Consider the following 57,052-nt stretch of genomic DNA (forward strand, 5'->3'; position numbering starts at 1 on the left):
CGTGCACGTACCGCGAAGCACCACGCCCCCGGTCCTCCTTCTGCACACACACCGAGATGACTCCCTCTTCAGGCGACGCGTCGACGAGAGAATACTGACGGATCAGGGTCTCCGTCAGATGAAGATCGACGTGCGCGCCCGGTTCGACCGTGATCACGTCATCAGCGCGCACGAGTCGAAGATGCAGCAGCACCGCACGGTCGGAGACAACCGTCCGTTGGGACACGACCACCTCAAGAGGCGAAGGCCGGAATCGGCCCACAGCCGCCGCCTGCGGTCGAGCGCGTCTACGCAGCGCATCCAAAAGACCCATCGCCTTCGCCCCCTCATTTGCTCAGCCGCGCGGGGTCCCCGCAGACCGCTGTCCACATGTGCCAGCAGATGACGACGGCGGACCGCGGTGACGACCAGGGCCCGCCGCCGTTGTTCAGTTGTGGCGTTGACAACTCTACAATACGTAGCTTTAATTCTCACGCACGGCCGACACCCATGCATAGGGGAGGAACTTCCCGTCGATCGTCACGACCACACGGTCTCCATCCGGATGTGCCATCCGATCGAGCGTGATGCTGCAGTTGATCGCACTTATGATGCCATCGCCGAATTCGTCGTGAATGAGCGATTTGAGGGCCGGACCGTACACCTGCACGAGCTCGTGAAAACGGTAGATGGTCGGGTCCTGAGACACGTCGTGGCTCGGGACCCGCGTGGGCTGCCGGACGAGCGCATCTACGACGTCATCGTCCAGCGCCAGAGCATCCCTCAGTTCCTCGGCTTCCCGTTCCGGGATGGGGTGCGCCCCGAGCGCAGCCGCGGCGGTCCATACGGGCGGCCGCCCCAGACGCCGGGCGAGGTCTCGCCAAAACAAGCGCTGTCGCCGTCGACGTTCGTCGACGAGGTATCCGGCATCCTCTTTGCTGATCACTCCGCGTGCCCTGCCGCGTAGTAGTCGTTGCCGCGCGAGAACTCCACGAACGTGCACGCAATGTCGCCCACGGACCAGGCATCGTGTCCGGGCGGGAGCAGCATGACATCGCCCGCGGAGAACTCTTCCTGCTCACCGTCCGCCATCAGGACAGCGAGTGTTCCTGCGATCACGAGGGCGACGTGCGGCAGTTCGCAGTCCTCCGTGCCCGCGTATCCCTTGAGATCGTTCGACCACTTCGCCCCGACATCGAAAGTCACCTGCGTCACCTCAACGCCGTCCAGCGTCGCGGTGCGCTTCGAGATGAGTCCGTGACCGTCCGCCGGAATGTCCGCGAGAGTCGCCTTCTGCATCGCCGTGTTGTACGCCATGTCCTGTTCCTTCCGTCGGCTTACGCCATGTCGAATGTGTGAGTTGATCACATCATCGAGGCCCCCGTCGGGGAAGGAAGAATACGCACGCCCTCCATGTCGTCGCGTTTCGTCGGTTCTGTAACACGACGGTCACATCCGCGACGCGACGGGGCAAAATCACCCCCCTAGCGTGGACGCATGGGTGAACGATGACTTCGGTGCGCGACCCATGGACGCCTGCGGTGCTCGACGCCGTGCCCCACCCGATGCTGGTGATCGACGCGGGCGGAGCAGTCGCACAGGTCAACCGTGCCGCGAGCCTCGTGCTGGGGTACCAGGAACCCAGGGAACTGAAAGGTCGAGCGAGTCACGACGCCCTCCACCGGCACCGGGAAGACGGGACGGTGTATCCCGCCCATGAGTGCCCGATCGTCCGCGCGTCACCGCGCCAGTCACATACTCCGGCGCGGGAGATCTTCATCGACCGGTTAGGCAGGGCGATCCCGGTGACCTGGACCGTGTCGGCACTTCCCGACGACTCCTGCAAGCTCCTCTCTTTCCACGCCGCTAACTCCGGAGGCGCAGTGATAGCCCGACGGCTTCCGTCCGCCGCCGACATTCGCTCGCAGATCGCAACAGGTTTCCGGGATCCCGACCTGACTCCACTGAGCATCGCCGCGACCAACCACATGTCCTTGCGGGCGCTCCAGCGCATCCTGTCCCGGGAGGGCGCATCGCCCGCCTCCTTGATCCGATCGGAGAGACTGCGGCACGCATCGGAGCTGCTCCGCAGAGGGATGCCACCCCAGGTGGCCGCGTTCGAGTCGGGCTTCGGCGACCCCGACACGTTCTCGCGTGCATTCCGACGACACTTCGGCGTCGCCCCCAGCGCATATTCGGCTCGCAGCCCCCGAGGAACCCTGCGCTAATGAAGAGGGGATGTTGCTTGCTCAGTGCCCGAGGAGCATTTTTACCGACCGAGCGCCCGGTCTGTATGCTACGTTGATTCGACGCACTGCCGCGAGGATGCTGCGCTGCCGTCCTAGCGCTTGACAGAGAGAGGTACCCGAGTGCTCATCGTGATCATCGCTCTCGGATTGGCCATCGGGGCACTGACCGGGCTGTTGGGCGCCGGGGGCGGAATTCTGACCGTCCCCGCACTGGTGTACCTCGTGGGGCTGCCCGTCTCCTCAGCGATATCGACGTCTCTCGTCGTGGGCGCGATCGGCCCCCTGGCTGCGTTGATCCCACGCCTGCGAGGCGGCGTGGACTGGAGGATGGTGCTGCCTGTCGCCGGCGCGGGCGTGGTGGCGGCATTCGGCGGCACACTCGTCGGCCGGCTCATCTCGGAGGAGATACTCCTCCTGCTCTTCGCCCTTCTGATGGTGGCCTCCGGCGTGCAGATGCTCCGGGGACGGCCACAGGCCACGGGCAATGACCGCCGACCGAAGCTGTGGGCCCTGCGGGGAATCGCTGTCGGGCTGCTCGTGGGGTTCCTGACCGGTCTGCTCGGCATCGGCGGCGGCTTCATCACCGTCCCCGCTCTGGTCTTCCTCCTCGGAATGTCGATGAGGCTGGCGATCGGCACTTCTCTGGTCGTCGCCATGATCAACTCCCTGGCCGGCATCGCTGCGCATGCGGGGGTGTCGAACCTCGACTGGGGACTGATCATCGCCTTTGTCATCCCCTCGATGGCGGCATCCTTCTTGACAGCGTTGCTCGCGAAGCGCGTGAGCAACGTGTTCCTGCAGAAGACCTTCGCGATCATGGTCCTGGCAGTCGCCGCCATCACGGTGGCACAGGTGCTTCTGCCCTGACCGGCGAATGCGCAGTTCAGCGTCGTCAAGAAGGCGAAGGAGCGAGCTCCCAGCACGCTCGGAGACCGGCGACGTGAGCGGATACCTGACTCACCATGTCGATGCGTCGGTCGACCAACCACTGCTGTTGGATGCCGTCGAGCACAGCGATCGTGTTCCCGACCAGCAGCTCTGTGGGAGCATCCGCACGGATCACGCCCGATTCCTTCCCCTGCGCCACGGCATCACCCAGCCACGCGCGTGCGCTGGCGTAGTGATCTCGCAGCCATTCGTTGGCCGGGTGGTCGGGCTCGGTGGCCTCCGCCGAGACGCGGACGAACACGCCCACCCATTCGGGACGCGTTGAGTTGCGGGCCGTCAGCGGCACGAGAGCCTCGAACGCGTCCCACCCGAGGGGAACCGTGCCGTCTCCGAACAGGAATGCGTTGTCGTCCTGCTCGCGCTGCTCGAGAATCGCGGCCAGCAATGCCACCTTGGAGGGGAAGTGATGCAGCAGCCCCGACTGGGAGATTCCGCTGGCGGCCGCGACATCCGCGATCGACATCTTGTGAAAACCGACCTCGGCGATCTGTTCCACAGCGGTGCCGACGATCTGCTGCTGCGTCTCTGCGGCAGATCGTCTCGCACGCCGCTTGCGGGTGTCAGGGGCGTATCTCGGGGGGAAGGACAAGGATGCCTCTCTCGATAGGGACCGAAACCGACGGACGGTGCACTGTCAGTCCAGTTTCAAGGAATCGTAACGCGGACATCTCCCAAACCTCGACCGATGAGTACCGTTCCTGCCTGGAGCGGCACCCACCCCTGCGCGCCCTGGTCCCAGCAACGCTGGAGCCGAAGGTCGCACGCGGCTCGAATCATGACTTCCTGGCCGGGAAGCACATCAGACTGCCCCCAGCCGATCAGTCGGATCGGCTCGTCATCGCTCTCCGGGTCGAAGTAGATCTGCACGGTCTCGCGCCCGGCGAGTCTGCCGGAGTTGCGTACCGCGACGTCAACCGCATCGATCCGCCCATCGGACGATCGCACGGTCTGCGCCTCCGAGTACTCCCACGTGGTGAGCCCGAGCCCGTGCCCGAACCAGAAGGCTGGTGCATCCCCACTCCCGAACCAGCCGCGATGGCCGATCGACGTTCCCTCGGCATACTCCAGGACACCCCGTCGGGGCGTGGTGCTCCACGCCGGTCCGCGGTGATTGCCCGCGGGGAAGGTGGTGACCAGACGGCCCTCCGGGAGCACATCACCCAGCAGCGCAGCCGCGACAGCATCCCCCGCTTCCTGACCGGGGAGGCCAGTGAACAGGACAGCATCGACATCAGCGATCCAGGGCATGAGTACGGGGGTGGCGGCGTTGATGACGACCACAGTACGCCTCGCGACGTTCGCGACTGCCGCGACGAGCGCATCCTGATCGCCCGGTAGCGACAGCGTGGTCTTATCCTCGCCTTCCGTCTCCTGGTCGGGGGTGAAGCCCACGACGACGACAGCCACATCGGCTGTCCGAGCCGCTGCAGAGGCAGCAGAGATCGCGGAAGCCGATGATCGCGACGCCTCGCTGACGACCAGGCCGAGGATGCGCGGCAGCGAATCCCTCTCCACGGTCGCGGTGACGAGTTGCCCCGGCTCCACGCGCACGGCCGTGGCATGGCTCTTGGGACGGAAGAAGCCGCCGCCGGGACCGGGGTGATAGTCGATCCGGTAGCTGCTCTCGTGCCCTTCCGTGACCAGATGCCAGTTCCCGGGGCCCCGGGTTCCGAGCTGCACCATGCGGCCGTCCCGAATCTCCAGAGTCGCGCTCAACTCGATGCGGGCGGCCCCCTCTAGCCATCCGATCTGGCTGTCCTCGAGCTCCGCCACTTCGAGATGCCGGCTGTGCACGAGATCGCCGGCTTCGTCGAAGACCCGCACACGGATTCCGTGCTCCCCCGTTTCGGGATCACGCACGAGCGTGGGCTTCACGGTGGGCAGCGTCTTACGCGTCTCGACGCCGTCGGTGAAGATGACGTGGTCGGCACCGAGGCGCGCAGTCATCCCTTCGGCGATCGAGATGACGTGCGGAGCGCGAACCTGAGCGGATCCGCCCCCCTGTCCGATCGTGTCCGTCGCATGGCGACCGATGAGGGCGTACGTGGCATCCTCACGGAGGGGAAGGGTGTCATCGACGTTCTTGATGACGACCATGCCGGCCGCCGCAAGCCGCCGGAGTTGCGCCCGCCGCAGAGCGCCGGCCGGTACCTCGACGGCTTCGGGCCAACTGCGGGGTACGGCGAGGCCGCCCACACGATGGGCGAGCAGGAGCAGACGCCGCACATGATCGTCGATGGCTTCTTCAGAGACGGCCCCCTCACGCACTTCTTCCTCGAGCGATTCCGTCCAGGGTGTCGTCGGGCCGGGCATCACGAGGTCGAGCCCCGCGGCAGCGCTCTCGGCGGCCGTTTTGGTGGCGTACCAGTCCGACAAGACCAGTCCGTCGTAGCCCCACTCGTCTTTCAGCACCTGGGTGATGAGCTCATGGTGCTCCGTCGAGGGAACCCCGTTCACGCTGTTGTACGCCGCCATCACGGTCCAAGGATTCGCATCGTCGACCGCGATCTCGAAGGGCGTCAGGTACACCTCCCTGAGCGTCTTCGCCGTCATCCGCACATCAACCGTCGTCCGCTCGGTCTCGGACTCATTGCCGAGGAAGTGCTTGGCGCTGGCACCGATGCCCCTCTCCTGAAGTGCGTTGATGTACGCACTCGCAAGGCGGCCGGTGAGCAGCGGGTCCTCACTGAACGCCTCGAAGAGCCTGCCGCCCAGTGGGGACCGGTGCAGATTGATGGTCGGCCCCAGCACGACGTGCGTCCGTTGCGCCTCTGCTTCCTCGGCCAGGATCGCTCCTGCTTCGGCGAGCGCCTCGGGATTCCAGGTCTGAGCGAGCAGGCTCGCGTTGGGCAGCAGGCAGCTCTCGCGACCCCCGACGACGATCTCGCCGCGCACCCCGGTCGGGCCGTCCGAGAGCACGAGACCTTCGAGACCGATCGACGCATCCGCGTGCAGCGAGAAGTTGTCGGCGCCGGAGAGCAACCGCACCTTCGCTTCCAGCGTCAGCCGTCGAACGAGATCGTCGATGACCGGCTCCAGTGCGGCGACTCCCGCCGTTTCCTCATCATGGATCGTCATCGGTTCACCTCACGCTTCGGACGGGAATGATCAGCACGGCACCGACAACGGCTATCACGCCGGCGATGATGAGCATGATGTCGTAGTTGGTCCCGCTGCTCAAGCCGACGATCCAGGCGGCGAGCGCAGGCGCCACCACCTGGGGGCCGGCCATCGCGATATTGAAGACACCGAGGTCTTTCGCCGTCTCTTCCGGGTCGGGCAGCACATCCAGCACGAGCGCGAGGTCGACAGCCACGTAGGCCCCGAACCCGACCCCGATGATGGCCTCCGCCACGAAGAACATCATGGGCTCCGTCGTCTGCGTGAGAAGGATCGTGCCGGCGGCGAAGATGAGCGCTGCGACGACGATGAAGACCTTGCGCCGTCCAAGCTTGTCCGAGAGCCATCCGGCGATCTGGCCGCTGACGATCAGGGCGATCGTGAAGACCAGGACGCCCGTCGCCATGATGCGCACCGCTTCGGCAGGCTCGAGGTTCATCTCGTGCTGGATCCATAGCAGCCGGAAGGTGATGAACATGAAGTTCGCCAGCACGACCAGGAAGCGCGACCACCAGGCGAGTCCGAAGTCGGGGTTCTTGATCGGGTTCACCCAGAACGTCTTCAGCACCGTGCTGATGCCTCCGCCGGAACGGGCGGGGAAGGGCCGCGGCTTGTCGGGCAGCATGATCGCGTAGATGAGCACCAGGATGAAACCGACGACTCCGGGGATCAGGAAGAGAAGCAGCAGTTGCGTGGCGAAGAACTGCGCGGCGTAGGCGGCGCCGAGGGTCGCGGCCTGCTGGGCGATGCCGATGGCTCCGGCGACCTTGCCGCGCTGCGAAGAGGGGAGCTGATCGGCGATGGATGCGGTGTGCGCGGCGATTGCCGCATTCGCCGTGATCTGCGCGAGGATCCACCCCGCGCCGACGACCAGAGCCGTAGGCGCGATGGCCATGATCAGCAATGCGACCAGGAGACCCGCCATGCCGACGATCATCCAAGGTCGACGCCGCCCGAACCGACTCATCGTCCGGTCACTGATTCGCCCGAACACCGGGTCGAAGAACAGCGCGGACAGCGCGCCGATGGACGTGATCAGGCCGAGCGTGCCGATCACCTCTTCCTGCGGCATCAGCGACTGCAGCTTGAGAACGAGCGCCGCCGAGATGACGGTCGACAGCGGAAGCATGAGCCCCAGGCGGGCGAGCACCATCGTGGTGACCACGGCGGGCCGGGCGCGCATGGTGGGTGCGGCGAAAGTTGGGGGCTGGGGTGAGTCACCGACAGCGGTGTCGTCGATCATGGCGCTCCTCGTTGAGTGGGTTATACAGACCGAGCACTCGGTCGGTATAACCGTAGCGCACTGCATTGAGATTCTCAATTGTCGGAATCGCGTCGAGGTGACACAAACACGCTTTACGTGACACAGGCGAGATTTGACGTGACACGGAGTGTCATGAAATGCCGATGGGCCTCCGGCGTCGCGGATCGGCGTGCAGAAGACAGTAGCCCCTCTGTATTAGGCGTGTGCAGTAGATTCGCGAACGATGAGAGCGCCGGGAATGATGGTGCGCGTCGGTTGTTGGTGTCCTCCGAGGCGACTGCTCAGTACTCGCACTGCCTCCTCGCCAAGCGAGTGAGCGTGAACGTCGTAGGTGGTAAGCGGAGGAGAACGGAAGGCGCTCTCCTCTACGTTGTCGGTTCCCACTACGGCGATGTCTTTGCCTACTTGAAGTCCTCGATCGATGATCGCCTGATATGCGCCGCGGGCGCTCTTGTCGCTGACCGCATAGATGGCGGTTGGTGGCTCGGGCAGACCAAGCAGGGCGAGCGTCTGGGCGTAGCCCTTCGGCTCGGTTCCGGCGGGTTGATCGGGCATGAGGAAGGGGTCTGGTTGCACGCCCGCTTCCCAGAGGGCTGCGAGGTGGCCTCGCGCCCTGTCGGTGAGCGACACGTAACGGCTCGAGCCCTTCAAGAGCCCGATCCGTCGGTGGCCTAGCTCGAGCAAGTGCTGTGTGCAGGCATACCCGGCGCTCAGGTTGTCCGCGATCACGGCATCAACGGGGAGATCGACATAGTTCTCCACCAGAACGGTGGGTATTCCGGTGTCGACGATGCTCTGCACGACCTCCCGCGTGATGTCTCCGCCGTTCGTCAGGATCATGCCGTCGACGTCTCGCCCGGTTACGGAGCGCAAGCCCATCAGCGGGTCCAGTCCGCGGCGGTGCACGGCCAGGACGACATGCGTATCGACGTCACCCGCCGCCGCATATACGCCGTGGACGATGCTATCGATGAAGCCGTCAAGCTTTGCCTCGTACCCGAGGTCTTCGACGAGCAGGCCAAGCACTCGTGCACGTGTGACCCGTGGTTGCTCGTAGCCGAGCGAACGAGCGGCGGCAAGCACGGTCTCCCGACGTGTGGAAGAGACTCCGGGTTTGTCGTTGAGGACGAGAGCGACAGAGGACACGGGAACCTTCGCGGCTGCGGCGATGTCGCGCATGGTGACGCGTTTGCCGCCGCTGAGGGTCGTCACAGAAATTCCTTCGCTTTGGGGATGGTTGCATTCAATTTACTCATCGCGGGCGCTCCCGTCAGCCGCGCACGGCTCCGGCGGCCATGCCCTCGATGACTTGCTTGTTGAGGAAGAAGTAGAGAATCAGCGTAGGCAACAGCGAGATCACGATGGCTGCGAACGTCGCTCCCCAGTCTCGGGCGCCGTACGTTCCGACGAAGTCGTTGAGGCCCACGGGGAGGGTTTTGAGCGCGTCGTTGGTGAGGAATGTGTTGGCGAACACGAACTCGTTCCATACGAAGATGAAATTGAAGGTGATGACGGTGATTGTGGTGTTGCGGGCGAGCGGGAAGATGAGGCTACGGAAGACTCGCCACGGTCCAGCGCCGTCGAGCTGCGCGGCTTCTAGCAGCGAGTTAGGGACGTAGCGCATGAATCCGCCGTACAGGTAGATGCAGATGGGGAGGTTGAAGCCGACTTGGGGTATGACGACGGCCCAGAAGGTGTTCCTCAATCCCACGGTGTTGTAGGCCTGGAACATGGGCAGCAGGGCGACGAAGATCGGGATCATGATGCCGACGAGGAAGTAGGCCATGACCGCGTGCCCTCGTTTCCACGACAGCTTCTCGATCGCAAAGGCGGCTGGGGCGCCGAGAGCGACGGTGATCCCTATGGTGAGGACAGCGACGATCGTGCTGTTGAGGAAATAGAGGGGCAGGTTCGAGTCGGTGAGGACGCGGACGTAGTTACCGAGATACACCTCGACGGGAAGGGCGTATGAAGGATTCTGCGCAAGATCTGCCGGCGACTTGAAGGACGCTAAGAGCGCCCAGGCGAGCGGAAGGATCTGTCCGACGACGAAGAGCAGGACGACGAGATAGATCGCTCCCCTGGTTACCAGCCGACCGGCGTTCATCTGACGCTTCTCCCCGACCGGCTTGTCCGCTGGCGGGGCGACACGTTGCCTGGCTTGGGAATCATCGATACTGGCGCTCATGCTGCCTCCGATTCAGAACGGAACACACGCCGCAGGATCGCGACAATGACGAGGCACTCGACGACGAGGAAGACGGCGATGGCGCTTCCGTAGCCGAAATGCGAGGAATTGAACATCACCTTGTATAGATACGTCGCGACGAGTTCGCTGGAGGATCCCGGGCCACCGCCTGTGAGGATGTACGAGACGTCGAACGCTTTGAGCGTGCCGCTGATCAGCAGCACGATGGTCACGAGGATGATGCCCTTGATCATCGGGAACTTGATGGAGACATACTGCTGCCACCAGTTGGCGCCGTCGATCGCCGCTGCGTCGAGCACGTCCTGATCGATGGTGAGGAACGCGGTGAGGTAGATCACCATGTAGATGGCGCAGAACTTATAGGCGTCGATGAGGCTTACCAGGAGGAGCGTGAGCTGCGGGTCGGACAGGTATGCACCCTGCAGCTGCTCGAGTCCCAACCCGCCGAAGACAGCGTTGACAATGCCTTCCGGGTCAGCGCTGAGCATCTGCCGGAAGATCTGCGAGATTGCGACCGAAGAGATCACGCAAGGGATGAAGTAGACGACCTTGACGAAGTTGCGCACCCGTCGTAGCGAGAGTAAGAGAATCGCGAGGAGCAGGCCGAGGACCACCTGCACCGAGGCACTGATCAGTGTGAAGACGAGGTTGTTGACGACCGCGGCCCTGAACACGTTGTCGCCGAACATGCGAACATAGTTCTCGATCCCAATGAACTCCATCTTGCCGAGGCCGCTCCAGTCGAAGAGGCTATAACTCAACGACCAGATGACCGGCAGCACGACGGCGGCAGTGAAAACGAGCAGTGCTGGCCCGGCGAAAAGCCAGGGAACCCAGCGACGTCTCTCACGCATCGATTGCTTCTCCTTGTGATGGTAGGCGAACGTGGCAGAGACGGTTGCGTCTCCGCCCCGCAAGGCTTACTGATTCTGGGCGAGGGCTTCGTCGACCAGTTTTGCGAACTGTTCTGGATCCTCCTGTCCGAGCGCGAGGTTGGTGCTTTCGCGCGCGATCACGTCTACTGTGTCCGGGTCCAGACGCACGTCCCACACGTGGGCGAAGTCCTTCACGCCGTTCAGCTCGTCGAGCAGGTCGATCTTGATCTGGCTCAGACCCTCGGTCGTGGTCGGCTTCATCGACGGCAGCGAGTTGAAGTCGAACAGCGAGACGTCGGCAAACCGACTGAACAGGTACTTCATCCACTCGCGCATCGCAGGTGTGTCAGAGTCCACATTGATCGCCGTGCCGATTCCCGCGTGGGCGAACATGTCGGTTAATAGCGTGGCGTCATCGGAACCGGCCGCCGGCATCGCGAATCGGTCGAACTGGGGCAGCAACTCGCCCTGCTCATCGAGGAAGCTGGGCAGCTCCCACGATCCGATGTAGTAGATCGCCGCTCCACCGCTGACAAACAGGTCGCGCGCTGTTGCGTAGTCCCCCGATGACCAGCCGTCTTGGAAGTACTGTGAGATGTCCTGGAAGTACGTTGCCGCCGCGATCCCTTCCGGATCGGACATCTGCGCGTCGCCGGACTTCAACCCTTCGATGAAATCGTTTCCGCTCTCCCGGAAGGGGAGGAACGAGAGGTAGCGCATCTGGGGCCAACGATCGGCGCCTTCCATGGCGATCGGCGTGATGCCCGCCTCTTCCAGCTTTTCACTTACGTCGAGAAGTTCGTCCAGCGTGGTCGGCACTTCGACCCCGGCCTGGGCGAACAGGTCCTTGTTGTACCAGAAGTGCTCGATGTTGCCCTGGAACGTCATCGAATGGATCGACCCGTCCTCAAGCTTCGGGTAGTCCAGACCGATCGGATAGAAGTTGTCGGTGACCCCGATCTCGTCATAGATCGCGCCGACATCAGCAGTCGCGCCACTCGCAACGATCTCCTCGAAGTACGGTTCGGTGTCCGCGTCGAACCAATCGGGCAGTTCCCCGCTCGCGGCGAGGATCCGCACCTTCTGCAAATAGTCCGGCCGGCTGGGGATGCTCTCGATCTCGAGCTCAAAGCCCGGGTGATCCTCTTTGTACTCATCCGCGATCTTCTGGATCGCCTGCATCATGCCCTCGTCGGCGCTGCGAGCGGCGAGCCAATGGATGCTCAGCGCGTCGTCATCACCGTTGGCATCATCACCGTCGCCGGCGCCACAGGCGCTGAGGGCGAGGGCCCCAGCCATACCCATGACCAGCAGTGCTGCACTGCGTCTAGCCAGTCTCATCATTGAGTTCCTCTCGTGCTGTACATCATCGTGTGGGACAGGAGTGAGTTCGCATCCAACGAACGAACAGAAACATTCTGTTCCAATTTTGTTCATGCCTTGGGCTGCGTCCGTTGATCATCATTACGCGGGCAGCCCTGCGAAGTCAACAAGTTTTCCGAGAAACCTCGCTCGAACAAGATCTAGACAAAGGCGAACGGTGTCCTCTACTGTTCTAACAGCCGGATCGAAAGCGCTTCGGCAGAAAGGGAATCATGACGTCAGCAACTCTGTCGATCTCGGGATCGGCACCGGTGACGCCGATCCGCCAGGAGATCTTCGGCTACTTCATCGAGCACTTCCACCGGTTGATCTACGGCGGTATTTTCGAGCCCGGCTCACCCCTGTCCGATGAGCGCGGATTTCGACTCGACGTCGCGGACGCGCTCAGAGAGCTGGGCACCGGTGTGGTGCGCTGGCCCGGCGGATGCTTCGTCTCGGCCTACCACTGGGTCGATGGCGTCGGTCCAGACCGAAAGCCGCGCTTCGACAAGGCATGGCGAGTGGACGAGCCCAACACCTTCGGCACAGCGGAGTTCATCCAGTGGTGCGAGCTCGTCGGTGCCACCCCATACCTTTGCACCAACGCCGGCACCGGAACGCCGGAGGAAATGGCTGATTGGCTCGAGTACTGCAACTCGAACGGCTCCGGGTCGTGGGCGCAGCTCCGACGCGAGCATGGCAACGTCGACGCGTTCGGCGTTCCGTACTGGAGCATCGGCAACGAGAACTATGGCACATGGGAGATCGGCGCCAAGAGTGCCGAAGAGTGGTCCCGCTATGTGACCGAGTCTGCGAAGATGATGCGGCGTGTGGACCCCTCGGTGCACCTCCTGACTGCAGCGCGCGCCGATCTCGACTGGACGCTTCCGCTCCTGAAATCTGCGGGGCCATATCTCGACTCTGTCGCTATCCACGGATACTGGGACCCGCTGTGGATCGACGACAGCCCGATCGACTACCTCACGGCCGTCGGCCGTTCAATGCAACCCGAGCAGGACATCCGCGCGATGCGATCGATCATCCGCGCGGCCGGATACGAAAACGAGATCTCCATCGCCTTCGACGAATGGAACCTGCGGGGATGGCACCACCCGCCCGGGGGAGATGATGACGCCATCGCTGCACGTGATCGCAACGACCGTCACGAGACGTACACGATGGCCGACGCCGTGTTCTCTGCAGGATTTCTGAACGGATGCCTGAGGAATGCCGACGTGGTGAGCATGGCCAACCTTGCTCCTCTGGTGAACGGTCGCGGTCCGCTCTTTGTGGACTCCACCGGCATCGTCAAGCGCACGACGTACTACCTCATGCAGATGTACGCCCGTCTCCTCGGCGCCGAGTACGTGGAATCCACCGCGTCGTCAGCGACCCTCGACTGCGGCGACGGCGTTCACATCCCGGCCGTCGACGCGGTCGTCACACGACGCGGCGACGCTCTTGTCATCGCACTCGTCAACCGCCACCCTGACGCCATTCTTGACTGCGGGATCAGCATCGACGGCGTCGCAGTGACAGGCACAGCTCAGCGCACCACCCTCACCGGCGATAGCACCGACGCATTCAACAGCCCGGAGAACCCGGACCGGGTGGTGCCGACGGTCTCCCAGGAGCACATGGACGACGGAAAGGTCACCCTGCCGGCTCACTCGATCACGGTGCTCGAGATTCCCCAGTCGGTGGCTCCTACGGTGGGCGACTGGATTCGCGGCGAGGGCCAGCAGTGGCGCGAGATCGAACCGACCAGTTCCGGCGCCAAGCCCCACGTCGACTGGGCCTTCTGATCCGATGAACGAACGCACGTGGTCCGGGACGCACACCTTCCGGGCGAGCAAGATCGTCTATCCACGCAGCACTGCAGAAGCCGCGCAGCTGCTGAGGTCCGAACAGGCCGAAGGACGAAGAGTTCGCGGTCTCGGAACGCGGCATTCGTTCAACGACATTGCAGACAACGACGGAACGCTCATTTCGTTGATCGACATCCCTGCGTCGCCGGAGTTGGTCGACTCCGGCGACGCAGTTAAAGTCGCCGCGGGAACCCGCTACGGCGAGCTCGCGACATGGTTGGAAGCACATGGAAGGGCCCTGCGTAATATGGGCTCGCTTCCGCACATCTCGATCGCTGGTGCCATCTCCACAGGTACCCACGGTTCAGGAGACGAGAATGGCATCCTCGCCACATCCGTTCGACGGATCACGTGGCTTGACGCCGACGGTGAAGAACGCTCCATCGCGCGCGGTGACGAGAGCTTCGCGGGGATGCTGGTCGGGCTCGGCGCATACGGGTTGATCACAGAGGTGGTCTTGGATATCGAACCCACCTACTTGGTACGCCAAGACGTCTATCGCGGGATCAGTTGGGACACTCTCCTCTTCAGCCTCAACGACATCACCGCCTCCGCGCACAGCGTCAGCATCTTCACAATGTGGGATGAACCCACTGTCGAACAGGTCTGGGTGAAGAAGCGAGTCGCGGCGGACGACCACACGGATGAGGAGTGGTTCGGCGGACAACGAGAGCGAGTACCCGCCGCCCTTGTCGGCTCCTCCGAGAACCTCACCGAACATGGCATCGCTGGCCCCTGGCTGGACAGAATCCCCCACTTCCGCGTCGACTCAGCACCATCCCACGGTGACGAAATCCAGACAGAGTACTTCGTGTCACGGCCCGACGCAGCGGCAGCCGTGGCAGCCGTCCGTGAGCTGGGAGCGCAACTCGCGCCACTGCTCCACGTGAGCGAGTTGCGCACCGTCGCCGCCGACGAGATCTGGCTGTCACCCGCCTATAAGCAAGCGGTGCTCGGTATCCACTTCACCTGGCGCAACGACCTCGCGGGCGTGCACGCCGTACTGCCCGCCGTCGAATCGGCCTTAGCTCCCTACCGACCTCGTCCACACTGGGGAAAAGTTCACTTGATCCCCGCCGACGGGGTCACCGCCGCCTGGGACCGCCTGCCGGAAGCGCGCGCACTTTACGAGGCACTAGATCCATCCGGATCGTTTTCGAACGACTATCTAGAACGGCTCGGACTTCGCGGCACGCGGTAAGAAGGGGTCGGAACTCTCTAGTACACATCTGGATGCCTGTTGGCTACGGCAAGATCCACCGAAACGACCGCCAGATACACGCCACTCCGGTGAAATCTGCGTCCGAGATCTACATCGGCGTGAGCGACGACGGCAACCACACGAAAGCGATCAGGAAAGTGTCACGACCAAGCAAACCGGAGAGCGCGGAGAGAGCTCGACTGAATGACATTTAGTGTCAGCTCACCTCATTTCCGACATCAATGGTCCAGCGAGTTCGTGCGAGTACCGCATGCTCACCCACCATGATTCCCATGCCGGGTCCACTATCAGCGCTGCCCTGGGAACGGGCCGCGACGGATCATATCGGTGGCCCGAAACCATCGTTAAAACGCATTCACGCCAGTGGTCATCGGCTTCATCTTCGAGGATGCTGGAAGCTCACACCACACTTCCGTCTCCAGGAGGACACATGTCTACTCCCCGCCGCGCCCTGATCGTCATCGACCCCCAGCAGGAGTACTTCACCGGCCTCCTATCCATCCAGTACCCGCCGCGCGACGAGTCGATCCAGCGGATCACCGACGCGATCGATGCCGCGGAGCGCGCCGGCATCCCCGTCGTCATGGTGCAGCACACGGCCGGGGACAGCGCCCCGGTGTTCAACCCGACGAAGCCGGAGTTCCGGCTCCACCCGGCGCTCGAGGAACGCGACTCGAGCGCGTGGAAGCACGTCGTCAAGCAGTACAGCTCCGTCTTCCCCGAGACCGGCATGCACGAGTGGCTGCGTGAGAAGGAGATCGACACCATCACGCTGGCGGGTTACATGACGAACAACTGCGTCATCGCCACCGCCGCCGATGCCGAGACACGGGGCATCGCCGCGGAGGTTCTCGCCGATGCCACCGGCGCGATCGACATCACCAACGGGGCAGGATCCGTCGATGCCAAGACCGTGCACACGACGCTGATGGCGCTGCTGAACTCGAACTGGGCGGCCGTCGCGCCGACCTCGGCCTGGGTCGGCGCCGTCGAGTCGGGTACGGCGCTCGACAAGAGCAACCTGGGTGAGTCGGCCGCTATGGGTGCCGCCGCACACGCCTGATTCTCATCATTCGGCCGGGCACCATGCGCGCATGGTGCCCGGTCTCACTTTTGGAGGTCCCTCGTGTTTTATCCAGAGTCATTCGGAACTGCCCCGTTCGCCCTGTCGGTTCTCGACGGCGGCCTCACCGGTGTCGGCTCCTCCGCCGCCATCGTGCTTGATGAGGTGATCACTGCCGCGCGCATCGCGGATGCGCGCGGTTACGCACGGTTCTGGATGTCCGAACACCATGCGATGCCCGGAGCATCGATCGCCTCGCCCCCACTCATGGCCGCGCGCCTGGTCGGCGAGACGCACCGGATTCGCCTCGGCGCAGGAGGAGTCATGCTGCCCAACCATGCACCGCTGCTGGTCGCCGAGCAGTTCGGCATGCTCGAGGCCCTGGCTCCTGGGCGCATCGATCTCGGCGTAGGGCGGGCACCCGGCACTGACCACACCACAGCCGCGGCGTTGCGGCGCCACGGATCCGCCAACGAGGAGTTCCCGCAGCAGGTGCAGGAACTGATCGCCTTCCTGAACAACGATCCCACCGCTGCGCCTGTGAACGTGCATGCGGTTCCGGGCCCGTGGCAGGAACAGCAGAACGCCACCGACGCGCCGGCCCTGCCGCCCGAACTGTGGATTCTGGGATCGTCGCTCTACTCGGCGCAACTCGCCGCTGCACTCGGGCGTCCCTACGCCTTCGCGCTGCAGTTCGGTAGCCCCGACGTCGTCAACGCCCTGCGCATCTACCGCCAGCGCTTCCGACCCTCGCGTGCGCTGAGCGAGCCGTACGCCATCGTCAGCGTCGGCGCCATCGCTGAAGAAGACCCGGCGCGGGCCCGTCGAGAATCGACGACCAACGCGATGGGGATGATGCGAATGTTCCAGGGCGAGACGTTCGCGCTGCCTTCCCCGGATGCCGTGCGTGACCACCCGTCGTCCGCCGCACAACGACAGTTCCTCGAGGACTGGACGGATCGCACGTTCCACGGCACTGCGGCAGAAGTTTCCGCTCAGCTGGAGGAACTCCACTCGATCACCGATGCCGACGAGTTGATGCTGGTCACCGGCAGCCACGGCGTGGGAGCCAGGTCCACCACCCTCGAGCTGATCGCCGATCACTACGGTGCGGGCGACTCCCGGCATTCCTGATCACGCCTGCCCGATGGTCGCGCCGGTATCCTTCACCGGCGCGACCATGGATCACCGGCCGAACAGACGCCCGAAGAACCCTGTCGCTGGAACCTTCTCGTGTCCGCTGCAACGCTGAGCGGACGGCACGTGACGCATGACATCCGCGACGTGCTGGCCGCAACCGGCCCAGGTCGTCTTGCCACAGGTCTTGCATGTGACTGCTCTACACATGAGCGAGGTCCTCTCATAGGGGGTGGGTGGGTGGACGAGGCGTCACGCGAGGCTGAGGAAGACCTTCTCGAGCTCATCCACGGTCGGCCCCTCGGCGTCGTCATCGCGCCCGACGCACTCCTGCAGCGCCGCCGCAACGATGACGAAGCCGGCCCTGTTGAGTGCGTGCGTCACCGCGGCCAACTGCGTCACGATGTCGCGGCACGACGCCTCCGTCTCCACCGCGGCGATCACGGCGTCCAGCTGCCCTCTTGCCCGGCGGAGCCGGTTGACGACGCGCCGCTGCGCGTCGAGATCTGCGCTATCCATCGGAATTTCTCTCCTTCTCTGGCAGTGGAACAGGAAGATCGGCCTGGCCCGTCAGCGGGTGCGCACTCGTCGGTGAATGCTCGGCCTGCTGCACCCAAGAGGAGGCGCAACGGCCCGTGGCCGCCATGGCCGCGACCGCGATCGCGATCAGTCCTGCCATGACCGCGACCACCGCCGAAGATGGGAACATCGACGCGGCGAACGCGGCGATGAAGACGGCAGCAGCGAGGTAGGCGAGCCGCTCGCCCCGTGTCGCGCGGCAGACCACACGCGCGGATCGATCAGACATCACGTGACGATCCCCGCTTTGTCAGCACCTGATCTGCTCGGTCCGCGAGCACCATGCGGAGCGTCGTCATTCCCCCGGAGAGCGATGCGGAATCGAACCCCGACTGAGCGAGGATCCGGTGCGCGATCGCCGATCGGACGCCGGACGCGCACAGCACCCGTACCGGCCTGCCGGCCGCGGCCAGGCGCACCTCCCCCAGACGCTCACGCAGCTGCGTATGCGGGATGTGAAGCGCTTCGGGGATCATGCCCTCCGCGACTTCGGTGTCACGTCTCACGTCAAGGACGAGAGACGTCTCCCGCACGAGGTCGAGATCCTGCGCATCCCACAGTCGCATCGTGCCGTCGAGAACGTTGGCGCCGAGCATGCCCGCGAGGTTCACAGGATCCTTCGCCTGACCGTACGGCGGGGAGTACGCAAGATCCAGATCGATCAGATCGTCCACCGACATGCCTGCCCGAAGCGCTGTCGCCAGCACATCGATCCTCTTATCGACGCCGTCGGTTCCGCACGCCTGCGCGCCGAGAATCCGCCCGTCCTCTTCGCTGAAGTGCACGTTCAGGTGGACCGGAGCGGCTCCGGGAAAGTATCCGGCGTGCTGATTCGGATGCAGACTGATCGTCCGAAAGTCGATCCCCGCGCGAGACAGCGATGCGCGGCTCGCGCCGGTCAATGCGACCGTCAATCGGCCGACCCGGACGACGGCTGTTCCCAGCGGTGCTGGCATCGGCCGCGCACCTTCGGGGCGGAGGATGGCGTCGGCCACCAGGCGCCCCGCACGATTGGCTGGTCCGGCGAGCGCCACCGGTCGGCGGACGCCGGTCACGGGATCCTGGCTCAGCACGGCATCCCCCACAGCCCAGACCCGCGGCACGGACGTGCGTCCGTGTTCATCGACGATCATCGCGCCGCGCTCGCAGGCGACCCCCGCAGCTTCGAAGACAGCGGTATCGGGCCGGACTCCGATCGAGAGCACGACGAGTTCGGCGCTCACCTCCGTGCCGTCCGACAGGGTGATGACGTCGGCATCCTCGCCGGCGAGGATCGCCTCGGCGGCGACCCCTGTTCGCACATCCACACCCAACCGGCGCAGCTCTTCCGCTGCCAGCCAGCCGAACTCGGTATCGACCGGCGTGAGCACCTGGTCGGCGAGCTGGATCAGAGTGGTCTCGACGCCCTGCAGCGCCAATGCCTCTGCCGCTTCGACGCCGATGAATCCGGCCCCGAGGACGACGGCTCGCCTTACGCCTGCCTCGAGGTGTGCGCGCAGGTGCACGGCATCCTCGACGCTGCGCAGCGTCCGCACCCGCGGCGAGTCGATGCCGGAGATGTCCGGGCTCACTGCTCGCGCGCCCGGCGCCAGGACCAGGGCGTCATATCCGATGGGCTCCTCACCCGCGGAGGTGCGCACGACGAGCGTCTGCGCGTCTGCATCCACACCCACCACGTCGTGCCCCGTGCGCACATCGAGGTTCAACGACGCACGCAGCATCTCCGGCGTCTGCACCAGCAGCGAGCCCTCGTCCTCGATCTCACCTCCCACGAAATAGGGAAGTCCGCAGTTCGCGAACGATACATTCGCGCCGCGCTCGAGCACGACGATCTCCGCAGACTCGTCGAGACGACGGGCTCGCGCCGCGCAACTCATACCGCCTGCGACACCCCCGATGACGACGATCCTCACGTGGATGCGTCCGACTGCGCGGCGATCTGCGCCCTCACATCATCCATGTCGAGTCCCTGGACCGCATCGACGACCTGCTGCAGACCGGCCGCCGGCAGCGCGCCCGGCTGCGAGAACACCAAGATTCCGTCACGGAATGCCATCAGCGTGGGAATGGAGGTGATCTGAAAACCGGAGGCGAGTTCTCGCTCCACCTCGGTGTCGACCTTGCCGAACACGATGTCGGGGTGCTTCTCGGACGCAGCCTCGAAGATCGGCCCGAACATGCGACACGGACCGCACCACTCCGCCCAGAAGTCGAGCAGGACGATCCCCCCGCCGTCCAGGGTCTCATCGAAGTTCGTCGCGGTGATCGTTTGAGTAGCCATGTCCCGACAATATACCCCGTGGGGTATGGTACGCCGTTGGCTCATGAGCCAATATACGATGAGAACGGGTCACCCGAGAGGAACAAGATGAGGATCGCGATATACGCTTTCACCGGCGTGACGATGTTCCATCTCTCCGTGCCGCAGATGGTCTTCGACGAGGTCGCCCGGCTGGGTCTTGGCGAGTGGTCATCCGTCCTCTTCTCCGAGCGGGGCGGATCCATCCGCACCGCCGAGGGCTATTCGATCGGCGGCATTCAGGCGCTGTCCGCGGTGACGGATGCCGATCTGATCGTCATCCCGTCGTGGGTGGATGACGGGCGCTTGCCGAGTACTGCTCTTCGCAAAGCCGTCCTCGCCGCGCATGCCGACGGCACCGTCGTCGCCGGCCTCTGCCTTGGCGCGATCGCAGTCGCCGATATCGGCCTTCTTCGAGACCGAAGCGCGGTTACGCACTGGCATTCGCTGGGCAATCTCGCCGAGCGGCACCCGGAGATCGACATCGATGCCGATGTGCTCTACATCGATCACGGCGATGTTCTGACCTCGGCAGGCACCGCCTCGGGCCTCGACGCATGCCTGCATGTGGTCCGCCAGAGGCTCGGCTCCGACGCGGCGAATCGTGTTGCTCGCAGCCTGGTGGTTGCACCCCACCGCGAGGGCGGGCAGGCCCAGTACATCGAACGTCCGATCGCGGTTCGCGAGGCGGATGACCCGATCGCGAAAGCACGCACCTGGGCTCTCGCGCACCTCGATGACGAGCTCACCGTCGAGAGACTCGCCGCCGCCGCGCACATGAGTCGCCGCTCCTTCGTGCGCGCCTTCCGCGATTCAACCGGCTCCACCCCCGCTGCGTGGGTCCGATCTCGACGGCTTGATGAAGCACGACGGCTCCTCGAGGTCACGAGCCTCTCGATCGATCAGATCGCGGCATCCTGCGGATTCGGAAGTCCCATCACGTTGCGTCAGAACTTCATGGCCGCATTCGGCAGCACACCGTCCAGTTACCGCCATCGCTTCGATGCGCGTACTTGAGTCAGCCGTCTCTCCACTTCGCACCTCCGCACACATGCGGGTCAACGCATCGGCGCAGTGAGCAGATGCGGCCGCCCGGTGATCGGATGCTCGATGAGTCGCGAGTCGACGGCGAAGACCTCTCGCGTCAGCTCCGATGTCAGTGTCTCGGACGGGATACCGGCCGCCTTGATGCGCCCCTCATGCATCACGATGATCCGATCGGCATGGGCGACCGCGTGATTGAGATCGTGCAGAACGACCACGCGCGTGAGATCGACGGATTCCAGAAGGCTCAGCAGATCGTGCTGCGCCGTGATGTCGAGGTGGTTCGTTGGCTCGTCGAGCATCAGAACCGGCGCATCCTGAGTAAGAGCCCGCGCGAGGAGCACCCGCTGCCGCTCACCCCCGGAGAGCGTGGCGTACTTGCGGTCGGCCATGTGCGCGGCCCCGCATCTCACCAGTGCGGCGTCAGCATGGTCGCGGTCAGCTTTCGTCTCACCGCGATACCAGGACTGGTGGGCATGACGCCCGGTCGCGACGATGTCGCGAACCAGCATGCTGTCATTGCTCGTCTGATGCTGCGTCACCACCGCGCGCAGCTGCGCAGCCCGCCGTGGCGCGACATCCCAGACGTTCACGCTCCCGATGAGGATGCAGCCGGCATCCGGCTTGAGCGCGCGATACATCGCGCGCAGGAGCGTGGACTTTCCCGAACCGTTCGGACCGACGATCGCGACGAATTCACCCGAAGCGACCTCGAGCGAGAGTTCCTCGATGAGGCGCGCGCCGCCGACACTGAGGTCGAGGTCCGTGATCGTGATCTTCATGTGCGGCCCTCCGATGATCTCATCAGCCAGAGGAAGAAGGGTCCTCCCACGAGCGCGGTGAAGATCGTCAGCGGATACTCGTTCGGGCTGCCCACGGTACGGGCCACCAGGTCGACGGCGATCAGGAAGATCGCCCCCGCGAGCGCGGCAACCGGGAGCAACCGCCGGTAGTCCGCCCCGACGATCATGCGCACGGCATGCGGAATGATCAGACCGACGAAGCCGACGCCGCCCGCGACCGCGACGGTCACGGCCGTGAGGAGTGCGGCGACGACGAGGAGTCCGAGTCGGAAACGGCGCAGATTCACGCCGACCGCCACCGCGTCGTCGTCGCCCAGCGCCAGCGCGTTCAACCCTCGCGCCTGGCTCAGCAGCCAGGCGCCGGCGATGACCATGACGACAGTGGGCAGCAGGAGACCGTCCCATCTCGCTCCCGCGACGCTCCCCATCATCCAGAAGAGGATCCCGCGCACCTGCCCTGGCTCGGCCTGCAGCTGAACGAAGCTGGTTCCCGCCATGGCGACGTATCCCAGCGCGACACCCGAGAGCACGAGTCGCATATCGGTGAAGGAGCCCGATCGCTGGGCGAACGCGAAGACGAGCACGAGGATGACCAGTGCGCCGACGAACGCCGCCGCCGGAGTGGTGAGTCCGAAGAGCACACCCGAACCGAAGGTCATCACCAGCACCGCACCGAGCGACGCTCCTGACGAGACACCGACGATGTACGGATCCGCCAGCGGATTCCGAAGCAGACCCTGCAGAGCTGCGCCGGCCAGTGCAAGCGCGGCCCCGACGACGCCCGCCATCAGCACCCGCGGGACGCGCAGCTCCCAGACGATCCTCTGATCGATCGAATCGACTGCGCCGGAGTCGCCGGTCACATTCGCCCACACCACCCCGATCACGCGATCGATACTGACGTTGACGCTCCCGATGCAGACGGCGACCACTGCAGCGACCAGGATCACGGTAGCCATCACGATCACCCACAGCGACAAGGGCACCACTGCGGCGATGCGAGGTCGGCGGCCGCGAACGGGTGCCGTCTCCGAGAGCGTCACGGGTGCGAAGGCAGGACGAGCTCTCCGCCGGCGTCGTCCGCGGGTCTGCGCACGAAGGGGCTGAGAGCGATGGTCGCGAGGGAGATGAGTGCGGCGATCAGGAACGCCGCGCGTGCTCCCGGCGCTCCTGCCGTGGCGGCCGTGAGACCGTCGCTCTCACCTGCGTGCAGGATCGACGAGTATGTCACCAGCATCACTGCGACTCCGGCCGCACCGCCGACCTGCTGCAGCGTGTTCAGCACCGCGGTGCCGTGCGAATACAGCGGGCGGGGGAGGGACCCCAGCGAGGCGGAGAACAGCGGGGTGAACGACATCGCGAGCCCGACCGACATCACCGCCTGCACGATGATGAGCACCCACCACACCGTGTGCTCACCGACGGTCGAGTAATAGAACAGCGCGGCCGTCACGAGGATCGTGCCGGGGATCAGCAGTATGCGGGTGCCGCGTGCATCATAGATGCGCCCCGTGAACGGTCCGAGCAGGCCCATCAGCAGAGAACCGGGCAACAGGACCAGACCCGACTGAAGCGGATTGAGCCCGGCGACGTTCTGCAGATACTGCGGAAGGAGGGTCAGCGTGCCGAACATCGACAGCGCGAGGATGGTCACGATGATCACCGCGAGAGTGAAGTTCCCCGAACGGAAGACACGCAGGTCGAGCAGCGCGTCGTCCTTGCGCTGCAGCAGGAGCTGACGCCAGACGAACAGGCCGAGCGACACGCCGCCGACGAGGAGCGAGAGGATGCCGGCGTTTTCGCCCGATCCGCCCTCGCCACCGAACTGGCTCAGGCCGAACACGAGGCCGCCGAAGCCGAGCGCGGCGAGCGGAATCGAGAGCACGTCGAGCGGAACCCTGCGGGTCTCGCCGAGGTTCGTCATCCACTTCGCCCCCATGGCGAGCGCGATCAGCGCGATCGGCAGGATGATCGCGAACAGTGCACGCCAGTTGGCCAGCTCGAGTACCGCGCCGGCGAGCGTCGGGCCGATCGCGGGAGCGAGCGAGATGACCAGGCCGACACGGCCCATCATTCGTCCGCGCGACTGCGGGGGCACGACGTTCATGATGGTCGTCATCAGCAGCGGGATCATCACACCGGTGCCGGCCGCCTGGATCACGCGTCCGACGAGGAGCATCGTGAAGCCAGGGGCGACAAGCGCCACCAGGGTGCCCAGCGAGAAGGCGATCATCGCGGCGATGAAGACCTGGCGGGTCGTGAACCGCTGCAGGATGAATCCGGTCGTCGGGATGACAACGGCCATGGTCAGCATGAACGCGCTCGTCAACCACTGCCCCAACTCGGGCGGGATGCCGAGGTCGGTGTTGAGGTCCGGGATCGCGATCCCCATCGTGGTTTCGTTGAGGATCGAGACGAACGCTGCCACCAGCAGCAGCCAGATCACACGCATGTCAGAGCGCGGGATCATCCCTGACGTGGCGGCCGGAATCTTGATCGGACCAGTATCGACGGCAGACATGCGGCCTCCTGGGCCTGGAGAGAATGAGGCGGCGAACGGGAGACCGGGCCGTCAGGGCAAGGACGAGCGGCTCACGCCTACCGACCGGAGGACGGGATTGGGATGCACGGCTCAGTCGTATTCTACGGTACGTAGAGTTAATGGCGGCATTCGAGCTTGCCGGGCGGATCTTTAACACTACGTATTGTAGAGTTAAGCCACTTGACACCCAGGAAGGTTCGTCCGATGCACATCACGAAAACCCGAGCTGCGACCGCGCTCACGTCTCTCGTCGTTCTCAGCGTCCTGGCCGGGTGCGCAGCCGGCCCGTCCGATGCGACCAAGACCGAAGCGCCGACCGTCGACGGAACCACCCTGACAGGCGGGAGCACGGAGTATCCCCTCACCATCGACAACTGCGGCTTCGAGCAGACCTTCTCGGAAAGGCCCGAGCGCGTGGTGCTCATGAACGGCGCCTCCGTCGCCGAGGTCGAGTCCCTCCTTCTGCTCGGGCTCGACGACACCATCCTCGCGAACATGCAGAACTACGGCATGTCCGATCAGCCGGAACTGGTCGCGCAGATCGACGCGCTTCCCACGGGCGATCTGGACATGGCCGGGAGCTTCGAGATCCCGGCCGAGCAGTTACTCGCCCTCAAGCCCGACCTGGTGATCGCGACAACGTCAGGCGGTTTCGACTCGGCCAACGGCCAGGCATCCCGCGACGAACTCGCTGCCGAAGGCATCAACACGATCGTCAATCCTGCGAACTGCGCCATGGGTAAGGAAGACGCTACGGAAGAGGAACTCTCCGCCTTCGACAACGCGACCGTCGAATCGTCGTTCGGGTTCCTCAACCTCGTCGGCAACGTCTTCGATCGCCAGGCCGAGGCTGAAGCGCTCGTCAGCGAACTCCGTTCTCAGATCGACGCAGTGTCGTCTGCGGTGAAAGGCAAGGAGACGCCGACCGGCCTCATCGTCTTCCCGAGCATGTCGATGATGACGACCAACGGCATGCCCGCGGTCTTCCTCGGCGGCATCTTCGACGACGTCCTAAACCGGGCCGGTGTCGTCGGGTCGTTCCAGGACAGCGACCTGACATTCACGTCAACCATTGACGCGGAGCACCTGGCCACGGCAGACGTCGACGTTCTTGTCGTCGGTGGGTTCATGCCGGGTGAGGATCTCGACGCCGAAGCCGCCGCGCTCTTCGCTGAGTACCCGCAGTGGGATGCCGCGAAGAACAACAACTACGTCACCGTCTCCGACGGCGTGTACGTCGGCCCGACGAATGCCGCCGCGATCGAGAAGATCGCGCGCGCAGCGCACCCCGACGCGTTCTGAACATACCTCGAAGGGTCCGGCGATCACACGATCGCCGGACCCTTCGGCACTCCGCGATCAGCGCTCCGGCCAGATCGGAAGCGCTCGACCCACGACGACCTTGTCGAGGGCGACGGCGCGCGTGCCAGCGCGTCGTGAGGAAGGGTTCCATCTCGCGCCAGCGGAGCAGCGACCCATCGTGCAGGCTTACTCCCCAGCGATGAGTTCGCCTCCGGCTGCACGCCAGTCGATGAGGCCCCGGCTCATGTTGACCGCGTCGTAGCCGAGCTCCACGAGCATGTTCGCCGCACCGCTCGACAACATGCCGCCCGTGCAGAACGTGATGAGCAGCCGGTCCTCGGGCAGTTCATCGGCACGTTCCTCGAGTTGCACCAACGGGATCAGCACCGACCTCGGGATGTGATGCCGCCGCCACTCCTGCGCACGCCGCACGTCGACGATGAGGGCACCGTTCTCCACGAGCGCCCGCGCCTCCAAAGCGCTGACCGCGCGTGGTCGGCGGAAGAAGTGCCGGGCAGGCGTCACCGCCGATTCTCCGTGCGCACGTTGATGAGCGTGAGGAACCCGCCGAGAACAGGGATCAGCGCCATCAGACGAGTCCGCAGCAGAAGATCGCGCCCGAACAGTGCCGTCACCCCGACTGCGAGGTAAAGCGCACCGTGAATCGGACCGATCGCCGGGGCCACCCCGTCGGCATGCACGAGGAACAGGTTGACAAGCAGAACGGCGATGCTCAGAAGCTCGAGCACGGAGAGCACGTCGAGGGCGCGCAGCAGGGGTCTCATTCTGCACCCGGCCGAACGATCATGAGCACGACGACAATGACCCACAGCAGGTTGAAGCCCCCCGCCATCACACGCAGATTCGTGAGTGCACGGCGATCGAGCGCGGAGCCGAGGGCATCACGCTGCGCGGGTACGATCCTCAGCACGAGCAGGGCGCCCGCGACGGCGGTGAGCACCATCGCGGCGGTGATCCATATCTCGCCGAGCCTTCCCTGCACGGCGGCAAGAGCCAGGCCGACCAGAGGAACGCTCAGCGCCAGAATGCCGTAGGTGCGCGTGACCCGATGCAGCAGCTTCGCCGCATCGAGCCCGCCTGCTGCAGCATCCGCGGTCGATGCCGAGAGGGCGAACCGCGGAAAAAGACTCGCGGTGACGGCGACGGGACCGATGAAGAGGATACCCGCGACAACGTGCACGGACAGTAGGACATTTTCCACTCCTTTAGTTTACCTAAAGGTTGTCCGTTCCCGCAAACGTCGCGATCATGTGGGCGCGGAGAGCGTCGGTGAGTTGCGGATGCCTTGCAGCGAATATCTCGTCGAGCACGGCGATCCTCGCCGCGGCATCCTCCAGGAGCTGCCTACCCTGATCGGTGACCTCCAGATGCGAGGCAGCGCCGGCGCGGGCCGTGGCATCGTCGACCAATCCGGCATCCTTCAACGCGGCGACCGCGATGTGGGCGCTCGGCGCCGTGATGCGGGACCGGCGTGCCAGCTCGCTGAAGGAGATGCCCGGAGTGACGCGGATGTGTCCGAGCAGCGCGTATTTTCGCGACGTCAGACCCAGCGGCTTCAACGCGTCAGCAAATGACTCCTGCCAACCCGCAGCGACGGCGAGCAACGCGATCGTGGGGCTGAAAGGCGGTATCTCGGGCATCCGCTCAGGCTACCCGCCCTCCCAGCCCCGATCACAGGCGTCAGAGCTGATCCGACGAGGTTTACCCACAGCAACGGATCCGACCATCGCCCCGACGCCCATCGACGACGCCGATATCACCCACCCGGTATCGTGACGACGAGGGCGCTACGGCTTTCGCTCAGTCGGGGGTCGGCGACGCTCCCACGCTTCGAGGATGTGATAGCGCATCGCCGCCTCGGCGTGCTCCCTGTCCCCGTCCCGGATGGCATCGAGCACCCGCTCATGCTCTTCTAGCGTCGCCTCGAATGCGGCGCGAGTCGCGTTGCGCGTGAACCTCGCGCTCTGCCTGGCACGCGAGTACAAGGTCTTCGTGATGCCCTCAGCGAGCGGGATGTGCGAGAAGGACATGACAGCGGCGTGGAAGTCCCCGTCCGCGTCCGCAAACTTCTCGACGTCATCGACCGTCGCCCCCATCGCATCAAGCGCTGCTTCGAGCTCGGCGATCTCGTCGGGTGTTCGTCGTTGCGCGGTCGCGGCGGCCATGGCCCCTTCGAGCGAGCTTCGAACGATTGCCAGGTCATCGAGCACGCCGAGCGTTGCGTCGTTCTCGAGCATCACCTGAAGGACGACGGGGTCGAGAAGGTTCCAGTGGTCGCGGTGGCGCACTGTCGTGCCGCTCTTGCGGACGACGGTGATCATGCCTTTTTCTTCGATGCTGCGGATGGCCTCGCGGATGACGGTACGACTGACGCCGAAATGAACGCTGAGTTCCGCTTCGATGGGCAGCAGCGCCTTCTCCGGCAGCGTGCCTGTGACGATCGCGGTGACGATGTCGTGAACGACCATGACACCCAGACGACCGGCTCGCTCACGAGCGGTTCCAGGGAATATCTGTTCTGAGCGAGGGGGAGGCAGTGCGTCAGTCATCGTGTGCAGTCTAGTTCCGGGCTTCGGAATCGGTTGCGAGGGGCGAAGGGAAGGTCAGCGCGAATCCGGCTCTTGCTGGCCGAACGTGGGGCCCCGCCGCTTCTCGCCAGTTGCCATGGGAATCCTCGGTTCGGATCAGCGCTTCGTCAATGGTGATGCCGGCGCCGATGTGATCTCCCAACACGATTCCGCCGCCGTCGTACTCCTGATCCACGGTGACGCCGAAAGGAGCGCCCAGATCCTGAACCTCCGCAGAGAGGTGGTTCGGCGTAGCTGCTGCCGCGTGGGCGACGGCAGGATTGGCGGTGAGACCGACCGGGCTCACCGGTACGTCATGGGCGAGGGCTGCTCCGGCCACGCGAAGGAAGTGCGTGATTCCCCAGACAGCTCCCGTCTGGAGGATGTCGGCGGCTCCTTGTGCGAGGAGCGCACGAAATTGCTCCAGACCGGTGAGATTCTCGCCTGTGGCCACACTCGCGCGCACCTGCGCGGAGAGGCGTTTGTGTCCCTCCACGTCCCAGCGACGCAGGGGCTCCTCGATCCACGTCAGATCGACAGCCTGTTCAACCTCTGTCACATAGCGCACGGCCTGCTTCAGGTGCCATGACTCATTGGCGTCGAGCATGAGTGCCGGTCGTCTCGTCCGCTCCCCCAGTGCATCCCGCATCAGCAGTAGCCGCCGAATGTCCGTTTCGGCGTCTCGTCCGCCTTTCAGTTTGCCCGCGGTGAAACCGCGCTGCGCCATCTCCTGGTAGAAAGCGACCAACGCCTCATCGTCGAGAGCGATGTCGAGGCCGGAGGCGTAGCCGGGAACGAACCGGTCCTCCGCACCGAGCAACCGCCACAGCGGCTGGTCGGCTGCTTTCGCCTTGAGGTCCCAGAGCGCGGAATCGAGGATGGCGATACCGCCGAACGTCGCTCCGATGTGACCGGCCTTGAAGGAGCGCGCGAGCAGCGAGTCATACAGACTGACGACAGCCCGCGGGTCCCGACCTTCGATGGCGGGAAACAGTTCTGCGACACCGTGGTCCGAGCCGATGCCGACCCCTTCGAGGCCCACATCGGTCTCGAGGATGAGGACGGACACTTCAGTGATTCCCGAGGCGATGAACCCGTTGACGTCGCCGACGGGGCGCCCCCAGTTTCGATGGGTGCGGAGCGTACGGTATCCGGTGATCTTCATGGTGCTGCCGAACCTGACTGTGCATTGAATTGGGAGTGTGGGGCTGTGCTTGGCGCGCTCAGCTGCTTCCAGACGTCCTCCGGAATGCGCGCGGCGTGCCTGCGGACGGCGGCGTTGACATGCTCTGGCGTCCGCATACCGACCACAACGGATACCACCGCGGGATCTCTCAGCGGGAACCTGACCGCTGCGTCCGGCAACTCCCACCCCGCTGCTTCGCATACCTCCGAAAAAGAGCGAGCGCTCTGAATGAGCTCAGTGGGCGCCTGTCGGTAGTCGAAGCTGGCATCATCGGGGACGAATCGCGCGCTGAGAAGGCCCGAATTGTAGACCGCAGCCGCTACCACGGCGACGTTGCGTTCGGCGGCAAGAGGCAGCAGCTCTTCTTCCGCTGTCCGGTCGAGAAGCGTGAGGCGGCCGGCGACCATGACGACATCCACATCGCACTCGCGGACGAACCTGGCGAGCATCCCGGCTTGGTTCATCCCCGCACCGATCGCGCCCACGACTCCTTGATCGCGGAGCTCGATGAGCGCCGAAATGCCGGCGGTCGAGGCCTGCTCCCAGTGGGAATCCGGATCGTGCAGGTAGGCGATGTCCAACCGGTCCAGCTGCAGTCGGGTGAGGCTCTCCTCGACTGAGCGAAGGATCCCGTCGCGAGAGAAGTCCCAGTGTCGTGTGTGGCTCGCCGGAACGATGAACCCGTCGGCACTGTCCGTCTCACCGGCAGCGGCGCGCTCTGGCGTCGGAAGAAGAATCCGGCCGACCTTCGACGACACGATGTACTCGTTCCGAGGCCGAGTCGCGAGCGCCTCGCCGAGACGGCGCTCCGACAGCCCTAGCCCGTAGTGCGGCGCTGTGTCGAAGTACCGGATACCCGCACTCCATGCTGCGTCTACTGCAGCTTTGGCCTCGACATCATCGATCCGGCGTCCGAGGTTTCCCAGTTGTGCGGCGCCGAAGCCGAGTTCGGTCACCGTGACCCTGCCGACAGATCTCGTTCCCAGGCCCATCACGTCGTCAATCGAGGTGCCAGATCTCATCGAACTCCTCCCAGTTCTGTGCGGAGGAATCGGCTCGGAATGGCAGCTGGCACGGGCCGGTCTCTGCCCACCATCGCCGTGTGATCTCGTCAGCGGCCATGGTCCGCTGGTCTGCTTCGAAGTCGTCGCCGACATATTCGAAGTACGCCAGAAGGACGCCGTCGAGTTCGAAGATCGTGTAATTGCGAATCCCGCAGGCAGAGATCACCGTCTCCACATGCGACCAGACGTCACGATGGAGCTGCAGGTACTCGTCTCGCTTGTCTGGCCTTAGCCGTGCGGCCATGCCGAAGCGCCGCGGTGGTCGCACCGTCGTCTCTGTCATTCTTTCGTCCCGCCTGCGGTCATCCCGCTCACCAGGAATCGTTGAGAGAAGAGGAAGATCACCAAGACCGGTGCCACGGAGACGATGGTCGCCAGGGCGAGCACGGGAAGGCTGATCGTGACCGATGCGGAACTGGTCGGGTTGAACAGCGGCACATTGGAGAGGAGTTCGACGAGTCCGACCTGGATCGGGGACTTCCGGCCCGGTGCGGTGACGAAGGGGAGGAAATAGTTGTTCCAGTTCCCCACGAGGTTGAAGAAACCGACCAGCGCGATGACGGGAGTGGCGAGTGGCATCGCGATCTTCACGAATACACGCACCTCTCCAGCGCCGTCGATGCGTGCGGCGTCGAGAAGGTCCTTCGAAATGCTGGTCGAGAAGTAGATGTACGTCAGATACACGCCGAAGGGGAAGAACGAGAAGGGCAGGATCACCGCGAGCGGGTTTCCGATCAGGCGCACCGCAGAGAGTTCCAGGAAGATCGGCAACACCAGCGCCGTATTCGGGATGAGCATCACCACGAGGGTGATCATGAGCAGTGCCTTGCGTCCTCGAAACTCGGTCAGCGCGAGAGCATAGCCGGCAGGGATGCTGACGAGCAGCGTCACCACGAGCGCTACCCCGCTGTAGAGAACGGAATTGCCGAGCCACGTCCATACGACTCCGCCCTGGAAAGCAGTGAGTGAGTTCCAGTTGGCGATGAGAGCTTCAAGACTTCCGACGCTGAAGGGCGCGTTGAGCAGGAGCTCTCCCGAGGTTTTCGTCGGGGCGAGCAGCAGCCAGACGATCGGCACCACGAAGAAGAGGGCGAAGACCACGAGCACGGCGATCATGAATACTCGACCGATCCATGTAGCCGGGCTGAGCGTGCGGCTCTCTAGGCGCTCGGCAGTTCGTGTCTGCCGCGTCGTGGTGGAATCAGTCGCGTTCAAAGAGTCCTCCTCGGAAGACGAAGATGGCCGACAGCGCTGCCGCCACGACAAGCAGGAGTAGCGAAATCGCGGCCGAGCCGTTGAAGTCGCCCTGCCGGAACGCATACAGATACGCCAGCTGATTGATGGAGTAGTCGGGTGGCACGACGCCCTTCGACGCCTGCGACAACACGCGCGGTTCCACGAACAGCTGTGTCCCTGCTGCGAGCGACATCACTGCCATGTACGAGATCCACTTACGAAGAAGGGGAATTTGGATGTGCCAGGCGGTCTGCACTCGGCCGGCCCCGTCGATGCGGGCTGCTTCCAAGACGTCCGCGGAGATGTTGTTGAGCGCCCCGTACATGATCACGATCCACCCCCCGGCTCCCGTCCAGAACGCGACCACGGTGAAGATGACGGGCAGATTCTCGACCGACACGGTCTGAACGAACGTTTCCAACCCGAAAGCACGCAGCAGGAAGGCGACGGGACTGACCGAGGGGTCGAGCAGGAAGAGCCAGAGCATGACGCTGGAGGCTCCCGCCAAGGCGCCGGGAATGTAGTAGACGAAGCGGAAGCCGCTCGAGAGCCACCTGTTGCCCAGGGAGTGAACGACCAGCGCGAGAAGGACCACGAATACCAGCAGTGATAGCAGATAGAAGATGAGGTAGATTGCGACGTTCGCGACGGCAGGCAGGAAGCGGTAGTCGCCGAACACCTGGATGAAGTTCTGGACACCCGCAAACGTCCCATCTGCCGTGAATGCGAGGTACACGGTGTAGAGCGTCGGCAGAATGCCGAAGGCGATGAGCAGAACGGTGTAGCCGGAGACGAAGGTGTAGCCGATGCGTGCCTGCGTCCGATCCGGTCTACGAGAGCGGGTGCGGGGCTCCGGTCGCCGCCCGCTGGGGCGGGCGGCGACGGGCCTGTCGAGGGAGACAGAAATGAGCTTTTCCTTTGCTCGGGTGAACTGGCGGGTGATGAGCGTCGGCTACTTGACCGAGTAGCCCTGCACCTGGGCTTCGTTTTCGTACTCGGCCTGCAACGCGGGAGTGAGTTCGCTCAGGGATTTTCCGGCGGCGAGACCCGGAATCACAACTGAGGAGAACGCGGTCTCAGGGCTGAAGGACGGGTACCCCCAGCCATCCCACACGCTCTCCGCTGCCTGCGTAATGGCGGTCGAGAAGTCACCGGCGAAATAGCCGGAAGCTGCCTGCTTCTCGAGCCAGGCCTCTGCTGTGGAGGCGTACGCCGGGAGGCCGGTAGCAAGCTCCGCTGCGTCGTCCGAGCTGCTGACATACTCGAGGAAGGCTGCCACAGCTTCCAGATTCTTGGAGTGGCTCGAGCCGTACCAGACACCACCGCCCACATTGCCCGTGACCGCATCCTCGCCTTCCCAGACCAGGGGTGCCGCAGCGCCGATCGTTCCGGGCGCGGCGTTCAGGCTGTCAGGGTTCTGGAAGATGGCGCCGGAGTACCAGGCGGGTCCCGGTGTTCCGAGCAGCTTGTCGCTGTACTTGGTGACGAAGTCGGCGCCGAACACGCTGTCCTGGACCAGGGTGCCGTTATCGAGCATGTGGTCGATCATCTCGGTGACTTTTTGAGAGTGCTCGTCCTCGAAGTCACTCGAGAAGGAATCTCCGTCGACCTGGAATACCGGCGCCTGACCGCTCCAGTAGTAGGTGTACGGGCCCGTGAACGAATCGCCGACCGATCCCAGGATGTAGCCGGGGTGTTCGGCTGCGACTTTGTCACTCAGGTCGCGGTAGTCCTCCCACGTGGTGGGGATCTCGTAGCCGAACTCCGACATGAGCGTCTCGTTGTACCAGTAGACGACGGGAGCCAGATCGTTGCGCACACCGTAGACGTTCCCGTCGCGGGTCATCGGGTCAAGAGCTCCTGGAGTGAATCCGTCGAGGAACTCCTCTGACATCAGCCCCTTGTTGAGGACTGCGGCGAACGGCTGCATCCCGTTCTGCTCGACACCGGCCCAGGCCGTGTCGTTCTGCTGGGTGGAGAAGACCACGTCCGGCCATCCTTCGCCCGACTGGTCGAAGAGAGCCACCTTGGTCTTGAACGAGTCGCTGCCGCCGGCGCTGCCGTCGTAGGTCTCGATCTTGATCCCCGTGTCAGGGTTCGCCTCTTGGAACGCTTTCGCGATCGGCTCGCGAGCGGCGTCGACCCAGACAGTGATCTCTGCGGAGGAGTCCTGCTCGACGGCAGTGAATCCGTACTCGTCGGTGCCACCGGCAGATCCACCGCTGCAAGCCGTGAGAAGTCCGGCTGCAGCGAGGGTTGTCGCGCTCAATGCAACGATCCGGAAGAGGGTCCGGCGCGGGCGGGGGTGCTGTGACTTCATGAGAGTCCTTTTCGAATCGGCGTCATTGACGTGAAAGGACCGCCTCCTGGGCGGGCTGAGTCTATTAGATCATATGTAATACCTGAACGGAAGAGCTGTCGGCGTGGCGCGTGATGAGTATCACTTGAGATGACGTCCATCACGACTCCGTGTGGCAACTAGGGCGTGTCTGACAAATGGGTCGCTGGCTCCCTGAGAGTCTGAGAGCGTGTCGCGGTATCCGGTGCTTTCTGATTCTCAGTGTCGCTGATCGAGGGGATGCTTCCGCGCCCGACGGGACGCAAGGGGCGTCCGTTCTCGGATGCACGACTGATGGTCGAGGGCATCGTCTACCGCTACCGGTGCGGAATCGCGTGGCGGGATCTTCCCGACGTGTTCGGACCGTGGCAGACAGTATGGACCTGGCACCAGCGGATGGCGACCGACGGTACGTGGGACGTGGTTCACGCCAAGCTGACCGCCACGGCGGACGCGGCAGGACTGGTCGACTGGTCCTTGTCGGTGGACTCCACAATTGCTCGCGCACACCAGCACGCGACGAACACCACGCGCACCACAGGGGGCTGGACCGAACTACACGAATCCGCGGATCGAGCCGCCTGACCACGGAATCGGCCGCTCCCGCGGCGGGTTGTCGACAAAGATTCATCAACTCGTTGACGGCAATGGCTTACCGCTGGTGACGCTTATCAGCCCCGGGCAGGCTGCCGACTCGCCCATGTTCATGCCGCTGATGGCGCAGCTGCGTGTCGCCCGCGATGTCGGGCGACCGCGGAAACGGCCAGACGCGGTGCGCGGCGACAAAGCGTATTCGTCTCGCGCCATCCGCGGACACCTCCGCACACGCGGCATCAAGGCTGTCATCCCCGAGCCCGACGACCAGAAGGGTCACCGCAAACGACGAGGGTCCCGCGGGGGCCGGCCTGTCGACCTGGACGCTGTGGACTATAAAAATCGGAACGTCATCGAGCGCCGCTTCTGCCGCATCAAGCAGTGGCGAGGGCTGTCCACCCGCTACGACAAACACACTGTGATCTACCGCGCTGCAGTGGTCCTCAACACCGTCATCGCCTGGAGTCGGCAGTTGTCAGGCCCGCCGCCCCGGACGTGAGGGGCGGCGTTGCACGGGCCGCGACGTTCGGTTGAGGGACTGTGACGTCGATCTGTTGAGTGGGCGGCAGGCTGATATCAGACGGACGCGGTTCGTACACTTATGTGCTCCTCCCTGTCGCTCTCGGGATCTCCAAGTGCTGCTCGCAGTTGGTCCTTCGCTCGTGACAAGCGTGAACGGACGGTGGAGGGGTTGATCCTCAGGACCTCCGCTACCTCGTGGGACCGCAAGCCTTCCCAATAGGTCAGCCGGATGAGTTCGGCGTCATCTTCAGGCAGGCGGTTGAGCGCATCGCGTACCTCCATCGCCGAGTCATCCCATGCTGGCGCGGCGAGAGTATGAATGTAGCTCTTCAGCCGGTCGACGGCGGCTGAGCGCCTTGCCAGCGTCCGGCGTGAGTCTCGGAGAACGTTGCGGGCGGTCGCGAACAGCCACATGCGCGCGCCAGTGGGATCCGACGGCACGCGCCGTCGCAGCTTCCAGGCGATGAGCAGCAATTCGCCGAAGGCATCTGCCGCGTCGGCGTTGTTGGGTAGCCGACGTTGGAAGTAGCGAAGGAGATCGTTCTCGTTCGCGTGCACGGTCGATTCGAACACCGCGTCGGCGCTGGACCGACTCATCTGCAGTCCGTCCCCTGCGCCGACAGGCTGACCTCGTGTCCGGGCCACATCTCGTGACCTCGTTCGTCGAGTCGGTCCCACAGCTCATCCCCGACCATCTGGAAGACCGCATCCTGTTTCAGTTGGTCGGCGCTCACAACGATTGGCGCCGGCTCTCCCTCGACATTCCTTGAATCTGCATACTCTGCGGTCAGCTCGGCTTCCTTCGCGGTGGTGTCGAGTGACTCAAGATCGATCCCGGAGACAATTGCCTTCGCATCCACAACAATCGGATCGTCCTCGGCCAAGCCGTTCCACTTGACCAGTAGGCCCTGGAAACACGCCGAACCCTCGGTGCGCTCGATGGAGAACACATTGTCAGCAACCCAGCCCCACGGGGTTTCGTTGCCCCCGCCTGCCATCGCAACCGAACTCCCACCGACGAGGACCACGGATGCCGCAGCGCTCGCACCCCACACCCGCAGCCGTCGGACGCGACGGGCACGCGCCTCCCGGAGGATTCGCGCGCCGTGACCGGCGAGCCCAGCGACGCTTGCTAGATGAGGCGCGGCATCTCGAATCCGCGCGTCCAGGTCGAGATCGTTCATGAGTATCGCCTTCCTGAGAGTCGTTTCACTCAGTACATGGCCGCAGGACTCCGGACTGTCCACCGACTGCTCGAACTGCACATCCGAGAATCGCGAACACCAGCGCGAAGCAATTGTCAGACACGCCCTAGCCCCTCACACACCATCGGGTGAGACCGGGTGTCTGCGCGCATGACTCCACCCCTGCTCATCTCGACGAAAGATACTCCGTCAGTGGTATAGGCGTGCCTTCCTGCGCGACGAAGCCTCGGACGCGACCTGGCAGCCGCGCCCGAGGCTTGTTCACAGCTCCTACTGCACGATGGGGACGGTGAACTCATTCAGGCCGAATCGCGAGGGGTCGTGAGAGGTCGAGAAGACGCCGGTATCCGGAGTAGCGGCGATCCCGGGAAGCGTGACCGGGTCGCCGACCGCTACGAACGTGGTCCCATCTGTGGAGTAGGAACCGGAGATCTGACTTCCTGACCGAGTCAGCTTCAGCCAGATGGGTCGGCTGGTCGTCACTGCGACTTTGGATTCGGAGTCGATGTATCCGTCTGCGTCGGAGTCCCACTCGAGGACAACACCGTTTGCCGGAGTCACCGCCAGGACCGCGTAGCCGGGGGAAGAGCCAGGACTGGCGATCGAATTCTTGACCATCAGACCGGACTTGGCCCAGGCGTTGGTGTCCCCTTGCGCTACCACCTTGCTTGTCACGGATTTTCCGGTGGCGAGGGCGCCGGGAATGTAGACGGCGCCGTAGGCATCGTCAAACTGAGCTCCTCCCTTGAAGACGTCGTCACCGTTTGCGCCGAGAAGGAGTTGCGTTCCGTTACGCGTAGCCTCGCCACCACCTGTCATGAAGGAGGACAGAGGAGCATCGACTCCGGTAATGATCTGCAGATCGCTGACGAAGTTCGTCGCAGCCCGTGTCGCATCGTGCGACGTGCTGAAGATGCCGCCGTCAGCTGCTGTCGCGATCCCCGTCAACGTGACCGCTGAACCGACCTGGCGGTACGAGACTCCGTCGAGCGAGTAGGACGCCGTAACCTGCGCACCCGTTCGCACGAGACGGAGCGAGATCGGACGCTGCGTCTCGACGGCGACCTTGGATTCCTTGTCTAGGTAACCGTCGGCGTTCGAGTCCCACTCCAATACGACACCATTGGACGGGGTGACCGCGAGGATGGCGTATCCGGGCGAGGAACCAGGCCGGGTCATGTCGTTGCGGATCATGAGACCGGTCTTCGCCCACGAGTTGGTGTCGTTTTGCGAATCTACCCGTGCCGAGAGTGTTGTGCCTGATCGGACGACCTCATCTTGGTAGATCGCCCCGAAGGCGTCGTCTGTCTGTGTTCCACCACGCCATACGTCAGCTCCTGCGGCGGAGATCGAAAATTGATCGCCCCCTTCCTGAGCGAAGTACGACGACGAAGCCGATGTCGCAGTCGTCTTGTAGGGAGCAGCCACGTGTGACCCTCCTGCGCCGCACGACGGGTAGCCGTTGGCAGAGAAATTGGCGTTCACGGGGGTACGCAGCCCCGGTGCGACGCCCGCCTCGCACATGATGACCCGGGCAGTCACCGGCCACGATCCGGAGACTGGTTGATCATTGGTGACCGTGTTGTTGGTCGTGGAGTCGAAGAGGCCCCACACATCGCCCTTGTTGTGGTAATTGTTGTCGGCGTTGTTGTCCTTCGTGTCGTTCGGCCCCTGATTTCCATTGGTATTGGCGAAGATCCACGCACCGGCATCCTCGATGACGTTGTACCGTGCCGACATATATCGGGAGCCTTCGTCGAGATACAGGCCGATCGTTGACTGCAGGTCATAGATGTAGTTGTTGCGGTAGACCGTGCCCGGGCTCGCCGAGAGGTTGTAGATCGAGCCTCCGTCACTGAACCCCTTCTTCGTCCCGTGCACGAGGTTGTACGCTACGACGTTGTTGGCCAGAGTCGTCTTGGTCGAATACTGCGGATTGAACTCGTAGTAGCCGCGGTTGCGATAGTCAGTCGATCCTCCCGGATCGTTGACCCCCCAACCCCAACCGGTGTCGATGCCGTCGTACGGCACGTCCGCGACTTCGTTCTGCAGGATGCGGGCATTGGTCACATAGGTGGTGAGAATGCCGGAGTTGTCCTTGTAGTCCTGGCCGACCTTCGTGATGGTGTTGTTCTGAATAAGAATGTCCCGCACGATCATGCGCGGATCCGACGGATGGTGGGCGTCTTCGCGAATGCCGCCAACCACCACACCACTTCCGGCGAGCTGGGTGAAGGTGTTGGCCGAGACCGTGATGTGAGATGTGCCCAGTCCGACTCCGGTGGAGTGGGCATTCGCATCCATTCCGATACCGAGACCGGTCTGGCCGAGTGCCGTGAACGTGTTCTTCAGGAACGCGACCTGGCTTGCCGCCGAGACTTGCACCGCCGCGGGCTGCTGGAACCATGTGTTACGGGAGCGCTCGAAAGCAGCGCAGCCCCGGTTGCAGGCGGCGAACGCATTAGCGGGCCGGTAGGCGTAGGCGCCCTTGGAGAAGGTTCCGTTCTGCTGGTTCGCGTAGCCATCGGCACTCGAGGGACCAAGCCACGTTGTTCCCGAGAACTGAATGCCCTGGAACGTCAAGTTCGACACGGGAGCGGCGTAAGTACCTCCGATATGAACGAGCGACTGCAGGCGAGGAAGTTCCACATCCAGTGATGCCGGGTCCACTCCATCGGCCGGCTTGTAATAGAGCTTCCCGGCCGCCGGATCGATGTGCCACTGCCCCGCGGTCCGCACGAAGTTCAGAGAATTGCCCAGCGTGAGGGTCGGGCCATGGAAACCGTTCTGCAGGGTGTCCCAACCCCATGTGTTGTTATCCCAACCCGGCTGCGCCATCGTCACCGTTGTACCGGTGATCGAGGACACCCGGCTGTAGCGGTCCGTCCACGCTCCGGTGCCGTTCAACTCGATTCGATCCTGCTGGGGAAGAGTGCTGAGGTAGCTCAGAGCCGAGTTGTTTATCGTGAACCCTGTGGCGGTGAGAGTGATGTCGGCCTTACTGACCGGAATCGATGCACGCGGGGCTCGCAGTCCGTCGACATACAGTTGTCGCGTATCAACCCCGATGGGCGTATCAGCGACGTAGATGTTGTTCGCTTCGTCGAACTTCTTCCAGCCGCTCACGGGAGTCGCGCCGGTGATGATCGGGGTGCTGCTGCTCTGGTTCTGCCAGGTGACAAGACGGCCAGGCGCACCCCCATCCGGTGCCCCGAAGTTGAGAGGGGATGCGACACGGTACGTACCGCCCGCCAACAGCACGGTCACATCTCCGCTCGATGAGCCCAGAGCCGATCGGACAGCCGTCTGAGCCTGAAGGATCGAACATGGCGAAACGGACGAACACACCGTGCCCGTCCCGTTCGGCGACGCATAAATCGTCGTGGATGCCGCACTTGCAGACGGCGCAGGTCCAGCGACAACGCCGAGCGCGACGAGGACTGCGGCTGTCAGTGCGGCGATAGGTCCCAGCTTCATTGTTGGTCCTTTCTTCATTTGATCCCCTCGAGGACCCGCCCTTCCATCGCGACAACGCCGTCGCATGAATCGAGCTTCCAGAAGATTATACATATGATGAAAATGTGTCAATCGCATTGCCGCTCCTGAACTCGACCCCGCAAGGCGTGCGCTGCAACCGGAGCATTCAGCACGAGGGTCGATAGGCCCTCGCTTTTACCGTTGAAGCTCCTGCCGATGCCGGGTGACGGCGACATAGTTGCCGCAGCGTGACGAGCAGTACGCTCGGCGACCGTTGCGGCTGGTGTCGACGAAGACGAGGCCGCAGCCGTCGCGTCCGCAGGCGCCGAGTCGGTCTCCTCCGGATTCAACGAGGAACAGGGCGAGGCCGCCACTCGTGACGGCGCGGACTGGCAACGACGTCTTCCTCATCGGGAAGGAAATGTAGGTGCGGCGCAGTCGGTCGTGAATGGTGAGGTAGGCGCGAGAGGTGCCACGTTCCAGCAGGCCGTTCGTCACTGCGCACAACTCTTCGAGATCGGCGGCGGTGAAGACGCTCCGAAGTACGCCGGCCCAACCGCGCAGGACGTCGGAAGAGTCCTCTGTCAGCGTCGGCCACCGGATCTCGTGGTCATGTTGTCATGGTTGAACTACACTGACTCATTGCATCACAGTGGACGATCGTGAGTCTTCTCCTGACAGCGATCATCCCGATCCTCCTCCTCCTGGCGGCGGGCGCCGTGATCCGACGATGGTTCATCAATGACCCCGCCTTCTGGCGCGGGCTGGAATGGCTGAGCCACCGGGTCTCCACTCCTGCGCTGTTCATCACCTCGATCGCCGACGCCGATCTCGGCGTCGTCCCGATCGAGCCACTCGCCCTCAGCGTCGCCGCGCCGATCATGGTGGCGGCGGGACTCCTGCTCACTCTGCGACGACCGCTCCGGGCGGACGGGCCTGCGTTGACGTCGATCATCCAGGGGTCGATCCAGGATCGTTCGAACTGCCCCCGGGCTCGCGCACCCATGTCTTCGCACTCGCCCCTCATGATCAACGCGGACGGTCTCCCAGGACCCGAAGTCTAGACGGGTACTGGAGACCTGAGACATGGCCGAATTCGACGGTCGCATCTGAGGGTGCCACGGCTGCGACGGACCAGCCCATTCAGCTTGGCTAGCGGTGAACAGAAGCGTCAGCGGAAGCCTTCGAGCCGGTCGAACCGAGTGAAAGCCCGGATGATTGTGCGACGAGCGCACCGGGGACGCCTTCGAGCGAATCTGAGCTCCCGTTACCGCTGCGTTACCGCAACTGCCGCACCAGACACGACGAAGGCCCCGCATCCCACTGTTTCCAGGGGATGCGGGGCCTTCGTGGTGGCGGTGACGGTGGGATTTGAACCCACGGTAGGGGGTTACCCTACACAACTTTTCGAGAGTTGCACCTTCGGCCGCTCGGACACGTCACCGCGGACTAGCTTACGACACCGAGGCCCGCGGCGCGAATCGGGCCGAGGCGCAGCGTCCGCAGCCCATCCTCGCGAGACCGTGCACTGTCGGCGAGACCGCGTCCAGCAGGCGAGACCCGCGCGCAGGACGCGGGTCTCGCCGGCTGAAGCGGGTCTCGCACCCAGACCTTTTCCCTGGCCGCACCCTCCGGCGAACGCCGAGCGTGCGAGTTAGGCTGTCCTAAAGGCAGAGCTCCGGAGGGGACGCAATGGGCTTCATCACGTCAGACGCACTCGCAGAGACCGGATACGTGGTGCTCGACGACCACGACCAGGCATCCGACCCAGCCGAATGGCTCGATCTCGCCTACGTCGGCTGGCGCTCGTCGGGCGTCACGCGCTTCGCTCCCCTCGCGAGCTACGCCGGCGAGATCGAGTGCAACGGCTTCTGGAACCACACCCCGCCCCGCACCGACAAGGACGGCGTGTGGGTCGACTCGCAGGTCGCGATCGCGCCGACCCTGCAGCGCCGCGCGCTCGAACCGGGCGCCGGAGTCGGACGCTGCCGCGTGATCGAGCTGCAGCCGAACGAGTACGCGGATGCCGTCTACAACCTGCATCAGGACGACAACAACCGCCTCAACGACGACGGCACCGGCTGGGTCGTGCGCGGCTACTACAACCTCTCCGACGACACCGATTCGCTGCTGCTGCTGCGCTCCGACCGGTTCGACCCCGCGACCGAGATCCGTCTGCCGCTTCGTCAGGGCTCGCGCATCATCGTCGACACGCAGCGCTTCTGGCATGCGGTCTGGCACCGGGGCGTGACCCCGCGCTACGCGCTGATCACGTCGTGGACCTCAGGCCCCGAGCTCGACGCCTACATCGAGGCGAACCACGGCGACCCGCATCCGCCGACCGTCGACCTCGACCCGCAGCTCGTCGACGCTGCGCAGGTCGAACTGCACCGGCGCATCGAAGAGCGCCGACGTGTCTTCGAGGCGCAGGGCATCGTCATGGAGCCGCGCGCCGACCTCAGCGTCTGACCGCCGCGCGACTACGTCGAGACCGTCCGACCGCCCTCGAGTCGCACGACCCGGTCGACCGTCCCCGCCGGCGGGGCGACGTGCGAGATGAGCAGCACCGACTGGTCCCCCGCCGCCTGCAGCAGATCGCTCAGCAGAGCATCGGATGCCTCGGGGTCGACGCCCGCCGTCGGCTCGTCGAGCACCAGCACCGGGAAGCCCCGCAGCAGCGCCCGGGCCAGAGCGATGCGCTGCGCCTGTCCGCCCGAGACGAGGCCGCCGCGATCGCCGACCAGGGCGTCGAGTCCACCGCGCTCGCGCACCCACGGTCCCAGGCCGACCCGGTCGAGCACGGCCAACAGCTCGTCGTCGCTCGCGGTGTCCCGCGCGAAAAGCAGGTTCTGACGGATGTCCTCGTCGAACAGCTGCGGGCTCTGCTCGCAGAGCCCGATCGTGCGGCGCAGCGCCGGTCCCGACAGCGCACCAGCATCCACGCCGCCGACCGAGTACTCGCCCTCGACCCTCAGGAATCCGACCAGCGCCGCGGCGAGCGAGCTCTTGCCCGCGCCGCTGGGGCCCGCCACGAGCACGCGCTCCCCCGGTTCGAGCGAGAGGTCGACGCCGCGCAATGCCGGCGTCCCGCCCGGCCACCAGGCCCGGACATCGCGCATCCGCAGTGCCGGAACGCCGTCGATCTCGGCGTCCTCACCGTCGTCCGATCGCAACTCGGCGGGCATCTCCGAGGGCAGCACGTCGACGATGCGCTCGGCGCTCGATCGCACACTCCGCCATGAGGATGCGGCGATCGGCACCGCGCCGAACACCTCGAACACGACCATAGGCACGAGCACGGCCACCGCGAGCCACGGCGCGTCGATCGCCCCGGTGGTGAGGCCTGGCGCCGCGACGGCGAGCGCCCATACGGATGCTGCGCCGGCGACCGCCGACACGACACCGGCCGCGATGGCCTGGGCGAGCGAGGCCCGGCTGACCGCGCGACGAAGAGCGGCATCGGCGACCGCCACACGCTCGCGCGCCTGAGCCTCGGCGCCGTAGGCGAGCAGCACGTCGAGTGCGCCGAAGTAGTCGGTGAGCGCGGCCGAGAGATCGCCGCGGCGCTGCGAGACGGCCGCCTCGGCGCGGGATCCGAAGATCCAGCCGAGTCCGACCGCGGCAGCTGCGGCGATCACGAGGCACGCAGCGAGGGTCAGGGCAGCGGGCATCGATACGAACAGCGGGAAGCCGACCGCGCCGAGCGCCACGAGCCCCGACACCGCGAGCGGCTGCACGACGCGCAGCGGAAGGTTCTGCAGATTCTCGACGTCGTCGACGAGCGCCGAGAGCACCCGGCCGTGATCGGTGCGACCGAGTCCGGCGGGCGACAGCGGGGTGAGCCGGCGCACCATGTCGGCGCGGGTGGAGGCGAGCTGCCGCAGCGCGGCGTCATGTCCGCTCAGCCGCTCGAGATACCGGGTGACGGCGCGCGTCACCGCGAAAAAGCGCACGCCGACGACCGCGATCGACAGCGGCACGAGCGAGTCCACGATCGAGGCGCTGACGATGAGCCAGCCGCTGACCCCCAGCAGGCTTACGGCGGCGCCCGCCGACAGAAAGCCCCAGATCGCACCGGGAAGGAAACGCCGCACCGGCGGCTGCGCGAGACGCAGGATGCCGCGCACACGCGCCGCGGTGCCTTCCGGCGCTCCACCCGTGGGCCCCTGAGCCTGTCGAAGGGTCATACGCTCACCCCCAGCTCGACGACCTGGTCGGCGATGTCGCGGGCCGTGCGGCGGTGCGACACGAGCACGACGGTCGCCCCGGCATCCGTCCGTGCGCGCAGCGACGTCCAGAGCCGCGCTTCGGTCTCCGGGTCGAGTGCACTCGACGGTTCATCCAGGGCGAGAACGGCGCCGGGATGCACCGCCTGGCGATACAGAGCCCGCGCCACCGCGACGCGCTGCGCCTGACCGCCCGAGAGCCCACTCCCCTGCACTCCGAGCTCGAGAGCCGGGTCGAGGTCGTTCGCGCAGGCGTCGTCGAGGGCGCGGCGGATGCCGTCGGCATCCGGCCTCTCATCGCCCAGCGCCACGTTCTCAGCGAGCGTTCCTCGACTCAGCTGCGGACGCTGCCCGGCCCAGGCCAGCCACTGCGACGGCGGCAGCTCCCGCACGTCGACGCCACCGACGGTGGCCGAGCCCTCGAACTCGACCGCTCCGCGCAGAGCCGCGAGCAGACTCGACTTGCCGGCACCGCTCGGTCCCTCGATCAGGGTGATGGTTCCGGGGCTGGCCGTGAACGAGACCGACGGCAGGTCGCGCACCCGCAGGTCGGTGACGACCAGTTCTCGGGTTTTCGCCGTTCGCAATTCAGCATGGATGTCGTCGCGACCGGCTCTCCGCACGTCAGAAGGCCCGGTGGCCGCATCCGGTGCTGAATCGTGAACGCCGGCCCGCCGAGCCTCCGCCGCATCGAGCACCGCGAACACGTCTTCCGTCGCCGCCACGCCCTCGGCGGCGGCGTGGAACTGCACCCCGACCTGGCGGATCGGCAGGAACGCCTCGGGCGCCAGCAGCAGCACGAACAGCCCGACCTCGAGCGACAGGTCGCCCGACAGCAGGCGGAAACCGATCGCGACGGCGATCAGCGCCACGGCGATCGAGGCCAGCAGCTCCATCGAGAACCCCGACAGGAACGAGAACCGCAGCACCTTCATGGTTTCGCGTCGGTAGTCGTCGGCCGTGTGCTCGATCTGTGCGGCGGCGCGGCGCTCGCGTCCGAACAGCCGCAGGGTCGAGAGGCCCTGCACGGTGTCGGCGAAGCGCGCGGCGAGACGCTGCAGCGTCTGCCACTGCCTGCGCTGCACGGTGCGGGTCGCGATGCCGATCAGGATCAGGAAGAGCGGGATCAGCGGCAGCGTGATGACCGCGGTCAGCCCGCTCGGCCAGTCCTGCCACCACATCACCGCGACGAGGACGGGTGTCGCAACCACCGTCAGCACGAGCTGCGGGATGTACCGGGCGAAGTACGCGTCGAGAGCTTCAAGACCGTGCCCGGCGGTCAGAGCGAGTCCCGCCCGACTGCGCTGCGCGAGCCAGCCGGGTCCGAGACGACCCACCGCCGAGATCAACGCGGCACGCAGCTGCACACCCGTCTGGGCAGCGGCGCGCATGCCCGCGGCATCCGAAGCGGCGATCAGGATTCCGCGAAGGGCGGCCAGACCCAGCAACCAGAGCAGGGATGCCGTGACGTCGCGCCCGGCGAGCGCACCGGTGACGGCATCCGTCAGCATCCAGGCGAAGGCGATCGTGACCGCGGTCTGCGCGACGCCGATCACGCCCGAGAGCAGCAGGAATCCACGGGCGGCGCTGGCATAGCGGATCAGGCGGATGTCGACCGGCTTCACCGTTCCACCCCCTCAGCCGTGACCGGANCACGCAGCTGCACACCCGTCTGGGCAGCGGCGCGCATGCCCGCGGCATCCGAAGCGGCGATCAGGATTCCGCGAAGGGCGGCCAGACCCAGCAACCAGAGCAGGGATGCCGTGACGTCGCGCCCGGCGAGCGCACCGGTGACGGCATCCGTCAGCATCCAGGCGAAGGCGATCGTGACCGCGGTCTGCGCGACGCCGATCACGCCCGAGAGCAGCAGGAATCCACGGGCGGCGCTGGCATAGCGGATCAGGCGGATGTCGACCGGCTTCACCGTTCCACCCCCTCAGCCGTGACCGGACAGGTCGCTCCGGTCGCAGTTCGAGCCGCTCCCCGATCAGGAAGGCGGCACGAACTGCGACCGGAGCAGAAGCCGTGTCTCACGCGTGCGCCGGAGCCCCCTCGATCGAGCTGCGGGTGACCCTCTTGCGGAAGATCCAGTAGGTCCACGTCTGGTACGCCAGCACGAGGGGCAGGGCGATCAGCGCGGTCCAACTCATGATGGTCAGCGTATACGGCGTGCTCGACGCGTTCTCGATCGTGAGGCTGAACGCCGGGTCGATCGTCGACGGCATCACGTAGGGGAACAGCGCCGCGAACAGCATCACGACAGCGGATGCTACGGTGCCGGCGCCGAACGTGAACGCCCACCCGTCGNGACCGGAGCAGAAGCCGTGTCTCACGCGTGCGCCGGAGCCCCCTCGATCGAGCTGCGGGTGACCCTCTTGCGGAAGATCCAGTAGGTCCACGTCTGGTACGCCAGCACGAGGGGCAGGGCGATCAGCGCGGTCCAACTCATGATGGTCAGCGTATACGGCGTGCTCGACGCGTTCTCGATCGTGAGGCTGAACGCCGGGTCGATCGTCGACGGCATCACGTAGGGGAACAGCGCCGCGAACAGCATCACGACAGCGGATGCTACGGTGCCGGCGCCGAACGTGAACGCCCACCCGTCGACCCGGCGCAGCGACGCGACGATCGCCGCCACGAGAGAGAGAGCAGCCACGAGACCGCAGGCGATCACGAAGTACAACAGCGGCGCCTCGCGCCCGGCGGCCATCATGACGGTCCAGATCACGGTGACGGCCGCGGCGAGCACGGTCGGCACCGCAGCGAGCTTCACCAGGCGACGAGCATCCTCGTGCACCTGTCCGTCGGTCTTGAGTGCCACGAACAGCACGCCGTGCAGGAAGAACAGCAGCAGGGTCGTCACGCCGACGAGCAGCGCGTACGGGTTCAGCAGCGCGAAGAAGCCGCCCACGTAGATGTGATTCTCATCGATCGCCACTCCCTGCACGATGTTGCCGAAGGCGACGCCCCACAGGAACGCGGGGACGGCCGAGCCGATCACGATCATCCGGTCGAAGCCGCGCTTCCACTTCGCCGATTCGCGCTGGTGCCGGTACTCGAACGAGACGCCTCGCAGGATCAGCGCGAGCAGGATCAGCAGCAGCGGCAGATAGAACCCGCTGAACAGCGTGGCGTACCACTCGGGGAACGACGCGAACAGGCAGGCGCCGGCGACGATGACCCAGGTCTCGTTGAGATCCCAGATCGGACCGATCGTGTTGATGACCTGGCGACGCGAGACGTCGTTCTTGCCGAGGAAGGGCAGCGACATGCCCACACCGAAGTCGAAACCGTCGAGCACGAAGTAGCCGACGAAGAGGAAGGCGACGATCCAGAACCACATGTATTCCATGACTGTTCCCTTTCTCAGTACACGACGGACGGCAGCTGGGCCGTCTCCTCGTGGGGCTGTTCTTCGGTGTCGGGGCCCTTCTGGGCTGCCCGGATGATGAGGCGGACCTCGACCACGGCGAGAGCTGCGTAGATCGCGGTGAACGCGATCAGCGAGATGAGCACTTCGACCCCGCTCACTCCCGGCGAGACGCCGTCCTGCGTGGTCATGAGCCCGAAGACGATCCAGGGCTGCCGGCCCATCTCGGTGAAGACCCAGCCCATGATGTTGGCGGCGAGCGCCAGCGGGAACGACCAGATCGCGAGCTTCCACATCCACGGAGCCGGGGGCTTCTTGGCGCCCTTGCGGGTCAGCCACAGGCCGGCGACGGCGACGAGCGCTGCGGCCATACCGAGGCCGATCATCCAGCGGAACGCCCAGTAGGTGACCCACAGGATGGGGGCGAACTCGGTGAGGCCGGTGTCGGCGAAGGTGGTCGCGTACTCGGCGTTGAGGTCGTTGATGCCGTGCACGCAGGCGTCGAACGTGTGCGTCGACAGGAGTGAGAGCAGGTACGGCACGCGGATCGAGAAGAGCTCGGAGCTGCCGTCGGGCGTGCCGAGGGTGAAGATGCTGAAGGATGCATCGGCACCGCAGACCGTGTTGAACGTGGCTTCCGCCGCCGCCATCTTCATCGGCTGCGCCGCGTACATCGCGAGTCCCAGCTGGTCACCCGTGAGCACGACGCCGGCCGTCGAGACGATCATCGCCCACAGACCGAACTTCAGCGAGATGCGCATGGTGTCGAAGTGCTGGCCACGGGCGAGGTGCCAGGCCGACACCGAGATCACGACACCGGCGGCGAACATCAGCGCGCCGAAGATCGTGTGCGGGAAGGCGGCGAGCGCGACGGGGTTCGTCAGCAGCGCCCAGAAGTCGGTGAGCTCGGCGCGGTTGGTCTCGGGGTTGAAGACGTAGCCGACGGGGTTCTGCATGAACGCGTTGGCGGCGATGATGAAGTACGCCGACAGGATGCTGCTGATCGAGACGCACCAGATGGTGGCGAGGTGCAGCTTCTGCGGGAGCTTGTCCCACCCGAAGATCCACAGGCCGATGAACGTGGCCTCGAAGAAGAACGCGAGCAGGCCCTCGAAGGCCAGCGGGGCGCCGAAGACGTCACCGACGAAGCGCGAGTAGTCCGACCAGTTCATGCCGAACTGGAACTCCTGCACGATGCCGGTCACGACGCCCATGGCGAAGTTGATCAGGAAGATCTTTCCGAAGAACCGTGTGAGGTGCAGGTACTGCACCTTGCCGGTGCGCACCCATGCGGTCTGGAAGATCGCGGCGACCAGCGCCATGCCGATCGTCAGCGGCACGAACAGGTAGTGGTAGACGGTCGTGAGACCGAACTGCCATCGAGACAGGACCAGCGGGTCGAGCCATTCCATGAGCCACTCCTTCTTCCGTGCCCTGGTTCTTCTGTGCGCCGGATCACCGGCGCACCGGGTGCCACGCTAATGACGGGCCTGCTGCCCTCGAGGGGCCGCAGACCGTGAATAAGACAGATGCTCGCCTAGGCGGCGGTCATCTCCGTCAGGCGCAGCTGCACCACGCACTCAGCAGGCACAGCGCAGTCCGCCGCGAGGGCGGGCGTGCGCACGGCCTCGGCAGCGAGCGGCCCACCGGCTTCGGTGAGCACCCCCTGCATGAGGCCGAGGTGCACGGAGCACAGCATCGGACGGTCTTCGGCGCGACCCGCGGCGTGCGGGCACGGGCTGAGATCGACGGTGAGCTGCTCGTCATCGACGACGGGCTCGAAGCCGCTCTCCTCCAAGTGTTCGATCAGGGCGTCCAGCTGGTAGGTCGCATCGCGACCCAGAGCGGATGCGGATGCGGGGAGCACGCGACGCAGCAGGTCGCCGCGCTCGGCGGCGGCCTTGGCCTTGTCGCGAGCGATGGGGCTGGAGGCATCGCTCATGCCGGTCGCGGCGCTGTACAGCGTGCGCGGACGTCCGCGGGTGGTGCGGTGCTCGCTGGCCTGGATCACGTAGCCGCCCTCGATGAGGCGCTGCAGGTGCTCGCGCACGGTGTTCGGATGCAGCCCGGTCGCCTCGCACAGCTCGCCGATCGTGCGCTCTGCACGGGACTGTCCGGTGCCGCCCTCGAACAGCGCGTGCAGAATCCGCACGCGCGAGAAGCTCGAAATCGGCCCGCAGACGGGCCCGCCGTTGGCCATGAACCCAGTATCCCGTTGTGGCACAGCGCCAGCGAGTGGTTCCGCCGTGAATAATGCCCTTCGCAATAGGGATGTCGGATACCGGCGATAGCCTGGCTGCATGGCCACCCGCAAACCCGCTCCCCCTGCCTATGTCTGCACGGAATGCGGATGGACGACCGCCAAGTGGGTGGGCCGGTGCGGCGAATGCCAGCAGTGGGGCACCGTGCAGGAGCAGAGCGCGCAGACCGGCATCCTGAGTCGTGTCACCCCCCTCGCGCCGACCGCCGCGCGCGCTGCGCGCCCCATCACGCAGATCACCACCGAAGACGCCCCGCGCCGCACGAGCGGCGTCGGCGAGTTCGACCGCGTGCTGGGGGGCGGCATCGTCCCGGGCGCTGCGATCCTGCTCAGCGGCGAGCCCGGCGTCGGCAAGTCCACGCTGCTGCTCGAGGTGGCGGCACAGGCCGCCCGGGGTGGCCGCCGCGTTCTCTACGCGAGCGCCGAGGAATCCCCGGGTCAGGTGCGTCTGCGCGCCGAGCGCACCGGCGCGCTGCACGACGAGCTCTTCCTCGCGAGCGAGACAGACCTCGCGACGATCCTCGGCCACATCGATGCGGTGCAGCCCCAGCTCGTGATCGTCGACTCCGTGCAGACGGTCTCGTCGTCGCTGATCGACGGCGCGGCCGGCCAGCCGAGCCAGGTGCGCGAGGTCGCGGCGACCCTCATCCGCGTTGCGAAGGACCGCGGGCTGCCCGTCATCCTCGTGGGCCATGTGACCAAAGACGGCACCGTCGCCGGCCCCCGCGTGCTCGAGCACCTGGTCGACGTCGTGTGCCACTTCGAGGGCGACCGGCAGACGTCGCTGCGATTCATCCGGGCGCTCAAGAACCGCTTCGGTCCGACCGACGAGGTCGGCTGCTTCGAGATGACCGGCGACGGCATCGCCGAGGTTCCCGATCCCTCGGGGCTCTTCCTCTCGCAGGGCGAGACCGAGCCGGGCACCTGCGTCGCCATCTCGCTCGAGGGCCGCCGCGCGCTGCCGGTCGAGGTGCAGGCGCTCACGATCGACACCGCCGCCCCGAACCCGCGCCGCGTCGTGCACGGCCTCGACGCGTCACGCGTGGCGATGGTGCTGGCGATCCTCGAGCGGCGCGCCGGCATCAAGACGAGCAACCTCGACGTCTACGTGTCTACCGTCGGCGGTGTGCGGTTCACCGAGCCGGCGGCCGACCTCGCCATCGCAGTCGCCGTCGCGGGGTCGATCCAGCAGATCCGGGTTCCGCGCACCGTGGCCGCGGTCGGCGAACTCAGCCTCGCCGGCGAGATCCGCCCCGTGACCCAGTCGGCGCAGCGCCGCAACGAGGCCAAGCGCCTCGGCTACGAGCAGGTCGTCGACGATCGGTCGAAGACGCTGCGTGCGGCGCTGAACGACGTCCGCGCCCGCAACACCTCGCGTCGTCCCGAGCGCGACATCCCACCGTTCTGACGCGTGTCGTCTCGGCCCCGTCAGGCGTCGAGCGCCTTAAGGATCTCCTCGGGCGACGCCTGCATCGGATGCGGGCCGGCGATGTCGAGGAACACCGTCGTGATCGGATGCGTGGCGAGGAACTTCCGCAGCCACTCCGCGGTGTAGATCCCGACGCCCGGGGGCAGGTTCTCGGGCTTGTTCTTCGCATCGCTGAACAGCAGCAGCGCGAGATCGCCCGACTTCGGGTCGCGGTACGTCCACACCTCGCCGCTGTCGAGAGGGTTGTCGCGTGCGCCGGGCTTGATCAGCGGTACGACGGTCGTGCCGTGACGCAGGGCCAGGGCGACCGCGGCGATGTCCTGCTTCTCGAGCGCCTGCGCGAGAGCATCCGACCGGAAATCCTCGGGTGCGGGCTTGTTCTTTCCGGACTTCGCCTTCTTCGATGCCATGAGTCCAGCTTATTCACCGTGCGAGCGTCGCTGCTCATGCCGGGTTCCCCGGAAAAAGATTGGGGCCCTCTCGAGTGTCCATTGGGGATGGGAGCAGTCGAAAGGGCCCGCGGGCTCTCGAGCGGCAGTGTCGAAGCGCTGGGGACGCTATGAGTCGACGCCACTGGGGATGGCATGCGCCGCAAGTTCAAGAGAACCATCTCTATGGTATCCCAAAGAACGCACGGTGTCAGCACCGGTCGAACCCAGGCACACAGAGCGCAGGCGGCCGGAAGCGCGACAGATCAGTACAGCAGGATCTGCGCGGTCGTCGCCCCGGCGAACCCGCCGATCTCGACCGACACGTGATACGACGATCCCCCACCGGGAGCCCTCGGACGGTTCTCCTGCGCGCAGGTGTCGACGCTCGACCGCGTGCGGTCCCACACCACGGGCACCTTGCTCGTGACGGTCGCCCCTGCGGCGAGGGTCGCGATCATGCTGCTCGGGTTCTCCTGGCAGTCGCTCGAGCGCCACCACACGTCTTCACCGCTCGAAACCGTGAACCGCTGCGTGGCGGAGCCGACGTCGATCGTGCAGTCCGCAGACCCGCGGTTCGTCAGCGAGATCGACAGATTCGGCAGCGCGCCCGCGGGGTACGACTCGGCATCCGTGACCGCGGCGACCTCGACGTCGCCGGCCTGGCACGCGACGATGCCGGGCGACTGCTCGACGCTCGGGCCGTCGGTCGGCGTCTCACCCTCCTGCGTCTGCTGGGGCGTGGGAGTCAGCGACTCGCTCTGCGCGGGTGACGGAGACGGAGCCGCAGGCGTCGACGACGAGGTCGGCACCGGTGAGGCCTCGGTCGCCCCGGCCCACGGGCGGGCCATCAGGAGCCACACCGAGACGCCGACGACCGCGAGCACCACGATCAGGGCGACCAGGGTCACCAGTCGCCGACGACGATAGACGGCAGCAGACTGACGGGGCATGTATCCAGATTAGTTGAGGCTTTTGAGCATCCTGGTGTTCCCCAGGGTGTTCGGCTTGACGTGCGCGAGATCGAGGAATTCCTCGACACCGGCATCGCCGCTGCGCAGCAGCTGGGAGTACACATCGGGGTCCACGACCTGCTCGCCGATGGGCGTGTATCCGCGCCGACCGAAGAACTCCACCTCGAAGGTCAGGCAGAAGAGGCGACTCAGGCCGAGCACCCGGGCGTTCTCCTCGAGGTGGCCGACGATCGCGCCGCCGACGCCGTGGTGCAGCCAGTCGTCGCGGACCATGAGGGTGCGCACCTCACCGAGGTCTTCCCAGAACACGTGCAGCGCACCGCATCCGATCAGCTGCCCATCGGCCTCGGCGACCACGAACTCCTGCACGGCGCCGTAGAGCACGGCCAGGTCCTTGCCGAGAAGGATGCGCTGCTCGACCATCGGCTGCAGAAGGGCACGGATGCCGACGATGTCGGCGCTGCGCGCCGGACGGACGATGTACTCGCTCACGGCATCCAGCCTAGAACCCGTGACCTCCATGGTCGCTGAAGCGCCCCCCACACCGTTCACGTCGCTCACTTTGCAGATGTTCCGGCCCGATATCTGCAAAGTGAGCGATTCGAACCGGAGGGGAGGAAACCGGCCGCAGACACGCAGAAGGGGCGGATTCTCTGCATCCGCCCCTTCTGTCTCAGGGATTACTCTCCGCTGGCGATGGCCAGGTCGGGGGTGCCGGGGATCGCTCCGCCGGTGTTGACGCCGACCGCGACCTGCTCGCCGCGCGGGCCGTGCTCGAAGAGGAACTCGCCGTCCTTCGAGTCGACCTTCACGTGGTCGCCGGGGTTCAGCTCACCGTGCAGGATCTTCTCGGACAGCCGGTCCTCGACCTCGTGCTGCATCGCGCGACGCAGCGGTCGGGCACCGAGTGCCGGGTCGAACCCGATCTCGATGAGGCGCTCCTTGGCGGCCTGCGAGAGCTCGATCGTCATGTCGCGGTCGAGCAGACGCTCTCCGAGACGCTTCGTGAACAGATCGACGATCTGCACGAGCTCGTCCTTCGACAGCTGCGGGAACACGATGATGTCGTCGACACGGTTGAGGAACTCGGGCTTGAAGTTGCGCTTGAGCTCTTCGTTGACCTTGCCCTTCATCCGCTCGTAGGTCGTGGCGTTGACGCCCTCGATCTGGAAGCCGACCGGACCACCGGCGATGTCACGAGCACCGAGGTTGGTGGTCATGATGATGACGGTGTTCTTGAAGTCGATCACGCGGCCCTGACCATCGGTCAGACGACCCTCTTCGAGGATCTGCAGGAGCGAGTTGAAGATGTCCGGGTGCGCCTTCTCGATCTCGTCGAACAGCACCACGCTGAACGGCTTGCGGCGCACCTTCTCGGTGAGCTGGCCACCCTCTTCGAATCCGACGAATCCGGGAGGGGCACCGAACAGACGCGAGACGGTGTGCTTCTCACCGAACTCGCTCATGTCGAGCGAGATGAGAGCAGCCTCGTCGTCGAACAGGAACTCGGCGAGCGCCTTGGCGAGCTCGGTCTTTCCGACACCCGTGGGGCCGGCGAAGATGAACGAGCCCGAGGGACGCTTCGGGTCCTTGAGGCCGGCACGCTGACGACGGATCGTCTTGGAGAGCGCCGCGATGGCCTCTTCCTGACCGATAACGCGCTGGTGCAGCGCCTTCTCCATGAAGACGAGTCGCGAGGACTCCTCTTCCGTCAGCTTGAAGACAGGGATGCCGGTCGCCTGTGCGAGCACCTCGGCGATCAGGCCCTCGTCGACGACCGCCTGGGTCGCGACGTCACCCGAACGCCACTGCTTCTCGAGGCGCAGGCGCTCGGCGAGGAGGCTCTTCTCCTCGTCTCGCAGCGATGCGGCCTTCTCGAAGTCCTGGTCCTCGGACGCCTGCTCCTTCTGCTCGCGCACGTTCGCGATCTTCTCGTCGAACTCGCGCAGCTCGGGGGGCGACGACAGGATGCTGAGGCGCAGGCGTGCGCCGGCCTCGTCGATCAGGTCGATCGCCTTGTCGGGCAGGAACCGATCGGAGACATAGCGGTCGGCGAGGTTGGATGCCGCGACGATCGCGCCGTCGGTGATCTGCACCTTGTGGTGCGCCTCGTACCGGTCGCGCAGGCCCTTGAGGATGTTGATCGTGTGAGGGAGGCTCGGCTCGTTCACCTGGATCGACTGGAAGCGGCGCTCGAGAGCGGCATCCTTCTCGAAGTGCTTGCGGTACTCGTCGAGCGTGGTGGCGCCGATGGTCTGCAGCTCGCCGCGGGCGAGCAGCGGCTTGAGGATGCTGGCCGCGTCGATCGCTCCCTCGGCGGCACCCGCACCCACGAGGGTGTGGATCTCGTCGATGAAGACGATGATGTCGCCGCGCGTGCGGATCTCCTTGGTGACCTTCTTCAGGCGCTCCTCGAAGTCACCGCGGTAGCGGGAACCGGCGATGAGAGAGCCGAGGTCGAGCGAGTAGAGCTGCTTGTCCTTCAGCGTCTCGGGCACATCGCCCTTGACGATCGCCTGGGCGAGGCCCTCGACGACGGCGGTCTTGCCGACGCCGGGCTCACCGATCAGCACGGGGTTGTTCTTGGAGCGGCGAGACAGGATCTGCATGACCCGCTCGATCTCCTTCTCGCGCCCGATGACCGGGTCGAGCTTGTTGTCGCGCGCGGCCTGCGTCAGGTTGCGACCGAACTGGTCGAGCACCTGCGAGCCGCCCTGGGCGCTCGGGGTGTCGTTCGACTGCGCGCCGACAGCGGCCGGCTCGCGTCCGGGGGCACCGGACAGCAACTGGATGACCTGCTGGCGCACCTTGTTCAGGTCGGCGCCGAGCTTGACGAGCACCTGAGCGGCGACGCCCTCACCCTCGCGGATGAGACCGAGCAGGATGTGCTCGGTGCCGATGTAGTTGTGGCCGAGCTGCAGTGCCTCGCGAAGGCTCAGCTCGAGCACCTTCTTGGCGCGCGGCGTGAACGGGATGTGCCCGGTCGGCTGCTGCTGGCCCTGCCCGATGATGTCCTGCACCTGCTCGCGCACGGCGTCGAGCGAGATGCCGAGGCTTTCGAGCGCCTTGGCTGCGACGCCCTCACCCTCGTGGATGAGGCCGAGCAGGATGTGCTCGGTGCCGATGTAGTTGTGGTTGAGCATCTTCGCCTCTTCTTGGGCGAGGACGACCACTCGACGGGCTCGGTCCGTGAATCTCTCGAACATGCTGTGACTCCTTATTCGCACTGGGGCGAAGCGCTGAGTCCTGCGACGGTCTCCGCGCCTGTACATCGAGAGTAACCACCGCACGGATGACGTATGCCCGTGTTCGCCGTCGGCATAGCGCCTCGGCATTCGGCGTAATCCGGGGCGGTTTCGACAGGAGCCTTGACGCAACATATCGATTCTCGTTATGTTAACGACTATCGGTAATATCGACCATCGATAAGGAGTGGATGATGACCTCGACGAAGACGGACCGCGCACTCAGCCGCGGCGACATCGGGGCCCTGATGGGGTTCTGCATCTCAGGATTCGTGATCGCCGCGTACATCACGGTGTTCTCGGTCATGCGGATCGTCGAGCTGGCCGGGGGCGTGAACGTGCCGGTGCTCGTGGAGTTCGTGGGCGACCGCACGCCGGTCGACCTGCCGCTCGGCACCGGCGACAGCATCCCCGTCGGGGTCGACAGAGCCACCATCACTGTGCCGCAGCTGCCGGCGATCGCCTCCGTGCCCGGCATCATCGGCCAGGTCCTGCAGATCGTCACGATCGTCGTCGTGATCGGATGCCTCATCCTGCTCGCCCGGAGCACCGTGCGCGGTCGCATCTTCAGCCGCGGGCACACGGCTCTCGTCGCCACCGCGGGAATCACGGGACTCGTGGGTTTCTCGGCGATCCGTCTGTTCGACAACATGCTCGCGAACGCGACGGTCGCGCACGTGACCGACAACACCGTCGACAACGCCATGATCGCCGTCGAGCCGTTCACCTTCATCCTCGCCGCGTTCGTGATCGCCCTCATCGCCACCGTCTTCGCCATCGGCGACCGCCTGCAGCGTGAGAACGCGGCACTCGAGGACGACACGAAGGGACTCGTCTGATGGGCACGGCGAGGGTGACGCGCTCGCAGTCCGCGGATGCCATCACGGTGATCCTCTTCGGCGCTGCCTCCGTGGTCGTCACCGCGATCAGCGGCATCCTGCGCGTGCTCGGCACGTTCCGAGACCAGGGCATCGCCTGGTCGATCCCCGTCGACGAGCAGCCGATCAGCGCGACCGTCGACTCCGGAGCGACCTCGGTCAACGGC

At 65.2% G+C, this 57,052-nt stretch carries 54 protein-coding genes, 1 tRNA gene and 2 pseudogenes (2 of these 57 only partly in view); 14 read left to right on the forward strand and 43 right to left on the reverse strand.

Annotation, left to right across the window (positions count from 1 at the left end; genetic code table 11):
• The 3 genes from IXW21_RS14445 to IXW21_RS14455 form a co-directional block, all read right to left on the reverse strand.
• A protein-coding gene (locus IXW21_RS14445) for a PDR/VanB family oxidoreductase (RefSeq protein ID WP_194764953.1) crosses the window boundary here: on the reverse strand, window positions 1-232 show its 5' end (the start). The gene continues 716 nt to the left of window position 1, outside the view; the window shows 232 of its 948 coding nt (coding positions 1-232); its start codon is at window positions 230-232; its stop codon lies beyond the left edge, outside the window.
• A 231-nt stretch (window positions 233-463) separates the two neighbouring features.
• Window positions 464-925: a cyanase gene (cynS, locus tag IXW21_RS14450; RefSeq protein WP_194764954.1), complete on the reverse strand. Its 462-nt coding sequence runs from the start codon at window positions 923-925 to the stop codon at window positions 464-466.
• Entirely contained in the window at window positions 922-1,296 is a 375-nt protein-coding gene (locus IXW21_RS14455; RefSeq protein ID WP_194764955.1) for a hypothetical protein, read from the reverse strand. The genes cynS and IXW21_RS14455 overlap by 4 nt, the downstream gene beginning before the upstream one ends.
• Before the next feature lie 200 nt (window positions 1,297-1,496).
• On the opposite strand from IXW21_RS14455, the gene IXW21_RS14460 reads away from it, so the two are divergent.
• A complete protein-coding gene (locus IXW21_RS14460) occupies window positions 1,497-2,207 on the forward strand; it encodes a helix-turn-helix transcriptional regulator (protein ID WP_194764956.1) in 711 nt (236 codons plus the stop codon).
• A 141-nt stretch (window positions 2,208-2,348) separates the two neighbouring features.
• Entirely contained in the window at window positions 2,349-3,095 is a 747-nt protein-coding gene (locus tag IXW21_RS14465; RefSeq protein ID WP_311243618.1) for a sulfite exporter TauE/SafE family protein, read from the forward strand.
• A gap of 25 nt (window positions 3,096-3,120) precedes the next feature.
• Here IXW21_RS14465 and IXW21_RS14470 read toward each other — a convergent pair whose 3' ends face one another.
• From IXW21_RS14470 to IXW21_RS14500, 7 genes are all read right to left on the reverse strand, one after another.
• Window positions 3,121-3,765: a TetR/AcrR family transcriptional regulator gene (locus IXW21_RS14470; RefSeq protein ID WP_194764957.1), complete on the reverse strand. Its 645-nt coding sequence runs from the start codon at window positions 3,763-3,765 to the stop codon at window positions 3,121-3,123.
• Between the two features lie 56 nt (window positions 3,766-3,821).
• Window positions 3,822-6,254 (reverse strand): beta-glucosidase, encoded by a 2,433-nt coding sequence (locus IXW21_RS14475; RefSeq protein WP_194764958.1) that lies wholly within the window; start codon window positions 6,252-6,254, stop codon window positions 3,822-3,824.
• A gap of 4 nt (window positions 6,255-6,258) precedes the next feature.
• The gene (locus IXW21_RS14480) at window positions 6,259-7,539 is read right to left on the reverse strand and encodes an MFS transporter (protein WP_194764959.1); all 1,281 of its coding nucleotides are present in this window, start codon (window positions 7,537-7,539) and stop codon (window positions 6,259-6,261) included.
• 216 nt (window positions 7,540-7,755) lie between these two features.
• A complete protein-coding gene (locus tag IXW21_RS14485) occupies window positions 7,756-8,772 on the reverse strand; it encodes a LacI family DNA-binding transcriptional regulator (RefSeq protein WP_194764960.1) in 1,017 nt (338 codons plus the stop codon).
• Between the two features lie 58 nt (window positions 8,773-8,830).
• Window positions 8,831-9,667 (reverse strand): carbohydrate ABC transporter permease, encoded by an 837-nt coding sequence (locus IXW21_RS14490; RefSeq protein WP_194764961.1) that lies wholly within the window; start codon window positions 9,665-9,667, stop codon window positions 8,831-8,833.
• Window positions 9,668-9,744: 77 nt separating this feature from the next.
• Window positions 9,745-10,686: a carbohydrate ABC transporter permease gene (locus tag IXW21_RS14495; protein ID WP_228528582.1), complete on the reverse strand. Its 942-nt coding sequence runs from the start codon at window positions 10,684-10,686 to the stop codon at window positions 9,745-9,747.
• Between the two features lie 3 nt (window positions 10,687-10,689).
• Window positions 10,690-11,988: an ABC transporter substrate-binding protein gene (locus IXW21_RS14500; RefSeq protein WP_194764962.1), complete on the reverse strand. Its 1,299-nt coding sequence runs from the start codon at window positions 11,986-11,988 to the stop codon at window positions 10,690-10,692.
• 251 nt (window positions 11,989-12,239) lie between these two features.
• Here IXW21_RS14500 and IXW21_RS14505 point away from each other — a divergent pair, with 251 nt between their 5' ends.
• The 4 genes from IXW21_RS14505 to IXW21_RS14520 all read left to right on the forward strand — a co-directional run bounded on the left by IXW21_RS14505 (window position 12,240) and on the right by IXW21_RS14520 (window position 17,293).
• Window positions 12,240-13,811 (forward strand): alpha-L-arabinofuranosidase C-terminal domain-containing protein, encoded by a 1,572-nt coding sequence (locus tag IXW21_RS14505; protein WP_194764963.1) that lies wholly within the window; start codon window positions 12,240-12,242, stop codon window positions 13,809-13,811.
• A 4-nt stretch (window positions 13,812-13,815) separates the two neighbouring features.
• Window positions 13,816-15,075, forward strand: a complete 1,260-nt coding sequence (locus IXW21_RS14510; RefSeq protein WP_194764964.1) for an FAD-binding protein — start codon at window positions 13,816-13,818, stop codon at window positions 15,073-15,075.
• Window positions 15,076-15,526: 451 nt separating this feature from the next.
• Window positions 15,527-16,159, forward strand: coding sequence for an isochorismatase family protein (locus tag IXW21_RS14515; protein WP_194764965.1), 633 nt, complete (start codon window positions 15,527-15,529; stop codon window positions 16,157-16,159).
• 63 nt (window positions 16,160-16,222) lie between these two features.
• Window positions 16,223-17,293: an LLM class flavin-dependent oxidoreductase gene (locus tag IXW21_RS14520; protein ID WP_194764966.1), complete on the forward strand. Its 1,071-nt coding sequence runs from the start codon at window positions 16,223-16,225 to the stop codon at window positions 17,291-17,293.
• Window positions 17,294-17,548: 255 nt separating this feature from the next.
• Here IXW21_RS14520 and IXW21_RS14525 read toward each other — a convergent pair whose 3' ends face one another.
• The 4 genes from IXW21_RS14525 to trxA are packed head-to-tail and all read right to left on the reverse strand — an operon-like array spanning window position 17,549 to window position 20,156.
• Window positions 17,549-17,815 carry a metal-sensitive transcriptional regulator gene (locus IXW21_RS14525; protein WP_091030047.1) on the reverse strand — a complete coding sequence of 89 codons (267 nt, stop codon included), beginning with the start codon at window positions 17,813-17,815 and terminating at the stop codon, window positions 17,549-17,551.
• Window positions 17,808-18,104, reverse strand: coding sequence for a hypothetical protein (locus IXW21_RS14530; RefSeq protein ID WP_194764967.1), 297 nt, complete (start codon window positions 18,102-18,104; stop codon window positions 17,808-17,810). Before IXW21_RS14530 ends, IXW21_RS14525 begins: the two co-directional genes overlap by 8 nt.
• Entirely contained in the window at window positions 18,097-19,788 is a 1,692-nt protein-coding gene (locus tag IXW21_RS14535; protein WP_194764968.1) for an FAD-dependent oxidoreductase, read from the reverse strand. Before IXW21_RS14535 ends, IXW21_RS14530 begins: the two co-directional genes overlap by 8 nt.
• The gene (trxA, locus tag IXW21_RS14540) at window positions 19,785-20,156 is read right to left on the reverse strand and encodes a thioredoxin (protein ID WP_194764969.1); all 372 of its coding nucleotides are present in this window, start codon (window positions 20,154-20,156) and stop codon (window positions 19,785-19,787) included. Before trxA ends, IXW21_RS14535 begins: the two co-directional genes overlap by 4 nt.
• Window positions 20,157-20,243: 87 nt before the next feature.
• Here trxA and IXW21_RS14545 point away from each other — a divergent pair, with 87 nt between their 5' ends.
• Window positions 20,244-21,191, forward strand: a complete 948-nt coding sequence (locus IXW21_RS14545; protein WP_194764970.1) for a GlxA family transcriptional regulator — start codon at window positions 20,244-20,246, stop codon at window positions 21,189-21,191.
• 41 nt (window positions 21,192-21,232) lie between these two features.
• Here IXW21_RS14545 and IXW21_RS14550 read toward each other — a convergent pair whose 3' ends face one another.
• The 3 genes from IXW21_RS14550 to IXW21_RS14560 form a co-directional block, all read right to left on the reverse strand.
• Window positions 21,233-22,000, reverse strand: coding sequence for an ABC transporter ATP-binding protein (locus IXW21_RS14550; RefSeq protein WP_194764971.1), 768 nt, complete (start codon window positions 21,998-22,000; stop codon window positions 21,233-21,235).
• On the reverse strand, window positions 21,997-22,980 hold the full coding sequence (locus IXW21_RS14555) for a FecCD family ABC transporter permease (protein ID WP_194764972.1): 984 nt from the start codon (window positions 22,978-22,980) through the stop codon (window positions 21,997-21,999). The genes IXW21_RS14550 and IXW21_RS14555 overlap by 4 nt, the downstream gene beginning before the upstream one ends.
• 80 nt (window positions 22,981-23,060) lie before the next feature.
• The gene (locus tag IXW21_RS14560) at window positions 23,061-24,542 is read right to left on the reverse strand and encodes an MDR family MFS transporter (protein ID WP_194764973.1); all 1,482 of its coding nucleotides are present in this window, start codon (window positions 24,540-24,542) and stop codon (window positions 23,061-23,063) included.
• A gap of 225 nt (window positions 24,543-24,767) precedes the next feature.
• Between IXW21_RS14560 and IXW21_RS14565 the strand changes: the two genes are divergently transcribed.
• Window positions 24,768-25,865 carry an ABC transporter substrate-binding protein gene (locus IXW21_RS14565; RefSeq protein WP_194764974.1) on the forward strand — a complete coding sequence of 366 codons (1,098 nt, stop codon included), beginning with the start codon at window positions 24,768-24,770 and terminating at the stop codon, window positions 25,863-25,865.
• A 186-nt stretch (window positions 25,866-26,051) separates the two neighbouring features.
• Here IXW21_RS14565 and IXW21_RS14570 read toward each other — a convergent pair whose 3' ends face one another.
• The 11 genes from IXW21_RS14570 to IXW21_RS14620 all read right to left on the reverse strand — a co-directional run bounded on the left by IXW21_RS14570 (window position 26,052) and on the right by IXW21_RS14620 (window position 34,208).
• Complete coding sequence (locus IXW21_RS14570; protein ID WP_091030078.1) at window positions 26,052-26,390, reverse strand: rhodanese-like domain-containing protein; 339 nt, start codon at window positions 26,388-26,390, stop codon at window positions 26,052-26,054.
• Window positions 26,387-26,650 (reverse strand): hypothetical protein, encoded by a 264-nt coding sequence (locus tag IXW21_RS14575; protein ID WP_194764975.1) that lies wholly within the window; start codon window positions 26,648-26,650, stop codon window positions 26,387-26,389. Before IXW21_RS14575 ends, IXW21_RS14570 begins: the two co-directional genes overlap by 4 nt.
• Window positions 26,647-27,087 (reverse strand): hypothetical protein, encoded by a 441-nt coding sequence (locus IXW21_RS14580; RefSeq protein ID WP_194764976.1) that lies wholly within the window; start codon window positions 27,085-27,087, stop codon window positions 26,647-26,649. The genes IXW21_RS14575 and IXW21_RS14580 overlap by 4 nt, the downstream gene beginning before the upstream one ends.
• A gap of 13 nt (window positions 27,088-27,100) precedes the next feature.
• Complete coding sequence (locus IXW21_RS14585) at window positions 27,101-27,526, reverse strand: MarR family winged helix-turn-helix transcriptional regulator (protein ID WP_091030087.1); 426 nt, start codon at window positions 27,524-27,526, stop codon at window positions 27,101-27,103.
• Between the two features lie 147 nt (window positions 27,527-27,673).
• Entirely contained in the window at window positions 27,674-28,354 is a 681-nt protein-coding gene (locus IXW21_RS14590; RefSeq protein ID WP_228528583.1) for a FadR/GntR family transcriptional regulator, read from the reverse strand.
• Between the two features lie 91 nt (window positions 28,355-28,445).
• The gene (locus IXW21_RS14595; protein ID WP_194764978.1) at window positions 28,446-29,618 is read right to left on the reverse strand and encodes a mandelate racemase/muconate lactonizing enzyme family protein; all 1,173 of its coding nucleotides are present in this window, start codon (window positions 29,616-29,618) and stop codon (window positions 28,446-28,448) included.
• Window positions 29,615-30,661, reverse strand: a complete 1,047-nt coding sequence (locus IXW21_RS14600) for an aldo/keto reductase (RefSeq protein ID WP_228528584.1) — start codon at window positions 30,659-30,661, stop codon at window positions 29,615-29,617. The genes IXW21_RS14595 and IXW21_RS14600 overlap by 4 nt, the downstream gene beginning before the upstream one ends.
• Window positions 30,639-30,986, reverse strand: coding sequence for an L-rhamnose mutarotase (locus IXW21_RS14605; RefSeq protein WP_194764979.1), 348 nt, complete (start codon window positions 30,984-30,986; stop codon window positions 30,639-30,641). The genes IXW21_RS14600 and IXW21_RS14605 overlap by 23 nt, the downstream gene beginning before the upstream one ends.
• On the reverse strand, window positions 30,983-31,819 hold the full coding sequence (locus IXW21_RS14610) for a carbohydrate ABC transporter permease (RefSeq protein ID WP_194764980.1): 837 nt from the start codon (window positions 31,817-31,819) through the stop codon (window positions 30,983-30,985). The genes IXW21_RS14605 and IXW21_RS14610 overlap by 4 nt, the downstream gene beginning before the upstream one ends.
• Window positions 31,820-31,904: 85 nt before the next feature.
• Window positions 31,905-32,675, reverse strand: coding sequence for a sugar ABC transporter permease (locus IXW21_RS14615; protein WP_323742265.1), 771 nt, complete (start codon window positions 32,673-32,675; stop codon window positions 31,905-31,907).
• 216 nt (window positions 32,676-32,891) lie between these two features.
• On the reverse strand, window positions 32,892-34,208 hold the full coding sequence (locus IXW21_RS14620; RefSeq protein ID WP_228528585.1) for an ABC transporter substrate-binding protein: 1,317 nt from the start codon (window positions 34,206-34,208) through the stop codon (window positions 32,892-32,894).
• Window positions 34,209-34,467: 259 nt separating this feature from the next.
• Between IXW21_RS14620 and IXW21_RS14625 the strand changes: the two are divergent.
• A pseudogene (locus IXW21_RS14625) lies at window positions 34,468-35,370 on the forward strand (IS5 family transposase).
• A 77-nt stretch (window positions 35,371-35,447) separates the two neighbouring features.
• Here the strand turns inward: IXW21_RS14625 and IXW21_RS14630 are convergent.
• From IXW21_RS14630 to IXW21_RS18290, 4 genes are all read right to left on the reverse strand, one after another.
• Window positions 35,448-35,990 (reverse strand): RNA polymerase sigma factor, encoded by a 543-nt coding sequence (locus tag IXW21_RS14630; RefSeq protein ID WP_194764982.1) that lies wholly within the window; start codon window positions 35,988-35,990, stop codon window positions 35,448-35,450.
• The gene (locus tag IXW21_RS14635; protein ID WP_194764983.1) at window positions 35,987-36,577 is read right to left on the reverse strand and encodes a hypothetical protein; all 591 of its coding nucleotides are present in this window, start codon (window positions 36,575-36,577) and stop codon (window positions 35,987-35,989) included. The genes IXW21_RS14630 and IXW21_RS14635 overlap by 4 nt, the downstream gene beginning before the upstream one ends.
• Before the next feature lie 291 nt (window positions 36,578-36,868).
• Window positions 36,869-40,075, reverse strand: coding sequence for a right-handed parallel beta-helix repeat-containing protein (locus IXW21_RS14640; protein ID WP_194764984.1), 3,207 nt, complete (start codon window positions 40,073-40,075; stop codon window positions 36,869-36,871).
• A gap of 195 nt (window positions 40,076-40,270) precedes the next feature.
• Window positions 40,271-40,573 (reverse strand): CGNR zinc finger domain-containing protein, encoded by a 303-nt coding sequence (locus IXW21_RS18290; protein WP_323742266.1) that lies wholly within the window; start codon window positions 40,571-40,573, stop codon window positions 40,271-40,273.
• Between the two features lie 164 nt (window positions 40,574-40,737).
• Here IXW21_RS18290 and IXW21_RS14650 point away from each other — a divergent pair, with 164 nt between their 5' ends.
• Entirely contained in the window at window positions 40,738-41,139 is a 402-nt protein-coding gene (locus IXW21_RS14650) for a hypothetical protein (protein WP_194764985.1), read from the forward strand.
• A gap of 289 nt (window positions 41,140-41,428) precedes the next feature.
• On the opposite strand, the gene IXW21_RS14655 is transcribed toward IXW21_RS14650, so the two are convergent.
• Window positions 41,429-41,519: transfer RNA gene (locus tag IXW21_RS14655), tRNA-Ser, on the reverse strand.
• Window positions 41,520-41,767: 248 nt separating this feature from the next.
• Here IXW21_RS14655 and IXW21_RS14660 point away from each other — a divergent pair.
• Window positions 41,768-42,544: a hypothetical protein gene (locus tag IXW21_RS14660; RefSeq protein ID WP_194764986.1), complete on the forward strand. Its 777-nt coding sequence runs from the start codon at window positions 41,768-41,770 to the stop codon at window positions 42,542-42,544.
• An 11-nt stretch (window positions 42,545-42,555) separates the two neighbouring features.
• Here IXW21_RS14660 and cydC read toward each other — a convergent pair whose 3' ends face one another.
• The 6 genes and pseudogenes from cydC to IXW21_RS14695 all read right to left on the reverse strand — a co-directional run bounded on the left by cydC (window position 42,556) and on the right by IXW21_RS14695 (window position 49,871).
• Window positions 42,556-44,262 (reverse strand): thiol reductant ABC exporter subunit CydC, encoded by a 1,707-nt coding sequence (gene cydC, locus IXW21_RS14665; protein ID WP_194764987.1) that lies wholly within the window; start codon window positions 44,260-44,262, stop codon window positions 42,556-42,558.
• Entirely contained in the window at window positions 44,259-45,926 is a 1,668-nt protein-coding gene (cydD, locus tag IXW21_RS14670) for a thiol reductant ABC exporter subunit CydD (protein WP_194764988.1), read from the reverse strand. The genes cydC and cydD overlap by 4 nt, the downstream gene beginning before the upstream one ends.
• A 405-nt stretch (window positions 45,927-46,331) precedes the next feature.
• A pseudogene (locus tag IXW21_RS14680) lies at window positions 46,332-46,607 on the reverse strand (cytochrome d ubiquinol oxidase subunit II); the annotation flags it as partial.
• 23 nt (window positions 46,608-46,630) lie between these two features.
• Window positions 46,631-47,653, reverse strand: a complete 1,023-nt coding sequence (gene cydB / locus IXW21_RS14685) for a cytochrome d ubiquinol oxidase subunit II (protein WP_194764990.1) — start codon at window positions 47,651-47,653, stop codon at window positions 46,631-46,633.
• A 14-nt stretch (window positions 47,654-47,667) separates the two neighbouring features.
• Window positions 47,668-49,083, reverse strand: a complete 1,416-nt coding sequence (locus tag IXW21_RS14690; RefSeq protein WP_194764991.1) for a cytochrome ubiquinol oxidase subunit I — start codon at window positions 49,081-49,083, stop codon at window positions 47,668-47,670.
• Window positions 49,084-49,208: 125 nt separating this feature from the next.
• Entirely contained in the window at window positions 49,209-49,871 is a 663-nt protein-coding gene (locus tag IXW21_RS14695) for a helix-turn-helix transcriptional regulator (RefSeq protein WP_194764992.1), read from the reverse strand.
• 100 nt (window positions 49,872-49,971) lie between these two features.
• On the opposite strand from IXW21_RS14695, the gene radA reads away from it, so the two are divergent.
• Window positions 49,972-51,339 (forward strand): DNA repair protein RadA, encoded by a 1,368-nt coding sequence (radA, locus tag IXW21_RS14700; RefSeq protein ID WP_194764993.1) that lies wholly within the window; start codon window positions 49,972-49,974, stop codon window positions 51,337-51,339.
• 20 nt (window positions 51,340-51,359) lie between these two features.
• On the opposite strand, the gene IXW21_RS14705 is transcribed toward radA, so the two are convergent.
• The 4 genes from IXW21_RS14705 to IXW21_RS14720 all read right to left on the reverse strand — a co-directional run bounded on the left by IXW21_RS14705 (window position 51,360) and on the right by IXW21_RS14720 (window position 55,968).
• On the reverse strand, window positions 51,360-51,770 hold the full coding sequence (locus tag IXW21_RS14705; RefSeq protein WP_194764994.1) for a dehydrogenase: 411 nt from the start codon (window positions 51,768-51,770) through the stop codon (window positions 51,360-51,362).
• A 284-nt stretch (window positions 51,771-52,054) separates the two neighbouring features.
• Window positions 52,055-52,741: a hypothetical protein gene (locus IXW21_RS14710; protein ID WP_194764995.1), complete on the reverse strand. Its 687-nt coding sequence runs from the start codon at window positions 52,739-52,741 to the stop codon at window positions 52,055-52,057.
• 9 nt (window positions 52,742-52,750) lie between these two features.
• The gene (locus IXW21_RS14715) at window positions 52,751-53,254 is read right to left on the reverse strand and encodes an amino-acid N-acetyltransferase (protein WP_194764996.1); all 504 of its coding nucleotides are present in this window, start codon (window positions 53,252-53,254) and stop codon (window positions 52,751-52,753) included.
• A 188-nt stretch (window positions 53,255-53,442) separates the two neighbouring features.
• Window positions 53,443-55,968, reverse strand: a complete 2,526-nt coding sequence (locus tag IXW21_RS14720; RefSeq protein ID WP_194764997.1) for an ATP-dependent Clp protease ATP-binding subunit — start codon at window positions 55,966-55,968, stop codon at window positions 53,443-53,445.
• 233 nt (window positions 55,969-56,201) lie between these two features.
• Between IXW21_RS14720 and IXW21_RS14725 the strand changes: the two genes are divergently transcribed.
• Together IXW21_RS14725 and IXW21_RS14730 are read left to right on the forward strand one after the other, a co-directional pair.
• Window positions 56,202-56,846, forward strand: a complete 645-nt coding sequence (locus IXW21_RS14725) for a DUF2975 domain-containing protein (protein ID WP_194764998.1) — start codon at window positions 56,202-56,204, stop codon at window positions 56,844-56,846.
• Window positions 56,846-57,052: the start of a DUF2975 domain-containing protein gene (locus IXW21_RS14730; protein WP_194764999.1), read on the forward strand. It continues 429 nt past the right edge of the window; only the first 207 of its 636 coding nucleotides appear in the window; its start codon is at window positions 56,846-56,848; the stop codon falls past the right edge of the window. Before IXW21_RS14725 ends, IXW21_RS14730 begins: the two co-directional genes overlap by 1 nt.

This window comes from Microbacterium sp. UFMG61, from assembly GCF_015354505.1.
In the GTDB taxonomy this organism is placed as follows: domain Bacteria; phylum Actinomycetota; class Actinomycetes; order Actinomycetales; family Microbacteriaceae; genus Microbacterium.

Excerpts from the sequence above, each read along its gene's own strand:
- IXW21_RS14510 (WP_194764964.1), top strand. The coding sequence starts at position 13,816 with ATGAACGAACGCACGTGGTCCGGGACGCACACCTTCCGGGCGAGCAAG.
- IXW21_RS14690 (WP_194764991.1), bottom strand. The coding sequence starts at position 49,083 with ATGGAATGGCTCGACCCGCTGGTCCTGTCTCGATGGCAGTTCGGTCTC.
- IXW21_RS14550 (WP_194764971.1), bottom strand. The coding sequence starts at position 22,000 with ATGAAGATCACGATCACGGACCTCGACCTCAGTGTCGGCGGCGCGCGC.
- IXW21_RS14525 (WP_091030047.1), bottom strand. The coding sequence starts at position 17,815 with ATGGATAGCGCAGATCTCGACGCGCAGCGGCGCGTCGTCAACCGGCTC.
- cydB (WP_194764990.1), bottom strand. The coding sequence starts at position 47,653 with ATGGAATACATGTGGTTCTGGATCGTCGCCTTCCTCTTCGTCGGCTAC.
- IXW21_RS14695 (WP_194764992.1), bottom strand. The coding sequence starts at position 49,871 with ATGGCCAACGGCGGGCCCGTCTGCGGGCCGATTTCGAGCTTCTCGCGC.
- IXW21_RS14475 (WP_194764958.1), bottom strand. The coding sequence starts at position 6,254 with ATGACGATCCATGATGAGGAAACGGCGGGAGTCGCCGCACTGGAGCCG.
- IXW21_RS14555 (WP_194764972.1), bottom strand. The coding sequence starts at position 22,980 with ATGGCTACCGTGATCCTGGTCGCTGCAGTGGTCGCCGTCTGCATCGGG.
- IXW21_RS14530 (WP_194764967.1), bottom strand. The coding sequence starts at position 18,104 with ATGTCTGATCGATCCGCGCGTGTGGTCTGCCGCGCGACACGGGGCGAG.
- IXW21_RS14710 (WP_194764995.1), bottom strand. The coding sequence starts at position 52,741 with ATGCCCCGTCAGTCTGCTGCCGTCTATCGTCGTCGGCGACTGGTGACC.
- IXW21_RS14545 (WP_194764970.1), top strand. The coding sequence starts at position 20,244 with ATGAGGATCGCGATATACGCTTTCACCGGCGTGACGATGTTCCATCTC.
- IXW21_RS14610 (WP_194764980.1), bottom strand. The coding sequence starts at position 31,819 with ATGATCGCCGTGCTCGTGGTCTTCGCCCTCTTCTTCGTGGTGCCGATC.
- IXW21_RS14505 (WP_194764963.1), top strand. The coding sequence starts at position 12,240 with ATGACGTCAGCAACTCTGTCGATCTCGGGATCGGCACCGGTGACGCCG.
- IXW21_RS14480 (WP_194764959.1), bottom strand. The coding sequence starts at position 7,539 with ATGATCGACGACACCGCTGTCGGTGACTCACCCCAGCCCCCAACTTTC.
- trxA (WP_194764969.1), bottom strand. The coding sequence starts at position 20,156 with ATGGCTACTCAAACGATCACCGCGACGAACTTCGATGAGACCCTGGAC.
- IXW21_RS14635 (WP_194764983.1), bottom strand. The coding sequence starts at position 36,577 with ATGAACGATCTCGACCTGGACGCGCGGATTCGAGATGCCGCGCCTCAT.
- IXW21_RS14705 (WP_194764994.1), bottom strand. The coding sequence starts at position 51,770 with ATGGCATCGAAGAAGGCGAAGTCCGGAAAGAACAAGCCCGCACCCGAG.
- radA (WP_194764993.1), top strand. The coding sequence starts at position 49,972 with ATGGCCACCCGCAAACCCGCTCCCCCTGCCTATGTCTGCACGGAATGC.
- IXW21_RS14600 (WP_228528584.1), bottom strand. The coding sequence starts at position 30,661 with ATGAGATCTGGCACCTCGATTGACGACGTGATGGGCCTGGGAACGAGA.
- IXW21_RS14630 (WP_194764982.1), bottom strand. The coding sequence starts at position 35,990 with ATGAGTCGGTCCAGCGCCGACGCGGTGTTCGAATCGACCGTGCACGCG.
- IXW21_RS14585 (WP_091030087.1), bottom strand. The coding sequence starts at position 27,526 with ATGCCCGAGATACCGCCTTTCAGCCCCACGATCGCGTTGCTCGCCGTC.
- IXW21_RS14515 (WP_194764965.1), top strand. The coding sequence starts at position 15,527 with ATGTCTACTCCCCGCCGCGCCCTGATCGTCATCGACCCCCAGCAGGAG.
- IXW21_RS14640 (WP_194764984.1), bottom strand. The coding sequence starts at position 40,075 with ATGAAGCTGGGACCTATCGCCGCACTGACAGCCGCAGTCCTCGTCGCG.
- IXW21_RS14595 (WP_194764978.1), bottom strand. The coding sequence starts at position 29,618 with ATGAAGATCACCGGATACCGTACGCTCCGCACCCATCGAAACTGGGGG.
- IXW21_RS14455 (WP_194764955.1), bottom strand. The coding sequence starts at position 1,296 with ATGGCGTACAACACGGCGATGCAGAAGGCGACTCTCGCGGACATTCCG.
- IXW21_RS14575 (WP_194764975.1), bottom strand. The coding sequence starts at position 26,650 with ATGAGACCCCTGCTGCGCGCCCTCGACGTGCTCTCCGTGCTCGAGCTT.
- IXW21_RS14660 (WP_194764986.1), top strand. The coding sequence starts at position 41,768 with ATGGGCTTCATCACGTCAGACGCACTCGCAGAGACCGGATACGTGGTG.
- IXW21_RS14490 (WP_194764961.1), bottom strand. The coding sequence starts at position 9,667 with ATGAACGCCGGTCGGCTGGTAACCAGGGGAGCGATCTATCTCGTCGTC.
- IXW21_RS14720 (WP_194764997.1), bottom strand. The coding sequence starts at position 55,968 with ATGTTCGAGAGATTCACGGACCGAGCCCGTCGAGTGGTCGTCCTCGCC.
- cydC (WP_194764987.1), bottom strand. The coding sequence starts at position 44,262 with ATGACCCTTCGACAGGCTCAGGGGCCCACGGGTGGAGCGCCGGAAGGC.
- IXW21_RS14565 (WP_194764974.1), top strand. The coding sequence starts at position 24,768 with ATGCACATCACGAAAACCCGAGCTGCGACCGCGCTCACGTCTCTCGTC.
- IXW21_RS14500 (WP_194764962.1), bottom strand. The coding sequence starts at position 11,988 with ATGATGAGACTGGCTAGACGCAGTGCAGCACTGCTGGTCATGGGTATG.
- IXW21_RS14725 (WP_194764998.1), top strand. The coding sequence starts at position 56,202 with ATGACCTCGACGAAGACGGACCGCGCACTCAGCCGCGGCGACATCGGG.
- IXW21_RS14605 (WP_194764979.1), bottom strand. The coding sequence starts at position 30,986 with ATGACAGAGACGACGGTGCGACCACCGCGGCGCTTCGGCATGGCCGCA.
- IXW21_RS14590 (WP_228528583.1), bottom strand. The coding sequence starts at position 28,354 with ATGGTCGTTCACGACATCGTCACCGCGATCGTCACAGGCACGCTGCCG.
- IXW21_RS14560 (WP_194764973.1), bottom strand. The coding sequence starts at position 24,542 with ATGTCTGCCGTCGATACTGGTCCGATCAAGATTCCGGCCGCCACGTCA.